The sequence below is a fragment of the Mycobacterium sp. NGS59 genome, from assembly GCF_059812345.1.
This window is the reverse complement of the sequence record NZ_JCALCN010000023.1, coordinates 1-51,746: the sequence shown is the minus strand read 5'-3', so window position 1 is coordinate 51,746 and position 51,746 is coordinate 1. Positions and strand designations below refer to the sequence as shown.

General features: G+C 66.6%; 71 protein-coding genes, 4 tRNA genes and 1 pseudogene (1 of these 76 running past the window's edge). 24 read left to right on the top strand and 52 right to left on the bottom strand.

What is annotated here, in order from left to right:
* Together ruvA and ruvC are read right to left on the bottom strand one after the other, a co-directional pair.
* A protein-coding gene (ruvA, locus tag AC5Y46_RS21125; RefSeq protein WP_499992861.1) for a Holliday junction branch migration protein RuvA crosses the window boundary here: on the bottom strand, positions 1-384 show its 5' portion. The gene continues 210 nt to the left of window position 1, outside the view; the window shows 384 of its 594 coding nt (coding positions 1-384); it begins with the start codon at positions 382-384; its stop codon lies beyond the left edge, outside the window.
* On the bottom strand, positions 381-935 hold the full coding sequence (ruvC, locus tag AC5Y46_RS21120; RefSeq protein WP_499992859.1) for a crossover junction endodeoxyribonuclease RuvC: 555 nt from the start codon (positions 933-935) through the stop codon (positions 381-383). The genes ruvA and ruvC overlap by 4 nt, the downstream gene beginning before the upstream one ends.
* Before the next feature lie 100 nt (positions 936-1,035).
* Between ruvC and AC5Y46_RS21115 the strand changes: the two genes are divergently transcribed.
* The gene (locus AC5Y46_RS21115; RefSeq protein WP_499992857.1) at positions 1,036-1,530 is read left to right on the top strand and encodes a DUF2617 family protein; all 495 of its coding nucleotides are present in this window, start codon (positions 1,036-1,038) and stop codon (positions 1,528-1,530) included.
* 3 nt (positions 1,531-1,533) lie between these two features.
* Here AC5Y46_RS21115 and AC5Y46_RS21110 read toward each other — a convergent pair whose 3' ends face one another.
* The 5 genes from AC5Y46_RS21110 to pdxS are packed head-to-tail and all read right to left on the bottom strand — an operon-like array spanning position 1,534 to position 5,312.
* Positions 1,534-2,289, bottom strand: coding sequence for a YebC/PmpR family DNA-binding transcriptional regulator (locus tag AC5Y46_RS21110; protein WP_499946733.1), 756 nt, complete (start codon positions 2,287-2,289; stop codon positions 1,534-1,536).
* A gap of 45 nt (positions 2,290-2,334) precedes the next feature.
* Positions 2,335-2,961, bottom strand: a complete 627-nt coding sequence (locus AC5Y46_RS21105; protein WP_499992855.1) for a class I SAM-dependent methyltransferase — start codon at positions 2,959-2,961, stop codon at positions 2,335-2,337.
* A 9-nt stretch (positions 2,962-2,970) separates the two neighbouring features.
* On the bottom strand, positions 2,971-3,567 hold the full coding sequence (pdxT, locus tag AC5Y46_RS21100; protein ID WP_499992853.1) for a pyridoxal 5'-phosphate synthase glutaminase subunit PdxT: 597 nt from the start codon (positions 3,565-3,567) through the stop codon (positions 2,971-2,973).
* Positions 3,564-4,400, bottom strand: a complete 837-nt coding sequence (gene tesB, locus AC5Y46_RS21095) for an acyl-CoA thioesterase II (RefSeq protein WP_499946730.1) — start codon at positions 4,398-4,400, stop codon at positions 3,564-3,566. The genes pdxT and tesB overlap by 4 nt, the downstream gene beginning before the upstream one ends.
* Before the next feature lie 9 nt (positions 4,401-4,409).
* Complete coding sequence (gene pdxS / locus AC5Y46_RS21090) at positions 4,410-5,312, bottom strand: pyridoxal 5'-phosphate synthase lyase subunit PdxS (RefSeq protein WP_499992851.1); 903 nt, start codon at positions 5,310-5,312, stop codon at positions 4,410-4,412.
* 193 nt (positions 5,313-5,505) lie between these two features.
* Between pdxS and AC5Y46_RS21085 the strand changes: the two genes are divergently transcribed.
* Complete coding sequence (locus AC5Y46_RS21085; RefSeq protein WP_499992893.1) at positions 5,506-6,990, top strand: HNH endonuclease signature motif containing protein; 1,485 nt, start codon at positions 5,506-5,508, stop codon at positions 6,988-6,990.
* Between the two features lie 8 nt (positions 6,991-6,998).
* Here the strand turns inward: AC5Y46_RS21085 and AC5Y46_RS21080 are convergent, their stop codons facing one another.
* From AC5Y46_RS21080 to AC5Y46_RS21045, 8 genes are all read right to left on the bottom strand, one after another.
* Positions 6,999-7,463 (bottom strand): DUF1942 domain-containing protein, encoded by a 465-nt coding sequence (locus AC5Y46_RS21080; RefSeq protein ID WP_499946723.1) that lies wholly within the window; start codon positions 7,461-7,463, stop codon positions 6,999-7,001.
* A 124-nt stretch (positions 7,464-7,587) separates the two neighbouring features.
* Positions 7,588-8,598 (bottom strand): NUDIX hydrolase, encoded by a 1,011-nt coding sequence (locus tag AC5Y46_RS21075; RefSeq protein ID WP_499992849.1) that lies wholly within the window; start codon positions 8,596-8,598, stop codon positions 7,588-7,590.
* Positions 8,598-9,722 (bottom strand): glycosyltransferase family 4 protein, encoded by a 1,125-nt coding sequence (locus tag AC5Y46_RS21070; RefSeq protein ID WP_499992845.1) that lies wholly within the window; start codon positions 9,720-9,722, stop codon positions 8,598-8,600. The genes AC5Y46_RS21075 and AC5Y46_RS21070 overlap by 1 nt, the downstream gene beginning before the upstream one ends.
* Positions 9,722-10,672, bottom strand: coding sequence for a phosphatidylinositol mannoside acyltransferase (locus AC5Y46_RS21065; protein ID WP_499992891.1), 951 nt, complete (start codon positions 10,670-10,672; stop codon positions 9,722-9,724). Before AC5Y46_RS21065 ends, AC5Y46_RS21070 begins: the two co-directional genes overlap by 1 nt.
* Positions 10,672-11,325, bottom strand: coding sequence for a phosphatidylinositol phosphate synthase (gene pgsA, locus AC5Y46_RS21060; protein ID WP_499992843.1), 654 nt, complete (start codon positions 11,323-11,325; stop codon positions 10,672-10,674). The genes AC5Y46_RS21065 and pgsA overlap by 1 nt, the downstream gene beginning before the upstream one ends.
* Positions 11,322-11,885 (bottom strand): ATP adenylyltransferase, encoded by a 564-nt coding sequence (locus AC5Y46_RS21055; RefSeq protein ID WP_499946691.1) that lies wholly within the window; start codon positions 11,883-11,885, stop codon positions 11,322-11,324. The genes pgsA and AC5Y46_RS21055 overlap by 4 nt, the downstream gene beginning before the upstream one ends.
* Positions 11,869-13,899, bottom strand: a complete 2,031-nt coding sequence (thrS, locus tag AC5Y46_RS21050; RefSeq protein ID WP_499992840.1) for a threonine--tRNA ligase — start codon at positions 13,897-13,899, stop codon at positions 11,869-11,871. Before thrS ends, AC5Y46_RS21055 begins: the two co-directional genes overlap by 17 nt.
* Positions 13,900-13,960: 61 nt before the next feature.
* Complete coding sequence (locus tag AC5Y46_RS21045; protein ID WP_499946693.1) at positions 13,961-14,575, bottom strand: PaaI family thioesterase; 615 nt, start codon at positions 14,573-14,575, stop codon at positions 13,961-13,963.
* A gap of 93 nt (positions 14,576-14,668) precedes the next feature.
* Here AC5Y46_RS21045 and AC5Y46_RS21040 point away from each other — a divergent pair, with 93 nt between their 5' ends.
* The gene (locus AC5Y46_RS21040; RefSeq protein WP_499946694.1) at positions 14,669-15,172 is read left to right on the top strand and encodes a DUF1990 domain-containing protein; all 504 of its coding nucleotides are present in this window, start codon (positions 14,669-14,671) and stop codon (positions 15,170-15,172) included.
* Positions 15,173-15,175: 3 nt separating this feature from the next.
* On the opposite strand, the gene AC5Y46_RS21035 is transcribed toward AC5Y46_RS21040, so the two are convergent.
* From AC5Y46_RS21035 to fdxA, 6 genes are all read right to left on the bottom strand, one after another.
* Positions 15,176-16,372 (bottom strand): alpha/beta hydrolase family protein, encoded by a 1,197-nt coding sequence (locus AC5Y46_RS21035; RefSeq protein ID WP_499946725.1) that lies wholly within the window; start codon positions 16,370-16,372, stop codon positions 15,176-15,178.
* Between the two features lie 110 nt (positions 16,373-16,482).
* Positions 16,483-17,403, bottom strand: coding sequence for an NAD(P)H-dependent flavin oxidoreductase (locus AC5Y46_RS21030; protein ID WP_499946695.1), 921 nt, complete (start codon positions 17,401-17,403; stop codon positions 16,483-16,485).
* Positions 17,404-17,405: 2 nt separating this feature from the next.
* Complete coding sequence (locus tag AC5Y46_RS21025) at positions 17,406-17,753, bottom strand: cupin domain-containing protein (RefSeq protein ID WP_499946696.1); 348 nt, start codon at positions 17,751-17,753, stop codon at positions 17,406-17,408.
* An 11-nt stretch (positions 17,754-17,764) separates the two neighbouring features.
* On the bottom strand, positions 17,765-18,190 hold the full coding sequence (locus AC5Y46_RS21020) for a hypothetical protein (protein ID WP_499992836.1): 426 nt from the start codon (positions 18,188-18,190) through the stop codon (positions 17,765-17,767).
* Positions 18,187-18,843, bottom strand: coding sequence for a helix-turn-helix transcriptional regulator (locus AC5Y46_RS21015; RefSeq protein WP_499992834.1), 657 nt, complete (start codon positions 18,841-18,843; stop codon positions 18,187-18,189). Before AC5Y46_RS21015 ends, AC5Y46_RS21020 begins: the two co-directional genes overlap by 4 nt.
* A 12-nt stretch (positions 18,844-18,855) precedes the next feature.
* Positions 18,856-19,197, bottom strand: coding sequence for a ferredoxin (gene fdxA, locus AC5Y46_RS21010; RefSeq protein ID WP_499946699.1), 342 nt, complete (start codon positions 19,195-19,197; stop codon positions 18,856-18,858).
* Positions 19,198-19,249: 52 nt separating this feature from the next.
* Between fdxA and AC5Y46_RS21005 the strand changes: the two genes are divergently transcribed.
* A complete protein-coding gene (locus AC5Y46_RS21005) occupies positions 19,250-19,852 on the top strand; it encodes a DUF2249 domain-containing protein (RefSeq protein WP_499992832.1) in 603 nt (200 codons plus the stop codon).
* Complete coding sequence (locus AC5Y46_RS21000) at positions 19,852-20,658, top strand: class I SAM-dependent methyltransferase (RefSeq protein ID WP_499992830.1); 807 nt, start codon at positions 19,852-19,854, stop codon at positions 20,656-20,658. The genes AC5Y46_RS21005 and AC5Y46_RS21000 overlap by 1 nt, the downstream gene beginning before the upstream one ends.
* Here AC5Y46_RS21000 and AC5Y46_RS20995 read toward each other — a convergent pair.
* From AC5Y46_RS20995 to pcaH, 3 genes are read right to left on the bottom strand one after another with little or no spacing between them, the layout of a single operon-like run.
* On the bottom strand, positions 20,655-21,872 hold the full coding sequence (locus AC5Y46_RS20995) for a lyase family protein (RefSeq protein ID WP_499992828.1): 1,218 nt from the start codon (positions 21,870-21,872) through the stop codon (positions 20,655-20,657). The genes AC5Y46_RS21000 and AC5Y46_RS20995 overlap by 4 nt on opposite strands.
* Positions 21,869-22,438, bottom strand: coding sequence for a protocatechuate 3,4-dioxygenase subunit alpha (gene pcaG / locus AC5Y46_RS20990; RefSeq protein ID WP_499992826.1), 570 nt, complete (start codon positions 22,436-22,438; stop codon positions 21,869-21,871). Before pcaG ends, AC5Y46_RS20995 begins: the two co-directional genes overlap by 4 nt.
* Entirely contained in the window at positions 22,431-23,183 is a 753-nt protein-coding gene (pcaH, locus tag AC5Y46_RS20985) for a protocatechuate 3,4-dioxygenase subunit beta (protein WP_499992824.1), read from the bottom strand. Before pcaH ends, pcaG begins: the two co-directional genes overlap by 8 nt.
* A gap of 210 nt (positions 23,184-23,393) precedes the next feature.
* On the opposite strand from pcaH, the gene AC5Y46_RS20980 reads away from it, so the two are divergent.
* Genes AC5Y46_RS20980 through phtC form a run of 5 tightly spaced genes read left to right on the top strand, consistent with a single transcriptional unit; the run spans position 23,394 to position 26,942 of the window.
* Positions 23,394-24,671, top strand: coding sequence for an aromatic ring-hydroxylating dioxygenase subunit alpha (locus AC5Y46_RS20980; RefSeq protein WP_499992889.1), 1,278 nt, complete (start codon positions 23,394-23,396; stop codon positions 24,669-24,671).
* On the top strand, positions 24,668-25,189 hold the full coding sequence (locus tag AC5Y46_RS20975) for a 3-phenylpropionate/cinnamic acid dioxygenase subunit beta (protein ID WP_499992823.1): 522 nt from the start codon (positions 24,668-24,670) through the stop codon (positions 25,187-25,189). Before AC5Y46_RS20980 ends, AC5Y46_RS20975 begins: the two co-directional genes overlap by 4 nt.
* Positions 25,186-25,437 (top strand): dihydrodiol dehydrogenase, encoded by a 252-nt coding sequence (locus AC5Y46_RS20970; RefSeq protein ID WP_499992822.1) that lies wholly within the window; start codon positions 25,186-25,188, stop codon positions 25,435-25,437. Before AC5Y46_RS20975 ends, AC5Y46_RS20970 begins: the two co-directional genes overlap by 4 nt.
* On the top strand, positions 25,421-26,227 hold the full coding sequence (hcaB, locus tag AC5Y46_RS20965) for a 3-(cis-5,6-dihydroxycyclohexa-1,3-dien-1-yl)propanoate dehydrogenase (protein WP_499992821.1): 807 nt from the start codon (positions 25,421-25,423) through the stop codon (positions 26,225-26,227). Before AC5Y46_RS20970 ends, hcaB begins: the two co-directional genes overlap by 17 nt.
* Positions 26,220-26,942, top strand: coding sequence for a 3,4-dihydroxyphthalate decarboxylase (gene phtC / locus AC5Y46_RS20960; protein ID WP_499992819.1), 723 nt, complete (start codon positions 26,220-26,222; stop codon positions 26,940-26,942). Before hcaB ends, phtC begins: the two co-directional genes overlap by 8 nt.
* Here the strand turns inward: phtC and AC5Y46_RS20955 are convergent.
* Positions 26,930-27,715, bottom strand: a complete 786-nt coding sequence (locus AC5Y46_RS20955; protein ID WP_499992817.1) for an IclR family transcriptional regulator — start codon at positions 27,713-27,715, stop codon at positions 26,930-26,932. The genes phtC and AC5Y46_RS20955 overlap by 13 nt on opposite strands.
* Before the next feature lie 202 nt (positions 27,716-27,917).
* Between AC5Y46_RS20955 and AC5Y46_RS20950 the strand changes: the two are divergent.
* From AC5Y46_RS20950 to AC5Y46_RS20940, 3 genes and pseudogenes are all read left to right on the top strand, one after another.
* Positions 27,918-28,410, top strand: a pseudogene (locus AC5Y46_RS20950) (PPE family protein); the annotation flags it as partial.
* Positions 28,410-29,783, top strand: a complete 1,374-nt coding sequence (locus tag AC5Y46_RS20945; protein ID WP_499992887.1) for a beta strand repeat-containing protein — start codon at positions 28,410-28,412, stop codon at positions 29,781-29,783. The pseudogene AC5Y46_RS20950 and the gene AC5Y46_RS20945, both read left to right, overlap by 1 nt.
* 80 nt (positions 29,784-29,863) lie before the next feature.
* Entirely contained in the window at positions 29,864-30,523 is a 660-nt protein-coding gene (locus AC5Y46_RS20940) for a DedA family protein (protein WP_499946710.1), read from the top strand.
* A 1-nt stretch (position 30,524) separates the two neighbouring features.
* Here AC5Y46_RS20940 and AC5Y46_RS20935 read toward each other — a convergent pair whose 3' ends face one another.
* Entirely contained in the window at positions 30,525-31,142 is a 618-nt protein-coding gene (locus AC5Y46_RS20935) for a TetR/AcrR family transcriptional regulator (RefSeq protein ID WP_499992814.1), read from the bottom strand.
* 158 nt (positions 31,143-31,300) lie between these two features.
* Between AC5Y46_RS20935 and AC5Y46_RS20930 the strand changes: the two genes are divergently transcribed.
* Positions 31,301-31,720 carry an anti-sigma factor antagonist gene (locus AC5Y46_RS20930; RefSeq protein WP_499992812.1) on the top strand — a complete coding sequence of 140 codons (420 nt, stop codon included), beginning with the start codon at positions 31,301-31,303 and terminating at the stop codon, positions 31,718-31,720.
* Between the two features lie 9 nt (positions 31,721-31,729).
* Here the strand turns inward: AC5Y46_RS20930 and AC5Y46_RS20925 are convergent, their stop codons facing one another.
* On the bottom strand, positions 31,730-32,374 hold the full coding sequence (locus AC5Y46_RS20925; RefSeq protein ID WP_499946713.1) for a TetR/AcrR family transcriptional regulator: 645 nt from the start codon (positions 32,372-32,374) through the stop codon (positions 31,730-31,732).
* A 151-nt stretch (positions 32,375-32,525) separates the two neighbouring features.
* Between AC5Y46_RS20925 and AC5Y46_RS20920 the strand changes: the two genes are divergently transcribed.
* Positions 32,526-33,632, top strand: a complete 1,107-nt coding sequence (locus tag AC5Y46_RS20920; protein ID WP_499946714.1) for a glutamate--cysteine ligase 2 — start codon at positions 32,526-32,528, stop codon at positions 33,630-33,632.
* Positions 33,633-33,639: 7 nt separating this feature from the next.
* Here the strand turns inward: AC5Y46_RS20920 and AC5Y46_RS20915 are convergent, their stop codons facing one another.
* The 5 genes from AC5Y46_RS20915 to AC5Y46_RS20895 all read right to left on the bottom strand — a co-directional run bounded on the left by AC5Y46_RS20915 (position 33,640) and on the right by AC5Y46_RS20895 (position 36,505).
* The gene (locus tag AC5Y46_RS20915; protein WP_499992885.1) at positions 33,640-34,407 is read right to left on the bottom strand and encodes a sulfite exporter TauE/SafE family protein; all 768 of its coding nucleotides are present in this window, start codon (positions 34,405-34,407) and stop codon (positions 33,640-33,642) included.
* A 108-nt stretch (positions 34,408-34,515) separates the two neighbouring features.
* Positions 34,516-35,382, bottom strand: coding sequence for a hypothetical protein (locus tag AC5Y46_RS20910; protein ID WP_499946715.1), 867 nt, complete (start codon positions 35,380-35,382; stop codon positions 34,516-34,518).
* A 121-nt stretch (positions 35,383-35,503) separates the two neighbouring features.
* Positions 35,504-35,794 (bottom strand): hypothetical protein, encoded by a 291-nt coding sequence (locus AC5Y46_RS20905; RefSeq protein ID WP_499946716.1) that lies wholly within the window; start codon positions 35,792-35,794, stop codon positions 35,504-35,506.
* Positions 35,795-35,797: 3 nt separating this feature from the next.
* Entirely contained in the window at positions 35,798-36,091 is a 294-nt protein-coding gene (locus AC5Y46_RS20900) for a putative quinol monooxygenase (RefSeq protein WP_499946717.1), read from the bottom strand.
* A 339-nt stretch (positions 36,092-36,430) separates the two neighbouring features.
* Positions 36,431-36,505: transfer RNA gene (locus tag AC5Y46_RS20895), tRNA-Val, on the bottom strand.
* A gap of 179 nt (positions 36,506-36,684) precedes the next feature.
* Here AC5Y46_RS20895 and AC5Y46_RS20890 point away from each other — a divergent pair.
* The 7 genes from AC5Y46_RS20890 (at position 36,685) to AC5Y46_RS20860 (ending at position 38,557) form a co-directional block, all read left to right on the top strand.
* Positions 36,685-36,757 (top strand) — tRNA-Gly (locus AC5Y46_RS20890).
* Positions 36,758-36,785: 28 nt separating this feature from the next.
* A tRNA-Cys gene (locus tag AC5Y46_RS20885) sits at positions 36,786-36,859 on the top strand.
* Positions 36,860-36,875: 16 nt separating this feature from the next.
* A tRNA-Val gene (locus tag AC5Y46_RS20880) sits at positions 36,876-36,950 on the top strand.
* 98 nt (positions 36,951-37,048) lie between these two features.
* Positions 37,049-37,318 carry a hypothetical protein gene (locus tag AC5Y46_RS20875; protein ID WP_499992800.1) on the top strand — a complete coding sequence of 90 codons (270 nt, stop codon included), beginning with the start codon at positions 37,049-37,051 and terminating at the stop codon, positions 37,316-37,318.
* 236 nt (positions 37,319-37,554) lie between these two features.
* Entirely contained in the window at positions 37,555-37,854 is a 300-nt protein-coding gene (locus AC5Y46_RS20870; RefSeq protein WP_499992799.1) for a hypothetical protein, read from the top strand.
* The gene (locus AC5Y46_RS20865; RefSeq protein WP_499992797.1) at positions 37,851-38,177 is read left to right on the top strand and encodes a hypothetical protein; all 327 of its coding nucleotides are present in this window, start codon (positions 37,851-37,853) and stop codon (positions 38,175-38,177) included. Before AC5Y46_RS20870 ends, AC5Y46_RS20865 begins: the two co-directional genes overlap by 4 nt.
* A 62-nt stretch (positions 38,178-38,239) precedes the next feature.
* Positions 38,240-38,557 (top strand): hypothetical protein, encoded by a 318-nt coding sequence (locus tag AC5Y46_RS20860; RefSeq protein ID WP_499992795.1) that lies wholly within the window; start codon positions 38,240-38,242, stop codon positions 38,555-38,557.
* 40 nt (positions 38,558-38,597) lie between these two features.
* On the opposite strand, the gene AC5Y46_RS20855 is transcribed toward AC5Y46_RS20860, so the two are convergent.
* The 6 genes from AC5Y46_RS20855 to AC5Y46_RS20830 all read right to left on the bottom strand — a co-directional run bounded on the left by AC5Y46_RS20855 (position 38,598) and on the right by AC5Y46_RS20830 (position 42,535).
* Positions 38,598-38,786 carry a hypothetical protein gene (locus AC5Y46_RS20855; RefSeq protein WP_499992794.1) on the bottom strand — a complete coding sequence of 63 codons (189 nt, stop codon included), beginning with the start codon at positions 38,784-38,786 and terminating at the stop codon, positions 38,598-38,600.
* Between the two features lie 38 nt (positions 38,787-38,824).
* Positions 38,825-39,088, bottom strand: coding sequence for a hypothetical protein (locus AC5Y46_RS20850; RefSeq protein WP_499992792.1), 264 nt, complete (start codon positions 39,086-39,088; stop codon positions 38,825-38,827).
* 207 nt (positions 39,089-39,295) lie between these two features.
* Positions 39,296-39,484 (bottom strand): hypothetical protein, encoded by a 189-nt coding sequence (locus tag AC5Y46_RS20845; RefSeq protein WP_499992790.1) that lies wholly within the window; start codon positions 39,482-39,484, stop codon positions 39,296-39,298.
* 23 nt (positions 39,485-39,507) lie between these two features.
* Positions 39,508-39,657: a hypothetical protein gene (locus AC5Y46_RS20840; RefSeq protein ID WP_499992788.1), complete on the bottom strand. Its 150-nt coding sequence runs from the start codon at positions 39,655-39,657 to the stop codon at positions 39,508-39,510.
* Between the two features lie 229 nt (positions 39,658-39,886).
* Positions 39,887-40,204, bottom strand: a complete 318-nt coding sequence (locus AC5Y46_RS20835; protein WP_499992786.1) for a hypothetical protein — start codon at positions 40,202-40,204, stop codon at positions 39,887-39,889.
* A gap of 720 nt (positions 40,205-40,924) precedes the next feature.
* Positions 40,925-42,535, bottom strand: coding sequence for a hypothetical protein (locus AC5Y46_RS20830; RefSeq protein WP_499992784.1), 1,611 nt, complete (start codon positions 42,533-42,535; stop codon positions 40,925-40,927).
* Between AC5Y46_RS20830 and AC5Y46_RS20825 the strand changes: the two genes are divergently transcribed.
* The gene (locus tag AC5Y46_RS20825; protein ID WP_499992782.1) at positions 42,509-42,793 is read left to right on the top strand and encodes a hypothetical protein; all 285 of its coding nucleotides are present in this window, start codon (positions 42,509-42,511) and stop codon (positions 42,791-42,793) included. The genes AC5Y46_RS20830 and AC5Y46_RS20825 overlap by 27 nt on opposite strands.
* 111 nt (positions 42,794-42,904) lie before the next feature.
* On the opposite strand, the gene AC5Y46_RS20820 is transcribed toward AC5Y46_RS20825, so the two are convergent.
* The 14 genes from AC5Y46_RS20820 to AC5Y46_RS20755 all read right to left on the bottom strand — a co-directional run bounded on the left by AC5Y46_RS20820 (position 42,905) and on the right by AC5Y46_RS20755 (position 51,487).
* Positions 42,905-43,120 carry a hypothetical protein gene (locus tag AC5Y46_RS20820; RefSeq protein ID WP_499992780.1) on the bottom strand — a complete coding sequence of 72 codons (216 nt, stop codon included), beginning with the start codon at positions 43,118-43,120 and terminating at the stop codon, positions 42,905-42,907.
* 11 nt (positions 43,121-43,131) lie between these two features.
* The gene (locus AC5Y46_RS20815) at positions 43,132-43,998 is read right to left on the bottom strand and encodes a hypothetical protein (RefSeq protein WP_499992778.1); all 867 of its coding nucleotides are present in this window, start codon (positions 43,996-43,998) and stop codon (positions 43,132-43,134) included.
* Positions 43,999-44,006: 8 nt separating this feature from the next.
* Positions 44,007-44,162 carry a hypothetical protein gene (locus AC5Y46_RS20810; RefSeq protein WP_499992774.1) on the bottom strand — a complete coding sequence of 52 codons (156 nt, stop codon included), beginning with the start codon at positions 44,160-44,162 and terminating at the stop codon, positions 44,007-44,009.
* Positions 44,163-44,510: 348 nt separating this feature from the next.
* Positions 44,511-44,825 (bottom strand): hypothetical protein, encoded by a 315-nt coding sequence (locus tag AC5Y46_RS20805; protein ID WP_499992770.1) that lies wholly within the window; start codon positions 44,823-44,825, stop codon positions 44,511-44,513.
* A 2-nt stretch (positions 44,826-44,827) separates the two neighbouring features.
* Positions 44,828-45,136: a hypothetical protein gene (locus tag AC5Y46_RS20800; RefSeq protein WP_499992769.1), complete on the bottom strand. Its 309-nt coding sequence runs from the start codon at positions 45,134-45,136 to the stop codon at positions 44,828-44,830.
* Entirely contained in the window at positions 45,133-46,974 is a 1,842-nt protein-coding gene (locus AC5Y46_RS20795; RefSeq protein WP_499992766.1) for an AAA family ATPase, read from the bottom strand. The genes AC5Y46_RS20800 and AC5Y46_RS20795 overlap by 4 nt, the downstream gene beginning before the upstream one ends.
* A 149-nt stretch (positions 46,975-47,123) precedes the next feature.
* Positions 47,124-47,360, bottom strand: a complete 237-nt coding sequence (locus AC5Y46_RS20790) for a zinc finger domain-containing protein (protein ID WP_499992765.1) — start codon at positions 47,358-47,360, stop codon at positions 47,124-47,126.
* Positions 47,361-47,544: 184 nt separating this feature from the next.
* Positions 47,545-47,793, bottom strand: a complete 249-nt coding sequence (locus AC5Y46_RS20785; RefSeq protein ID WP_499992764.1) for a helix-turn-helix domain-containing protein — start codon at positions 47,791-47,793, stop codon at positions 47,545-47,547.
* A gap of 217 nt (positions 47,794-48,010) precedes the next feature.
* A complete protein-coding gene (locus tag AC5Y46_RS20780) occupies positions 48,011-49,171 on the bottom strand; it encodes a tyrosine-type recombinase/integrase (protein ID WP_499992761.1) in 1,161 nt (386 codons plus the stop codon).
* Between the two features lie 232 nt (positions 49,172-49,403).
* Positions 49,404-49,619 carry a ribosome modulation factor gene (locus tag AC5Y46_RS20775; protein ID WP_499946718.1) on the bottom strand — a complete coding sequence of 72 codons (216 nt, stop codon included), beginning with the start codon at positions 49,617-49,619 and terminating at the stop codon, positions 49,404-49,406.
* Positions 49,620-49,713: 94 nt separating this feature from the next.
* Entirely contained in the window at positions 49,714-50,022 is a 309-nt protein-coding gene (locus AC5Y46_RS20770; protein ID WP_499946719.1) for a DUF732 domain-containing protein, read from the bottom strand.
* Positions 50,023-50,313: 291 nt separating this feature from the next.
* Entirely contained in the window at positions 50,314-50,592 is a 279-nt protein-coding gene (locus AC5Y46_RS20765; protein ID WP_499946727.1) for an alpha/beta fold hydrolase, read from the bottom strand.
* Positions 50,484-51,269: an alpha/beta fold hydrolase gene (locus AC5Y46_RS20760; RefSeq protein WP_499946720.1), complete on the bottom strand. Its 786-nt coding sequence runs from the start codon at positions 51,267-51,269 to the stop codon at positions 50,484-50,486. Before AC5Y46_RS20760 ends, AC5Y46_RS20765 begins: the two co-directional genes overlap by 109 nt.
* A gap of 83 nt (positions 51,270-51,352) precedes the next feature.
* Positions 51,353-51,487 carry a hypothetical protein gene (locus AC5Y46_RS20755; RefSeq protein ID WP_499946721.1) on the bottom strand — a complete coding sequence of 45 codons (135 nt, stop codon included), beginning with the start codon at positions 51,485-51,487 and terminating at the stop codon, positions 51,353-51,355.
* Positions 51,488-51,547: 60 nt separating this feature from the next.
* Between AC5Y46_RS20755 and AC5Y46_RS20750 the strand changes: the two genes are divergently transcribed.
* The coding region (locus tag AC5Y46_RS20750) for a hypothetical protein (RefSeq protein WP_499946722.1) at positions 51,548-51,746 on the top strand (199 nt) is incomplete at its 3' end.

The following is a 51,746-nucleotide window of genomic DNA, read 5'->3' as shown; positions in this document are numbered from 1 at the left end:
GCGCAGTTCGAGCACCATCCGTTCGGCGCCGCGCTTGCCGATGCCGGGCACCCGGGTCAGCGCGGCGACGTCGCCGTCGGCCAGCGCCTGCCGCAGCGCCGCCGCGTCGTGCACGGCCAGCGTCGCCATCGCCAGCCTCGGACCCACCCCGGACACCGACAGCAGCGTCTGGAACAGGTCCCGGGTCTCGACGTCGCAGAAGCCGTAGAGCGTCATCGAATCTTCGCGGACGATCATCGCGGTGATCAGCCGCGCTTCGGTGCCTGCGCGCAGCGTGGCCAGCGTCGAGGGGGTCGCGTTCACCCGATACCCGACGCCGGCCGCCTCTATCACCGCGTGATCGAGCGCCACCTCGAGCACGTCGCCGCGGACCGAGGCGATCATCGTGCCGCCTTCAGCTTGGCCAGGTATTTGTTGCGGTGCTGCGCCGCCTGCGCCTGCGCGGCGGCCAGCCGTTCCAGCGTCGGCGCACGCCAACAGTGGCAGATGGCCAACGCCAGTGCGTCGGCGGCGTCGGCCGGGGTCGGTTTGGCTTGCAGCGCAAGGATTCTGGTGACCATGGCGGTCACCTGCGCCTTGTCGGCGGCACCGTTGCCGGTGACCGCGGCTTTGACCTCACTGGGCGTGTGGAAGTGCACGTCGATGTCGCGCTTGGCCGCTGCCAGGGCGATCACGCCGCCGGCCTGCGCGGTGCCCATCACCGTCGACACGTTGTGCTGGGAGAACACCCGCTCGATGGCCAACACGTCCGGTCGGTGGGTGTCCAGCCAGTGATCGACTGCGTCGCTGATGGCCAGCAGCCTGCGGTGCAGTGGCTCGCCCGACGGCGTCCGCACCACGTCGACGTCCAAAGCGGTGATCTGGCGGCCGCGACCGCTTTCCACCAACGACAATCCGCACCGCGTCAAGCCGGGATCCACACCCATCACCCGCACCGCAGCTCCCTACTTCCTACCGAACAGCTGTTCGATAGCCTAGCCCGGCGGTCCGACATCGCCCGGTAGGGACACGCGCCGATGAACTAGGTTGAGCCCGGTGCCGCTTCATCAGCTCGCTGTTGCGCCGGCCGACGTGTCCGGGACCCGACTGGCGTTGGCGCTGAACGCGGCCGCGCCACGCCCGCTGGCCAGCTGTCGACTGGAACACCCTCACGGCGGCACGCTGTCGCTCGGAGTGCTGGGTGCTTCGCATGTCGTCGTCGTCGAGCACGGCGCGGGACGATTCTCCGAACAGGTTTCCTGCCTCACGAGCGGCGAGCTGCCCGAACGTTCCGATGCGCCCGGCTACCGGCTGCAAGCACGCACCGACGAGTACGACGAGTCCGCTTTCCGCACGCTGGCAACTCACTTGCGCGAACGGTGCGAGATTGACGACGGCTGGCTGGGTGGGGTGTTTCCCGGCGACGACGCCGCGCTGACCGCATTGGCCGCCGAGCCCGACGGCACCGGCTGGCGCTGGCAGACCTGGCATCTCTACCCGACGGAGTCCGGCGGTGTCGTGGTACGGACCGCCAGCCGCTGGCATCCGTGAGGGTTACTCCGCGTCGAGCGCGGCCAGCACCTCGTCGGACAGGTCGACGTTGGTCCAGACGTTCTGCACGTCGTCGCTGTCTTCCAGCGCGTCGACCAGCTTGAACACCTTGCGGGCGCCGTCGGCGTCGACGGGCACGCTGACCGACGGCTGGAAGCTGGCCTCGGCGGATTCGTAGTCGATGCCGGCCTCTTGCAGCGCGGAGCGCACCGCGACCAGGTCGGTCGGCTCGGAGATCACCTCGAAGCTCTCGCCCAGGTCGTTGACGTCCTCGGCGCCCGCGTCGAGCACCGCGGTCAGCACGTCGTCCTCGGTCAGACCGTTCTTCTCCAGCGTCACAACGCCCTTGCGGGAGAACAGATAAGACACCGAGCCGGGGTCGGCCATGGTGCCGCCGTTGCGGGTCACCGCCACCCGGACCTCGCCGGCCGCGCGGTTGCGGTTGTCGGTCAGGCACTCGATCAGCACAGCGACGCCGTTGGGTCCGTACCCCTCGTACATGATCGTCTGGTAGTCGGCGCCGCCGGCTTCCTCACCGGCACCGCGCTTGCGGGCGCGTTCGATGTTGTCGTTGGGCACCGAGGTTTTCTTCGCCTTCTGGATGGCGTCGTACAACGTCGGGTTACCGGCCGGGTCGCCGCCGCCGGTACGGGCCGCGACCTCGATGTTCTTGATCAGCCGGGCAAACTCTTTGCCGCGGCGGGCGTCTTTGACGGCCTTTTGGTGCTTGGTGGTGGCCCACTTGGAATGGCCGCTCATCGGTGTGACTTACCTCTTTCGCTTCGAAAAGTTCGCCTGACGAGTCTACGTGCCGCCCAATTCACCGGGCTTGATCCACCTCCATTGGGTCGACCACCACGAAACCGCGTCGGGCAGTCTGTCGCTGACGGCGCGCACCACACCCGGCCACCACTCACGGTGATAGTCGTCACCAGACAGCCAACCACCCGGCGCGATTTTGGGCTGCCACGCATCGATGTCGGCGACGACGCTGTCATAGTCGTGTCGGGCATCGAGATGGGCCCAGGCCACCGAACCGTCTGCGAAGAATTCGGCGGCTGCCACGGAATCGCTGATGATCAGCTGGATTGTCTCGGCAAGCCCGCAGTCGATGATGTTGCGGTGTAGTAGCCCCGCGAAGGTCCCGCCGCCGTGCCGGACCGCGGGTCCATGCGCATCGGTGTTGTCGCGTCCTTCCGGACCGCTGCCGCGTGCGGTGTCCACTCCGACGATGGCGATGTCGCGACCCGCCTCGCGCACCACCTCGCCCAGCGAGCAGATGCTCTGCCCCAGATAGCACCCCACCTCGACAAACCGGCTCCCATCGGGAAAATGCGCAACGGCTTCCTCCTGGTGACGACGCCACTGGAACCAGCCGGGAATATCCCGCCAGGAGTGGACGGGCCGATCGAACGCATTTGCCGACGCCATGATCCGAACTTAGCCGCGGCCCTGGACCATCTCGACGAACATCTGGTGCACGCGGCGGTCCCCCGTCACCTCCGGGTGAAACGCCGTCGCCAGCACCGCGCCCTGGCGCACCGCGACAATGTGTCCGGCCGCGCGGGCGAGCACCTGCACGTCGTCCCCGACCCGCTCCACCCACGGCGCCCGGATGAACACCGCGCGCACCGGGCCGTCCAGCCCGTCGAACGGAATGTCGCCCTCGAACGAGTCGACCTGACGTCCAAAAGCGTTGCGCCGCACCGTCATATCGATACCACGCAACGGCAGCGCCGCGCGTCCGTCGGCGCCCGCGTCCAGGATCTCGCTGGCCAGCAGGATCATCCCGGCACAAGCGCCGTAGGCGGGCAACCCGTCGGCTAGCCGGGCGCGCAGCGGCTCCAGCAGGTCGAAATCGCGCAGCAGATGGCTCATCGCGGTGGACTCCCCGCCGGGGATCACCAATCCGTCCACGGCCTCGAGTTCGGCGCGCCGCCGTACCGTGCTGGCCTCGGCGCCGGCTTCCCGCAGCGCCGCGAGATGCTCGCGGGTGTCGCCCTGCAAGGCCAGCACGCCGACTCTGGGCGCGCTCACGGCTGATAACCGCGCTTGAAGCGGGTCAGCCCCTCCTGCATCACCGCGGCTACCATCTCGCCGCTCTGATTGAAGATCTTGCCCTGGCACAGCGATCGGCCGCCGCCGGCCGACGGTGAGGACTGGTCGTACAGCAACCATTCGTCGGCACGGAACGCGCGCATGAACCACATGGCGTGGTCCAACGACGAGACCTGCAGGTGCTCGCGTTCTTGCATGTGCGTGACCTGCGCCGAGCCCAGCAGCGTCAGGTCGCTCATATAGGCCAGCGCGCAGATGTGCAGCACCGGATCGTCCGGCAGCGGGTCCCGGTGCCGAAACCACACCTGCTGCTGAGATGCCTTGCCCGGCAACAGCTTCAACAGGTCACGGGGGACGATGCAGACGTCCCATTCTTCGAACTGCTTGAATCCGGCGTCGTCGAACACCTTGACCGAATCCAGGCCCGGCAGTCCGTCCGGGGGCGGTGCCGCGGGCATCGCGTCCTGGTGGTTGATGCCTTCCTGGTCGGTCTGGAAGGAGGCGCCCATGCTGAAGATGATCTCGCCGTGCTGGATGGCGTTGACCCGCCTCGTAGCAAAGGATCCACCGTCGCGGGTGCGCTCGACGATGAACACCGTGCGCTCCTTGGCGTCCCCGGGCCGCAGGAAATATCCGTGCAGCGAGTGGACCTGGTAGCGCGGGTCGACCGTGCGCACCGCCGACACCAGCGATTGGCCGGCCACATGCCCGCCGAAAGTGCGCTGCAGGAAACCGGATTCAGGACTGAACACGCTGCCGCGATAGATGTTGACCTCGAGTTGCTCGAGATCGAGGATCTCTTCGATGGCCACGGGATGTTTTTACCAGCCGCGTTGAGCCAGCCGGTGCGGCTCCGCGATCTCCTCGACGTTGATGCCGACCATCGCCTCACCCAGGCCACGCGACACCTTGGCCAGCACGTCGGGGTCGTCGTAGAAGGTGGTGGCCTTGACAATCGCCGCCGCCCGCTGCGCGGGGTCGCCGGACTTGAAGATCCCGGAGCCGACGAACACGCCCTCGGCGCCGAGTTGCATCATCATCGCGGCGTCGGCCGGCGTGGCGATGCCACCGGCGGTGAACAGGGTCACCGGCAGCTTGCCCGCCCGGGCCACCTCGACGACGAGCTCATACGGGGCCTGCAATTCCTTTGCGGCAACGAACAATTCGTCTTCGGACAACGACGTGAGCCGACGGATCTCGCCGCCGATGGCGCGCATGTGCGTGGTGGCATTGGAGACGTCGCCGGTGCCCGCCTCACCCTTGGACCGGATCATGGCCGCACCCTCGGTGATACGCCGTAGCGCCTCACCGAGATTGGTGGCACCGCACACGAACGGCACGGTGAACTGCCACTTGTCGATGTGGTGGGTGTAGTCGGCCGGCGTGAGCACCTCGGACTCGTCGACGTAGTCCACGCCGAGGCTCTGCAGGATCTGCGCCTCGACGAAGTGCCCGATGCGGGCCTTGGCCATCACCGGGATGGTGACCGCGTCGATGATGCCCTCGATCATGTCGGGGTCGCTCATCCGCGAGACCCCGCCCTGGGCGCGGATGTCGGCGGGCACCCGTTCCAGTGCCATCACCGCGACGGCGCCGGCGCCTTCGGCGATGCGGGCCTGCTCGGGGGTGACGACGTCCATGATGACGCCGCCCTTGAGCATTTCGGCCATGCCTCGTTTGACGCGGGCGGTACCGGTTTGGGCCCCGTTCTGCTGGGTGTTCACTACGCTCCTCGGCTCTCGACTCGGTGCACCAGTCTAGTGGCCCAGGGCAAATCGGATTTTCCGACGCGTTGACGGAACTGGCGGAGAAGCCACCTGACCCAGCACGCGTGATTGTGGTAGTATCGAACGTATGTTCGAACAATCGGATCCGGAGGCTGTCGCCGCGGCGAAGGTGGCGCAGTTCGAGGAGTCGATGGGGGCGGTGTTCGCCCACCGGGAGGCGTTGAGCGAGACCACCGCGGCGTCCACGGCGTGGATGACCCATATTCAAGCCTGCGATCGGCTGATCAACCAGGCCGAGGCCACCCAGTTGGCCGCGATCTGGCAGCTGTTTAGCTATCGGCTCTCCCGTAGCGCCGAAACCCAGGCGTGGGCGATCGACACCACGGCCGCGGTGGCCGCCGAAGTGGCCGCGGGCCTGAAGATCAGTCAGTCCTGGGCCTCGGGCAAAGTCCACTATGCCCGCGCCATGGGGGAACGTTTGCCCCAGACCGCGGCGGTGTTCGAACGCGGGGACATCGGTTTTTCGGCGTTCGCCACGGTGGTCTCGCGCACCGATCTGATCGAGGACCCCCAGGTGCTGGCCCGGGTGGATGCGTTGGTGGCCACCAACATCACCCGCTGGCCCGCCCTGAGCGGCTGGCGGCTCTCGGCGCAGGTCGACAAGATCGTGGCCCGCCTCGACCTCGATGCGGTGCGCCGGCGCAAAAAACGCCAGCGCGACCGCGAGATCTACATCGGAGAAGACTTCGAAGGCCTCAGCGACATCCAAGGCCACCTGGCCAGCCCCGATGCCCGCGCCCTGGACGACAAACTGTCCGCGCTGGCGGCCACCGTGTGCTGCCATGACCCGCGCACCCGCACCCAACGCCGCGCCGATGCCATCGGGGCCCTGGCCGCCGGCAACGAGCGCCTGGCCTGCCGCTGCGACCGCCCGGACTGCACCGCGGCCACCCGCCCACCGGCCGGCCCGGTCGTCATCCATGTCATCGCCACCCACGACAGCCTCAACGGCACCGCCGACAACCCGGCGGCGATGATCGGCGCCGAAGGGCTCATCACCCCCGAACTGCTGGCCGAGTTGGCCCAGACCGCCACACAGGTGCCGCTCGTGCACCCCGGCTACTGCGCCCCCGAACCGCAGTACCGCCCGTCGAAAGCGTTGGCCGATTTCGTGCGCTGTCGCGACCTGACGTGCCGCTGGCCGGGTTGCGACGTACCCGCCACCCAGTGTGACCTGGATCACACGATCCCGTGGTCGCAAGGCGGGCCCACCCACGCGGCCAACACCAAGTGCTACTGCCGTACCCACCATTTGGTCAAAACCTTCTGGGGCTGGACCGAACAGCAACTGGCCGACGGCACCCTGATCCTGACCTCCCCGGCCGGAGACACCCACGTCACCACCCCCGGCAGCGCCCTGCTGTTCCCCAGCCTGTGCACCGCCGTCGGCGGCATGCCCACCCCCGAAACCATTGCGCCCCAAGACCACTGCGCCCAACGCGGCGCGATGATGCCCAAACGCCGCCGCACCCGCGCCCAAAACCGCGCTCAGCGCGTCACCGCCGAACGCCGACACAACCACCAAGCCCGCATGGCCAACCGCCACGCCAGCGTCACCGGCTGGACCGACACCAGCCCACCACCAGGCCCCGACGACGAACCCCCACCCTTCTAGGTGGGCGGTCAGCCCTTCCAGACGACCTTGTCAGTGCCGCCGGCGTCCCGGTACACGACGCTGTCGGGCGCTGGGCCGTTCTTGACGTCGAAGTACAGCTTCCCGGTCACTTCGGTGCCCGCCATGAGTGGTTGGTTCGGCAGGCCGTCCGGCTGGTTGCCCTTCATGACCGCATAGGTGGAGCTGTTCGCGGCGCGGGCGTTGAAGTTGGCGATGTTCGGAGTCGGCGAGCCGCTGACGCCCCGGGCCGTTACCTCGGAATACCATGCGCCGTCATTGTTTCCGCTGGGCTGCAGGTTACCCACTGTGTAGCTGATGGATCCAACGCCGGCTGCCCCGGCGATCTCTGCCGCTTGGCCGAATGCGACGGCCTGCGGGTCCGCCATTGCGGGTGCCGCCGTCAGAATCGCTGCCGCCGCGATACTGGCAGCCGCCATCGTTTTCGTCTTCACTGCGATCCTCGGGAACATCATTGAAGACTCCTTCCCCTGTGTTCGTGCGCTGAAAGTGGGAGCCGCATACTTCGGACCACAAAGTGAGTTCTAGCCAACACACAGGACTTCAAACCTGCTCGGCACCTGACAACAGATGCTTCAGTCAGCGGATCGACTGCGGAACCACCGCGTCGCGGTTGTCAGCGAGCTCGCCAGCCACCACCAGTAACTCGCCGAGCTGGCGCGGATACACCAACTCACCGGCACCCTCCAGGGCCGCGATATCCGCGGCGTCACACCAGCGGGCGCCGTGGATGTAGCTACGCTCCAGCTCGGTGCGTCCGTCCAGCGTCGGCTCGAACCGACGGGTGCGGTGCACCAGGTAGAACTCCTCGCTGTCGATCATGGTCCCGTTGAACTCGAACACCTCGTCGCGCCGCCAGATCGGGCCGACCATCTCCGTCGGCGCCACCGAGAGCCCGGTTTCCTCGGCCAGCTCGCGGGCCGCGGCTTCGGCCAGCCGCTCGCCGTCGAGCACTTCCCCGCCGACGGTGAACCACCACCGCGGGGCATCAGCCAACGCGGGATCCGACCCGCACAACAGCAGCACGGCCCCGGCTTCGTCGAGCAGCACCACCCGCGCCGAGGTGCGGTGGTTGAGTTCGTGGTCGGTGTGCGCCTGGGCGTGCGGGCGTTCGACGATCTCGAAGTACGTTGGCAGCGGTGCTCTTCCGCCGAGCCGGAAGAGCCGCACCATGCGCCGCTCGGCGAGCACCAGGGTGTCGCGCACCGCGTCGTTGTGGAACCTGCGGGCCAGCAGTACCCGCGCTTCGGCGTCGGCGAGCTCAGCCAGTAAAGCGGCCGGCACCGACGCCGGATCCACCATCGCCAGCGCGGCCGACAGCTCGTTCTCCGCGGTCTCGCGCCCGGTGCGGGGCGCGCGTTCGGCGGCGTCGGCCAACTCAACCAGCCGCCTACCTTCGGGCGCGTTGCCGTAGGCATCGATCGCTACCGCGCGCGCCACCACCGCGCGCCGCGCCAGGGCCCCGTCCAGCGCCTGCCAGGACAGGTCGTAGCGCACGTGCAACCGGTCCAGCCGGTTCGCGCGCTGATACCCCCAGGCAGCGAACGCCAGCAGGACCACAACGACGAGCGCGGCGATCAGCCACGCCATCAGCTGGCCACCTGCACCTTGACGCCCGACCCGGCGACCGTCTCGTAGACGCGCATGATCTGGCTGGCCACCACCGACCAGTCGTAGCGGCGGACCGCCTCGGCGCCGGCCGTCACGTATCGGCCGCGCAACTCGTCGTCTCCCAGCACGGCGACCAGCGCCTCGGCCAGCGCGCCGCTGTCGTCCACCGGGACCAACCGCCCTACCGCACCGTCCTGCAGCACCCGCCGGAACGCGTCGAGGTCGCTGGCCACCACCGCGGTGCCGGCGGCCATCGCCTCCACCAAGACGATGCCGAAGCTCTCACCGCCGGTGTTGGGCGCGCAGTAGACGTCGGCGCTGCACATTGCGGCGGCTTTACCGTCCTCGTCCACCTGACCCAGGAACCGGATATTGTCGACGAATCCGCTTGCCTGAGAACGCAATTCGTCTTCGTCTCCGCGACCGACGATCAGCAGTTGCAGGTCGGGAAAGCGCTCCAGCACCGCGGGCATGGCGGCCAGCAACGTCGCCATACCCTTGCGGGGCTCGTCGTAGCGCCCCAGGAACAGCACGGTCTTGCCGGGTCGCGGGTAGCCGTCCAGCGCAGACGCGGACGCGAAGAAGTCGACGTCGACGCCGTTGGGGATCTCCACCGCGTCAGAGCCGACCGATTCCATCTGCCAGCGCCGGGCCAGGTCGGACACCGCGATCCGGCCGATGATCTTCTCGAACCGGGGACGCAACATGCCGCCCAACACCGACATGGCCACCGACTTGGTGGTCGAGGTGTGAAACGTCGCCACGATCGGCCCCTCGGCGATGTTGAGGGCCAGCAACGACAGGCTCGGAGCGCTGGGCTCGTGTAGATGCAGCACGTCGAAATCGCCTTCGGCGAGCCATTTCTTGACCTTGCGGTGGGTGGCCGGCCCGAACCGCAACCGGGCCACTGACCCGTTGTAGGGGATGGGAACCGCCCTGCCGGCGGAGACGACGTAGTCGGGTAGCGACGTCTCCGACGAGACCGGCGCGAGCACGCTGACGTGGTGCCCGCGGGCGGTCATCACGTCGGCCAGTTGCAGTACGTGCGACTGCACCCCGCCCGGCACATCGAACGAGTAGGGGCAGACCATCCCGATCCGCATCAGCCGCCCTTCAACCACGCCCGACGGTCGTCCGACAGATCGGCCAACCACTGCGGTTGCAGCATGTGCCAGTCTGCGGGATGGGCGGCGATATTGCGCGCGAACTCGTCGGCCAGCGCCTGGGTGATGGCGCGGACATCGCCGCTGCTGGTGTCCAGCGGCGTCTGCATGTTGCAGGCCCAGTCGTTGCCTTCGAACCAGCAGTGCGACGGCAGCAGGGCGGCCCCGGTGGCGATCGCGAGCTTGGCCGGACCGGCAGGCAGCCGGGTGGGTTCGCCGAAGAAGTTGACCTCGACCCCGGTGCGGGTGAGGTCGCGGTCGGACATCAATGCCACGATCTTGTTGTCGCGCAAGCGATCACACAACGTCTCGAAGGGCGGCCGCTCCCCGCCGGAGTGTGGGATCACCTCGAAGCCGAGGCCTTCGCGGTAGTCGATGAAACGGCGATACAGCGACTCCGGTTTGAGCCGCTCGGCGACGGTGCTGAAGGTGCCGTGCGTCTGCGCCAGCCACAGCCCGTTCATGTCCCAGTTGCCGCTGTGCGGCAGGGCGAGCACGACGCCACGTCCCGCGGCCAGCGCCGCATTCAGGTTGTCCTGGCCGTGCGTCCCGACGTCGAGTTGCCGCGTCAGCTCGCGGTGGTCCATGGTGGGCAGCCGGAACGCCTCCCGCCAGTACCGGGCGTAGGACTGCAGCGAGGCGCGCATCAACGACTTCGGCACCCGGTCGGGCGGCACCCCGATCACCCGGGCCAGGTTCTTGCGCAGCTGCTGCGGCCCGCCGCGGCGGGCGGCGTAACGCGCACCGGCGTCGAATGCGTTGCGGGCGGCGAACTCCGGCAACGCCCGAACCGCCATCCAGCCGGTGGCGTACGCCCAGTCGGAGGCGGCACCGGTGACCAGTTCACGGGGCCGGCGACCGGGCAGACTCACACTTCCCGACGGCGGTATCACGGCTCACTCTTTCCCGGTAGCGCCAGGTGGTCGACGGCACCCGGCGAGGTTCGCACCGCGTACAACCGCTGCCCGCAGGTGATCACACTCAACACCGCCAGCACCCACATCGCGATCGGCAGGGCCGGCGGCCAGGCCACGAACGGGAAGTCCGATACTCCCGCACCGACCAGCACGATGATCAGCCGTTCGGGCCGTTCGATGAAACCGCCGTCGCCGCGCAACCCACTGGCCTCGGCGCGGGCCTTGATGTAGGAGATCACCTGCGAGGTCACCAGGCAGATCAGCGTCGCCACGGTGAGCCACTTGTCGTGCTGGTGGAACGCGATCCACCACAGCAACCCGCAGAACACCGCGCCGTCGCCGAGACGGTCGCAGGTGGCGTCCAGGACGGCACCGAATCGGGTGCCGAACCCGCGTTCCCGGGCCATCGCCCCGTCCGCCATGTCGAACAGCGTGAAGAACCAGACCACACATCCGCCGTAGAACAACTGACCCATCGGAAACAACACCAACGCGCCCGCCATCGAACCGACGGTGCCGACGACGGTGACGATGTCCGGCGTCAGACCGACCTTCAGCGCTGTCCGGGCCACCGGGTCGGTGGCGCGAGCGAAGAACGCCCGGGACAGAAACGGGAGTTTGCTCATGGCTGCCGTGCCCACTCCTCGGCCAGCAGCCGACGGGTTTCGCGCAACAACTGCGGTATCACCTTGGAGCCGCCCACGATGGTGATGAAGTTCGCGTCGCCGCCCCAGCGGGGCACCACGTGGATGTGCAGGTGCTCGGCCAGCGAGCCGCCCGCCGACGTGCCGAGATTGATGCCGACGTTGAAGCCGTGCGGACGCGACACGTTCTTGATGACGCGAATCGCCTTCTGGGTGAACGCCATCACCTCGGCGCTCTCCGGCTCCGTCAGGTCTTCCAGCTCCGACACCCTCCGGTAGGGCACCACCATCAGATGGCCGGGGTTGTACGGATACAGGTTGAGCACGGCGTAGACGAGTTCGCCGCGCGCCACCACCAGGCCGTCTTCGTCGGACATGGTCGGGATGTCGGTGAACGGCTGGGAGGGGTTGTCCTCGTCGCGCTTGAGCGGCCCTTCGGCCAGGTAGTTCATCCGATACGGGGTCCACAACCGCTGCAGGTGGTCGCGGCGTCCCACGCCGCGGTCGTGGATCGTGTCATCCTGCTCAGCCACCGTCGGCAACCTTCACCAGTTCCGCTGTCGGAGTGGCGTTTTGACGACTTGCGATCCAGTCCGCGATGGCCGCGACGGCCGTCTCCCGCGGCACCCCGTTGATCTGGGTGCGGTCGCCGAACCGGAAGCTGACCGCGCCGGCCTGCACGTCCCGGTCGCCGGCCAGCAGCATGAACGGCACCTTCTGGTTGGTGTGGTGCACGATCTTCTTGGCCATCCGGTCGTCGCTGAGGTCCACGTGCGCCCGCACCGCGTGCGACTTGAGTTGAGCGACAACGTCTTCCAGATAGTCGATGTGCTCGTCGGCCACCGGGATACCGACCACCTGGACCGGTGCCAGCCACGCCGGGAACGCACCGGCGTAGTGTTCGGTGAGGATGCCGAAGAACCGTTCAATCGACCCGAACAGCGCGCGGTGGATCAGCACCGGGCGCTGCCGGGTCCCATCGGAGGCGGTGTATTCCAGCTCGAAGCGGTCCGGCATGTTGAAGTCGACCTGCAGCGTCGACATCTGCCAGCTGCGGCCCAGCGCATCCTTGACCTGCACCGAGATCTTAGGACCGTAGAAAGCCGCGCCACCCGGGTCGGGCACCAGTTCCAGCCCGGAGGCCTCCCCCACCTCCCGCAGGACCTGGGTGGCTTCCTCCCACACCTCGTCGGAGCCGACGTACTTGTCCGGGTCCTTGGTGGACAGCTCCAGGTAGTAGTCGTCGAGGCCGTAGTCGGCCAGCAGGTCGAGCACGAAACGCAAGACCGACGTCAGCTCGTCGCGCATCTGATCGCGGGTGCAGTAGATGTGCGCGTCGTCCTGGGTCATGCCGCGCACCCGGGTCAGGCCGTGGATCACACCGGACTTCTCGTAGCGGTAAACGCTGCCGAACTCGAAGAGCCGCAACGGAAGTTCGCGATACGACCGTCCGCGGGCCCGATAGATCAGGTGGTGCATCGGGCAGTTCATCGGCTTGAGGTAATAGTCCTGGCCGGGTTTGCGCACCGAGCCGTCCGCGTTGAATTCGGCGTCGAGGTGCATCGGCGGGTACATGCCGTCGGCGTACCACTCCAGGTGGCCCGAGGTGAGGTAGAGCTGTTCCTTGGTGATGTGCGGGGTGTTGACGAATTCATATCCCGCCGCGGCGTGCTTCTGACGCGAATACTCCTCCAGCTCGCGACGCACGATCCCGCCGTTGGGGTGGAAAACGGCCAGCCCCGAACCGATTTCGTCGGGGAAGCTGAACAGGTCGAGCTCCACCCCGAGCTTGCGGTGGTCGCGGCGCTGCGCCTCGGCGATCAGTTCGAGGTGGTGGTCCAGCGCTTCCTGCGACTCCCACGCGGTGCCGTAGATGCGCTGCAGGCTGGCGTTCTGCTGGTCGCCGCGCCAGTACGCCGCCGAGCTGCGGGTGAGCTTGAACGCCGGGATGTGCTTGGTGGTGGGGATGTGCGGCCCGCGGCACAGGTCACCCCAAACCCGTTCGCGGGTACGGGGATTGAGGTTGTCGTAGGCGGTGAGCTCGTCGCCGCCGACTTCCATGACGTCGGGGTCGCCGGACTTGTCGTCGACGAGTTCGAGCTTGAACGGTTCGTCGGCGAGTTCTTCGCGGGCAGCGTCCTTGGAGGCATAGACCCGCCGGTCGAACAGCTGACCTTCCTTGACGATCTGGCGCATCCGTTTCTCCAGCGCCTGGAGATTTTCGGGTGTGAACGGCTCGGGGACGTCGAAGTCGTAGTAGAAGCCATCGACGATGGGCGGACCGATACCCAGCTTGGCTTCCGGGAACATGTCCTGCACGGCCTGGGCGAGCACGTGGGCGGCGGAGTGCCGGATCACGCTGCGCCCGTCTTCGGTGTTGGCGGCGACCGGGGTCACCTCCGTGTCGGCCTCGGGCACCCAGCTCAGGTCGCGCAGCTTGCCCTCGGCATCACGCACCACCACGACCGCGTCCGGTGTCCCGCGGCGCGGCAAACCCGCCTCGCCGACGGCGGCAGCCGCGGTGGTCCCGGCGGGGATCCGGATGGGGGCGCTCATGGGGTTTGGTCTCCAATACTGAATGCGAGGCGATCGCGGACAATGCTATCGGGGCGTCGCGTCAAGGCTGCCCCGGCTTGAGCCGCACGAACAGGGCGTCGGCTTCGGTGAGCAGGGTGTCGCCGTCGCGCAACCGGCCCGATACGAATATCTTGCGGCCATCCACGCTGTCGATTCCGGAGTCGAACTGCAACTCCTTTTCGATCGGCACGATGTTGCGGTAGTTGATCTTCAGGTATGCGGTGCGCTGGCGCTTGCTGCCGGTGAGCACCGATGCCGTCAGGCCCAGCACGGTGTCGAACAGCATGCCCAGCGAGCCGCCGTGCACGGCGCCGTTGCGTCCCAGGTGAAACCGGGCGAACCGGGCCCACCCCTCGATGCGGTCGTCCTCGGTCTTGCGAGCGTCCATCGGCACCGTCAGGACGTTCCCCCGCACCGGCAGGTCCATCCGGCGGCCCGACGGCGACTGCCATTCGTCGGCGTCGTAGGGGGCCAGCAACGCCGACAGCTCTTCCAGCCGGTCGGCGGCCTGGCTGATGACGTCGTCGGGCGCATCGACGGCGCGGGCGTGGTCCTGCAATTTGCGCACCGCATCGACGAACCTGCCGTAGTCCGGTCCGCCCTTGGTGGTGGGCTCGGGCGGGTTGAATCCGCCGCCGGGATGAGCGTGTGTCACCAGGACACCGTATTGGGCGAGTCATCGTCCCATCGCGGTGCAGGGTGCAGCGGCTCGCGGATGATATCCCCGGACACGTGGCAAGCTGGCCGGGTGGACCTGGATGCGTATACCGACCAGCAGCTCACCTATCCGGAGGTCGGCGCGACGGCCGCCGCCCAACTGCCTCCCGGGTACACCCACCTCGCCGCGTCCGCCCCGATCGGGACGGGCCGGGAACGCTTCGAACAGGCCGCCGACGCCGTCATGCACTGGGGCATGCAGCACGGGGCCGGACTGAAGGTGCAGGCGAGTTCCGACACCGCCACGGTGTCGTCGATCGTGGTGGTCAAGATGATGGGTGTGCTGCGCGCGCCGTGCCGCGTGGTGTATGTGGTCGACGAGCCCGACGTGCGCGGATTCGCCTACGGCACGCTGCCGGGCCACCCGGCCTCCGGCGAGGAACGCTTCGCGGTCCGTTACGACCCGGGCAGCGGGGCCGTCTATGCGGAGGTGTCGTCGTTCTCCCGGCCCGCGACCTGGTGGAGCAAACTGGGCGGACCGTTTGTCGTGGTGGCGCAGCGACTCATCGCGAAGCGCTATCTGCGCGGGGTGTGACGGCTAGCCGTCCAGCAGGCCCGACTGCTGCAGTGCGTCCCGGATGAACGCCTGCACCGGTCGGGAGCGGATGAAGCCGGCATGGCCCCCGCGGTACCAGACGATCTTGGGCTTGCCCCAGTGCTCCCACAGCCGCACCACCTGCTCACGGGGATGCACGACCTGGTCGGCGACACCGGCGTAGACGAAGCGGCCCCGCATCGGCACCAACGGGGTGAACGACAGCGGCGAGGTCATGGCGCCGATCGGCTCGGCCAGCTGCATCGTGTCGCGGCGCGGATCACCCCTGCGCAACCCGGCGTGCCGGCTCAGCAACTCGACCAGGTTGGCCGGCGGCACGCCCAGGATGGCGCAGGTCAGATCGCTTTCCAGGCTGGACACCAACGCCGCGACGTAACCGCCCAGCGAGATGCCGTTCAGTCCGATCGGCGAGTCGGGCTCTTGGGCGCGCACCCAGGACAACAACCGCCGGATGTCCCACACTGCCTGCGCGGTGGCGTGCACGTCGTCCATGACGTCTTCACCCGGGAACACCACACCCTTGGGCAGCCCGCGCGCCCGCCGGCCGTGCATGGGAAGGACGGGCAGCACCACGTTCAGGCCCAGTTCCTCGTGCAACTTCCAGGCCCGGAAGATCCTGAGATCTATTGCCGATCGGCCCATTTCGGTGCCGTGCACGCAGATCAGCCAGGGCCGCGGCTCCGGATGGCGTAGCAGCACTGCGTGTTCGCGCTGCAGCGCGGTGTATCCCAGCCACCGGTCCCGACCAGGTTCGCCGGGGTGCGGGGTGTATCCGCTGTCGAAGGACAGGAACTGATGAGAACGCCCGCGTCCCTTGACGTCCCGGATCTTGACGTCCGAAAGCGGCGGCGGCGCAGTGAAAAAGCCCTCGGGCTTCTCGAGCCAGCCACGGTTGTCGTAAAAGTCCAGCGCGGCAACCACTTCGTCGTTGATCCGCGCGAACGCAGCGGGTTGGCTGACCGGGCGGCGCACTTTCAGCCCTGCCAGCACCACCTCGTCGCGGAAGGCCTGTGCCGCCAGGGCGACTGTCGGACGGGCGATCGGAAGGTCTGCGACGTCGCTGCTGTCGGATTTGCGGTAGTCGCGCCACGAGCGCGCAAAGTACCGGCCGGTGCGCGTGAACGGCCGGACCGTCTGCCCGACGGCGCCGGGCAGGTTCAGTCCGCGCGGTCCTGACATGCCCTCTTTGGCAGGTACTGACATGTCTCAAACGCTAACACCGGGTAACGACCCCACCGGGCTACCCGCACCTCGATATCGGTCACTTCGGGCCGCGAATGCGGCGTCGGTCACGTCGCGGGATCCGACCAGGCCGCAAGCAGCCGCTGCGCACCCGCGCACATCGCCTCGATGACCTGCGCGACCGAGGCGTCGTCGCCGATCATCCCGACGCCCTGACCGGCGTCGACCGCGGTGGTCTGCGCGACGTCGGACCGCGCGGCCAGTTCCTGTTCGTGACCCGTCCAGCGCGCGACGAACTCGTCGTCCAGCACCCGCGACGGGAACCGTTCCGGCCAGGGCAGTCCCGCCGCGACGTCGAAGACCCGGGTGATCCGGGTGTCGGTCGCTGCGGCATCGATCAGCGCCCGGCGGCTCGCGTCGCCGGTCAACGCCTCCGGGCAGGCCGCCAGCCGGGTGCCCACCCACGCGCCGCTCGCACCGGCGGCCAGCACCGCGGCCAGGCTGCGGGGTGACGCGACGCCACCGCCGGCCAGCACCGGTACGCACACCGCGTCCAGGACGGCGTCCAGCAGCGGCAGCGTCCCGAGTCGCACCTCGCCGTGCCCGCCGCCTTCGGCACCGCGCGCCACCAGGATGTCGACGCCGGCGTCGGCCGCCCGACACGCCCCTGACGCGTCGTAAACCTGTGTGACCGTTGCGATTCCGGCATCGTGTGCCTGCTCGACCCAGGACCAGTCGGTACCGAAGCTGACCGACAGCAGCGCCGGGCCCGCGGCCAGGGCATCGTCCAGCAGCCCGGGCCGGCTACGCATCACCCAGTCCACCAGACCGATCCCGAACCGCCCGCGGACGTGTTGGAGTTCGGTGGCCAGCGACGCCCTGGTCGCCGTGCTGCCCATCCCGACCATGCCCAGACCGCCGGCCGCGGTGACCGCCGCCGCCAGTCGTCCGCCGGCCACGCCGCCCATCGGCGCGTTGACGATCGGCACCCGCAGGCCGAAGTCCCGCGACCAGGGCGTGGCCAGCACGTTCAGTGGGCGGCGCCGGGCTGGGACTTCAGCACGGTCAGCATCACCACCGAATCCTCGACGGCGTACAGCGCGTGACGCACCGGCGGGATGGCGAGGTGATCGCCGGTCTTGCCGTCCCAGGCGTCCTCACCGGCGGTGAGGCGGACATGGCCCTGCAATACCTGCAGCGTGGCCTCCCCCGGGCTGTCGTGTTCGGACAGGTCGTGGTCGGCGAGCAGGGCCAGCACCGTCTGGCGCAGCTCGTGGTTGTGTCCGCCGTGGATGGTGTGGGCGGCGCGGCCGCTGTGCGACTTGCGCGCCTCGGCCAACTTCTCGGAGGCCAGGTCGGTCAGCGAGATCGATTCCATGATGAGTCCTTTCAGACGCTTAAGAGGAGTATGCCCGCCACGATCAGCGCGATGACCTTGACCGCCTCCAGACCGACATAGACGTAGTGGGCATGGGAGCGCGGACCATCCGAGCCGGCCAGCACCCGATCGGAGCGGCGGGTCAACCGGGGCCGAACCGTGACCAGCTGGATGGCCAGCACGACGGCGACGACCGAGTATGCCGCGATGATCCGCGTCGGCGTCGGCCCGGCGACCAGGAGCGCGAGCAGCACGAGCGCGAACCCGACCTCGACCGTGTTCAGCGCGCGGAAGACCAGCCGCCCGATGCCCAGGCCGATCTGCAGTGTCACGTTGGGCGCCCGGAATTTCAGCGGAGCTTCCAGGAACGAGATGGCCAACACCATGCCCAGCCACACGAATGTGATCGCGATCTCCACTGCGCGTGCGGTACTCACCGCTGCACTCCTTCCACCAGATGGGTCAGGCACAGATCCGGTTCCACGAACGCCTCGAGCCGATCGACGGTGATCGGTGCCGCCCAGCTCTCCAGCGCGCCCTGCATCAAGCCCAGATGGATCGGACACACGACGCTGGATTGGGCCTCGGCCAGCTCCAGGAACGGGCAGTGCCGCAACCCGACCTGTTGCCTGCCGTCGGATTCCCGGCGTTCCGGGGCGAAGCCGAGCTCGTCGAGCAACCCGATCAGGTGGTCGATCGAGCTGTCGACACTCGGAGTGTCCGGCGCCGGCAGGCGTTCGCCCCACGCCCGCCCCGCGGCCATCGCCCGAACACTCGAATCCGGTTCTGCGGCAAGGCCGTTGGCGAGTATTTCGGCGAGCAACCGGTAGTGCCGGGCACCGCCGCGGTCCATCTGCCGGACGGCCTGGAACATCAGCGGCGGACGGCCCGGACCGCGGCGCGCGGACTCGACCCGTTCCACTTGGCCGTCCGCAACCAGGCTGTCGAGGTGGAAGCGAACCGTGTTGGGATGTACACCCAGCTCCTCGGCGATCGCGGCGATGCTCAACGAATCCCGGGACGCCCGCAACACTCGTAGTACCGCGCGGCGGCGGCCGGCGTCCTCGAGTGGCGCGGTCTGGTCACTCACTGGCATATCCCCTTAGGCAGTCTTGGGCTGGCTGGCCACCAGCGGCGCGTCGGCAGCGATCGGGCCCACCTTGGCGGCACCACCCGGTGAACCCAGCGGCGCGTCGCGCCCAGGCAGAGTTTGACTGAAGAACGCATCATTGTCGGCCAGATACGGCTGCAGATCCTCGGGCAGGTCGTCTTCGTAGTAGATCGCCTCGACCGGGCACACCGGCTCGCACGCGCCACAGTCCACGCACTCGTCGGGATGGATGTAGAGCGCCCGGCCTCCCTCGTAGATGCAATCGACCGGACACTCTTCCACACAGGCCCGGTCCATCACGTCGATGCATGGCTTTCCGATCACGTATGTCATGCGCTAGATTTTACACAAGACGACTTGTATAAACTAGAGGTTGGGAATAACTATGGCCGACAACGAACTTGACGTCCGAGCGCTACGCAAGCCGGACAAGCATCCCACCATTTTCGCCACCTACAACGCGCTTTCGCCCGGTCAGTCGTTCGTGTTGGTCAACAACCACGATCCCAAACACCTACGATCCGAGTTCGACGCCGAATACCCCGGCAGTTACGGCTGGGAGTACCTGGACAAAGGGCCGCAGGTCTGGCGCATCAGGATCAGCAAGCGCACCACCACTCCCCTGCCCCGGGTGCTGGCCGACACGTCCGACCTGGCCGCGCAGACAACACCCGACGTGACCGGGGCGGTGTGGAAACTCGAGATGCGCGAGCGTGATCTGGACGCCAACATCATCGCGCTCGGACCGGAAGGCAGAATCGACGCACATACTGGACCCGATCTGGACGTCCTGATCCATGTGCTGTCCGGCGAAGGCCGGTTGACCACCGAGGAGGGCATCATCGACCTCTACCCGGGCGCCATACTCTGGCTGCCACGACGCTCCCGGCGGCAGTTCGCCGCCGGCCCGGCCGGGCTGCGCTATCTCACCGTGCACAAGCGGCGCCCGGCGCTGGTTCTGGAGCCGCCAGCGCGGCAGGCAATCTGATGGCGGACAAGAAGGAGCCGCTGCCGTCGTCGAAGCGCGACGACGAACACGTGCAGGGACACTGGCTGCTGGCGCGGCTCGGCAAGCGGGTGTTGCGGCCCGGGGGCGTCGAACTCACCCGCACGTTGCTGGCCCGCGCCGATGTCACCGACGCCGACGTCGTCGAGCTGGCACCGGGGCTGGGCCGCACCGCTGCGGAGATCATCGCCCGCAACCCGCGGTCCTATGTCGGCGCGGAAGGTGACGCCGACGCGGCCAACCACGTGCGCACCGTGCTGGGCGGCAGAGGCGAGGTCCGCGTCACCGACGCCGCCGAAACCGGCCTGCCCGACGCCAGCGCCGACGTCGTCATCGGCGAGGCGATGCTGACCATGCAGGGCGATTCGGCCAAGCACGCCATCGTGGCCGAGGCGGCGCGGGTGCTGCGACCGGGCGGCCGCTACGCGATCCACGAACTGGCACTGACTCCCGACGACGTCCCCGCCGAGATCAGCACCGAGGTCCGCCAGTCGCTGGCGCGCGCGATCAAGGTCAACGCGCGCCCGCTGACCATTGCCGAGTGGACTGAGCTGCTCGCCGGGCACGGGCTGGTGGTCGAAAACGTCGCCACCGCACCGATGGCACTGCTGCAGCCCCGCCGGATAATTTCCGACGAAGGGCCGTTGGGCGCCTTGCGGTTCGCCAAGAACGTGCTGACCCAACCCGACGCGCGCAAGCGAGTCCTGATGATGCGCAGCACTTTTCGCCGGCACCGCGAGCGCCTGGCCGCGGTCGCGATCGTCGCGTGCAAGCCCGGCCGGGCTTAACCGGTCAGCGTCCGCCGGGCGCGCTCGACGCTCTGCTCGATCAGCCGGTCGACGGCACCCAGGTAGCTCGCCGACGGCGCGTTCCCGGTGAGTTCGGCGATGGTCCGTTGTTCGCCGAGAACGTCTGCGCCGCCGAGGTTTTCGGCCATGGCAGCAGTGTGCACCCGCAGACCGTCCAGCAACTCCGCACACTGGGATCCGGCGACGACGGTCCGGCGCGCCAGGGTCCGCAGGGTGTCCCATTCGGCATGCCACGAGCCGTCCGGGCGTTCGTCGTTGGCCAGAGCCGCGGCGGTGTGCAGGGTGGCGGCCAACGGGGGCGCGGTGAGCGCGGCACGCCGAATCAGGATGGACAGCACGGGATTGCGTTTGTGCGGCATCGACGACGAGCCGCCCCGCCGGTCACCGGCCGGTTCGCTGAGTTCGGCGATCTCGGGACGCGCGAGGGTGAGGACGTCGGCGGCGATGCGGCCCCAGCAGTCGGTGCACGCGACCAGTGCGTCGCCGACGGCGGCGACCGGCGTCCGGGTGGTGTGCCAGGGCGGGCGGTAGGTCAGTCCCAAAGTAGCGGCGGCACTGCGGGCTACCTGTTCGGCCAGCTGCGCAGGATCGGTTGTGGCGGTGCGCAGCGTGGCCAGTTCGACCGTGGCCGACCATGTCCCGACGGCCCCGCCGAACTGGGCCGGGATGGCCAGCGTGCCGAATCGGGCATAGGCGTCGACGACGCCGTCCAGCCAGCCCGCGACCTTGGCGCCGAACGTGGTCGGCGCGGCGTGCTGGGTCAGGGTGCGCGCGAGCATCGGGGTGGCGCGATGGCTTTCAGCCAGCGCCGACAGTGCCCAGATCTGTTGGGCCAGTAGCTCGGTCACTTTGCCGATGACGTCGCGGGTGGCCAGCATCAGCGCGGTGTCGACGACGTCCTGGCTGGTGAGGCCGCGGTGGATCCACGGAGCCACCACCGGGACCGCCCGCTGGCGCAACAGCGCCACCAGCCCGATCACCGGGTTGCCGCCGTCCTCGGCCGTCACCGCAAGTTGTTCGCAGTCGTGCTCGAGGACCAGATGCGCAAGGTCGGCACCCGCGACCGGAGCCAGACCGGCAGCGGCCAGCGCGTTCAGCCATGCCGATTCGACCGCGACCATCGACCGCAGCAAGGTGTGGTCGGTCATGTACATCCCGGCCCGCTCGTCGCCGGGCCACAACAGGTTGGTCATCGCCGGCCTTCCTCGTACGCCAGGAACACCGTCTCGCCAGGACCTTGGAGACGGATGTCGAAGCGGAATCGTCTTCCCGCGCCGTCGGTTTCGTCGATGCACAACAGGGTGGTCCGGCGAACCGCGGCCACGGCGGACAGTGCCGGCTCGCTGCCCAGATCGGTGCCGGGCAGGTAGGCGCGAGTGAACAACCGGTGCAACAGCCCCCGCGCGAACACGGCGACCGTGAAGAACGCCGGTCGCTGCGGATCCGTCGAACCCGGAGCGACCGTGGTGAAGGAGTAATGCCCGTCGGCGTCGGTCGCTGCCCTGCCCCACCCGGTGAACGTCCAACCGTCGCGCCGCAACGAACCGGAAGCCCGCGGAATCCGGCCGGCGCTGTCGGGCTGCCAGATCTCGACCAAGGCATCGGGCACCACCACGCCCGCCCCGTCGTAGACGGTGCCGTGCAACTCGAGCGCGCCGGGAAACTCCGCGCCCACCAACTGGCTGTCCCGCGAGAACGACGTCCCGATGCTGAAGAACGGACCGACGGTCTGCCCTGGAGTGCAAGCCATTTCACTCATCGTGGGCACCGTCGCTCAGCACGATGTCCCAGCGGTAGCCGGTGGCGTATTCGGGTTCGGTGACGTCGTGGTCGTAGTGCGCGACGAGCCGTTGTCGCGCAATAGGATCGACGATCGACTGGTAGATGGGGTCCAGCGCGAACAGCGGGTCACCGGGAAAGTACATCTGGGTGACCAAGCGTTGCGTGAATGCGGTGCCGAAGACCGAGAAATGGATGTGTGCGGGCCGCCACGCATTGAGGTGGTTGCGCCACGGGTAGGGGCCGGGCTTGACGGTCTTGAACCGGTACGAGCCGTCGGGTCCGGTGAGGCAGCGTCCGGCGCCGGTGAAGTTGGGGTCGAGCGGCGCGGGGTGCAGGTCGCGCTGATGGCGGTAGCGGCCGGCAGCGTTGGCTTGCCAGATCTCCACCAGCTGACCGGCCACCGGGCGGCCCTGTCGGTCCAGCACCCGTCCGGTCACGATGACCCGTTCCCCGATCGGCTCACCGGGGTGACCGGCCGTCAGATCGGCGTCGAGCGGGTGGACATCCTGATGGCCGAAGCACGGTGCCCAGCGTTCGATCTCCTCGGGGTCGACCGTCAGCACCGGATTCTTCGGATGCCGCAGGATGCTGCTGCGGTACGGCGGGTAGTCCAGGCGCGGCTGTGTTTCCGGACCACCCACGCGCGCGTAACCGGTCGCGATCGCGGCGATCTCCGCCGAGACGTCGCGCTGCGACGAGACGCGCTCCGGTGCGGCGTTCACCAGCGTGAGGCTACGCCGCCCCTTCTCGTTGACTCTGCGCACAGGGCGACAAAGTGCGAGTAGACACCGCCTTCAGCGCAGAGTCAACGAGCCGGGTGCGGGTTTCTCTCTTTCTAGCGGAGTTATTCTCTGTAGAGCAGACGCCAGTACTGGGAGATTCCGGTGACCACTCTTGTAGACGACAGCCTCTTCGAGGATGTGCGCCGCGGCATGATCCCCGCCCACATCTACAACGACAAAGACCTGTTCATGCTGGAGAAGCAGCGGTTGTTCAGTCGGGCGTGGATGTTCGTGGCCCACGAGTCGGAGATACCGCAGGACGGCGACTACGTGGTACGCCGGGTACTCGACGATTCGTTCATCATCACCCGCGACTCCGACGGGCGGGTACGCGCTCTGTTCAATATGTGTCTGCACCGCGGCATGCAGGTGTGCCGCGCGGAGATGGGCAACGCATCCAATTTCCGTTGCCCCTACCACGGCTGGACCTACCGCAACGACGGACGGCTCACCGGTTTACCGTTCCACCGGGAGGCCTACGGCGGTGACGACGGGTTTCCGAAGAACCAAACGCTGCTGCCCGCACCGAATTTGGCGATCTACAACGGGTTGATCTTCGTCAGCCTGGACCCGCACGCGCAGCCCCTGACCGACTTCCTCGGCGATTTCGCTTTCTATCTGGATTTCTACACCCGGCAAAGCGCGCACGGGCTGGAGGTTCGGGGTCCGCAACGGTGGCGGATCAAAGCGAACTGGAAGATCGGCGCGGAGAATTTCTCCGGCGACATGTACCACACCCCGCATACGCACGCGTCGATCGTCGACATCGGACTATTCCGCGAACCGAAGGCGCAGAAACGCAAGGACGGCGCCACGTACTGGGCGCACCGGGGCGGCGGCACCACCTACAAACTGCCACCCGGTGACTTCGGCGAACGCATGCGCTACGTGGGCTATCCCGACGAGATGATCGGCCGCATCAAACAGGTCTGGTCGCCCCGGCAGCAGCAGGTGATCGCCGAGGACGGCTTCATGTTCTCGGCGGCGACCTGCTTTCCCAACCTGAGCTTCGTGCACAACTGGCCGAAACTTCCCGGCAGCGAACAGGTGCTGCCGTTCATCTCGATCCGGCAGTGGCAGCCGATCAGCGAGAACGAAACCGAGGTCTGCTCGTGGTTCGCGGTGGACGCGGCGGCACCGGAGCAGTTCAAGAAGGATTCCTACAAGGCCTACCTGATGTGCTTCGGGTCCACCGGCATGTTCGAGCAGGACGACGTGGAGAACTGGGTGTCGCTGACCACCACCGCGGGCGGTTCGATGGCACGGCGGCTGCTGCTGAACAGCCGGATGGGACTGCTCGCCGACGACCGTCCGGTGATCGACGCGCTGCCGTCGGACTCGTTCCACGGCCCCGGCCGCGCCCAGGTCGGTTACAACGAATACAACCAGCGCGAGTTGCTCAAACTCTGGGCGGAGCACCTGCGATGAGAAAACCTCTGCCATTCAACGATATTCGCCATCTACAGGCTCATCAGTTCCTGGTGGACGAGGCCTACCTGCTGGACGCGCAGCACTACGAGGCGTGGCTGGACACCATGACCGACGACATCCGGTACGTGATGCCGGTGCGCGTGACGACCGCCCGCGGCGCGGGGTTCGACACCTCCCCCGGCATGGATCACTTCGACGAGGACATGTACTCGTTGCGCCAGCGCGTCGCGCGGATGGGCACCGAACACGTCTGGGCCGAGGACCCGCCGTCACGGCTGCGGCACTTCATCACCAACGTGCGCACATTCGATGACGATGCAGGCCAGCTACTTGTGGAGTCCGCGGAACTGCTGTTCCGCAGCCGCGGCGACGTCAACGAGAGCGCACTGCTGTCCTGCAGCCGGGAGGACCTGCTGCGTTGGGACGACGACATCGAGGCCTGGAAGTTGGCCCGCCGCACGATCATTGCCGACGAGTCGGTGCTGCGCATGCAGAATCTGGCGGTGTTCCTGTGAAGCCCGTCGGCGAGCCAATCAGCGTGGCAAACGAATTCACCGAAGTCGTGGTCCAGCGCGTGGAAACCCGCAACGGATCACGACTGCTGATCACCGCGCCCCGAACCGGCCAGTGGATCACCCTGGACGCACTCGAAGTCGAGGCGCTGACCTGGCAGAACCCCCGTACGCTGGCGGCCATGGTCGGCAACTCGAACGCGCCACTGCTGCCCGAGGAGCCGGAGAGCGACGATGACCGGTTGGCTTGACGGCAAGCGCGCGCTGGTGGTGGGCGCCGGGTCCGGGATCGGCCGGGCGGTAGTCGACGCTTTTCTCGCCGAGGGCGCACAAGTGGCTGTGCTGGAACGGGATCCGGACAAGTGCGGGCGGCTGCGCGACGAGCTTCCCGGAACCGAGGTGATCCACGGCGACGCCACCGTTCGCGAAGCCAACGACCGCGCGGTGGCCGCCGCGGTGCACCGCTACGGTGGGCTCGACACCCTGGTCAACTGTGTCGGGGTATTCGACTTCTACCAAGGAATCGACGACATCGGCGCCGACGAGTTGTCCGCCGCGTTCGACGAGATGTTCCGCACCAACGTGCTCAGTCACCTGCAATCGGTCAAAGCCGCACTTCCGTGCCTGCGGGCGCAGCACGGCGCGTCGATCGTCCTGACCGAGTCCACCTCGGCCTACTATGCCGGCCGCGGCGGTGTGCTCTATGTCCCTTCGAAATTCGCGGTGCGCGGGTTGGTGACGGCACTGGCTCACGAGTTGGCCCCGCAGATCCGGGTCAACGGGGTCGCGCCGGGCGGGACGCTGAACACCGACCTGCGCGGGCTGGCCAGTCTCGGTCTCGCCGATGTCCGCCTCGACGACTCCCCCGGCCGGGCAACCGATCTGGCCGCGCGCACGCCGTTGCGGGTCGCCCTGTCCGGAGCAGACCATGCCTGGAGCTATGTGTTCCTGGCCTCCGACCGGTCCCGCGGGATCAGCGGCCAGACCATCCACCCCGACGGCGGGTTCGGGATCGGAGACCGTCGGGGCCGAGATGCTTGACCAGCAGCGCGCCCTGGTGGCCCAGGCCTGCCGGGTGGCCGCGGCCCGCGGATTGGTCGACGGCATCCTCGGCCACCTGAGCCTGCGGATCGACGACGACCACCTGCTCGTCCGCTGCCGCAGCGACGACGACGCCGGGGTGGCGTTCACCCGCCCCGACGACGTCCGGCTCGTCACCTTCGACGGAAACGAGGGCGCCCCAGGCGAACTCGACGGCTATCGGGTGCCCAACGAGTTGCCCATCCACCTCGAAACCCTGCTCGCCGACACACGGTACCGGGCCGTCGCGCACCTGCACCCTCCCGCCGTCGTCGCCGCGGATCTCGCCGGCATCGAACTGCGACCCATCTACGGCGCCTACGACATTGCCGGCGCCTGGCTGGCCCGCGGCGGCGTGCCGGTCTACGAACGGGCCGTGCTGATCCGAAACTCGTTGCTGGGCAAGGAAATGGTGGCCGCGATGGGCAACGCGCCGGTGGTCGTTTGCCGCGGCCACGGCATCACCAGCGCCGCGGACAGTGTGCAACGGGCGGTTTTGCAGGCGATCAGTCTCGACGAGCTGGCACGCATGTCCCTGCGGATCCGCTCGGCCGGCGGCACGTTGCGCGACATCCAGGACGCCGACTGGGCCGACCTACCGGACCTCGGGTCCGGCTTTCAGGTGGAGGCCGCCTGGCGGCACGAGGTGGCCCGGCTCACCGGTCAACCCTGCTGATCGCCGATTTCCTTGCCCGCGTTGACAAGTGCGGCGGCCACGGTCGAGTACCTCGACGTCGGCAGGCGGTTCAGCGGCGCCGCGGCGTTCAACGCAAGCAACAGGCCGGGCACGCGGGTGTGGATCGACACCGCGACCGACGCGACGCCCTCCTCGCTCTCTTCGCGGTTGGTTGCGTAGCCGCGCTCCCGGATACGGGACAACTCGGACTCCAGCTTGGCGCGGCTGACGATCGAGCGCGCCGTGACAGCATCCAGTTCTTCTCTCGGAATCAATTGTCGCAGTTCGCTTTCCGGAAGTTGCGCCAGCAACGCCTTGCCCGTCGACGTGCAGTGCGCGGGCATGGAGCGCCCCAATCGCGATGCCACCCGGACCGCTTTCGGACCTTCGACCGCGGCGACGAAACGGACATCGGCACCGTCCAGCGTCCCGATGTGGATGGTCTCGCCCAACTGCTCGCTGAGCACACGCATGACGGGCACGGCGGTGCGCTGAATGTCGATGCGCCCGAAGATGGCGAAGGCCACACTCGTCAAGGCCGCTCCGGGCAGATATGCCTTGGACTCTGGATCCTGTCGGACGAAGCCGCGGTAGGTCAGCATCGCCAACAGCCGGTGCGCGGTGGACGAGGCGACGCCGAGGTAGCGGGTCGCCTCGCTCAATCGGATCTGTGGTCGTTCACCGAAGAGCAACAGCAGCCGCAGGGCGTTGTCGACTGACTCGATCGGATATTGCGGCGCAAGCGAATCGGAGGCCGGCCCCTGCCGTTTCATGACAGTGACGCTACTCGGCGTGCCCCCGGGAACACCCGGAACGAAGCTTCTAGCCGAAAACCGCATATGGCGCGCAAATGACAGCTACGGTTTCCGCAGCGTCGCGTTGCCCGGTGGTCGGGGAAATCATGGCTGGTAGGCAACGCGGCGCGCTCTTGTGCTGGTCCTCTGGCCTTGACCAGCCAGCTGAAAGGACCAACTCGTGAGCTATTTCGTCTTGCCTCCGGAAATCAATTCGCTGCGGATGTTCGTCGGGGCCGGTTCGGCGCCGATGCTGGAGGCCGCCGCAGCGTGGTCCGGCCTGGCCGACGAGCTGGGCACGGCCGCGGAGTCGTTCGCCTCGGTGACCTCGGGGCTGGTAGAGCAGGCATGGCAGGGACCGGCGGCGCGCGCAATGGGGGCCGCGGCGGCACCGTATACGGGGTGGCTGAGCGCGGCAGCGGCCCGCGCGGCCGGGGCGGCCAGCCAGGCTGGGGCAGTGGCGAGCGCATTCGAGGCGGCTCGAGCAGCGACCGTGCTTCCCGAGGTCGTAGCCGCCAACCGCAACGCGTTCGTGCAGCTGGTGCTCTCGAACCTGTTCGGGCAGAACGCGCCGGCCATCGCGGCCGCCGAGAGCATCTACGAAGAATTCTGGGCCGCCGACGTGGCCGCGCTGGTCGGCTACCACGGCGGCGCGCAAGCCGCGGCGTCGCAACTGGCGTCCTGGCAGGACGCACTCAACGGTCTCACGACGCTGAACACCAGCATCGGCAATACGGGCGTGTGGAATCTGGGCATCGGCAACCTGGGCGACCGCAACCTGGGCAGCGGCAACTGGGGCAGCGCCAACTTCGGCAGCGGAAACGACGGCAACGCGAACTTCGGCAGCGGCAACCTGGGCAGCGCCAATCTGGGCAGCGGGAACTGGGGTAACGCGAACTTCGGCAGCGGCAACGCCGGCTACACCAACTTCGGCAGTGGCAACGTCGGCAATCTCAACTTCGGCAGCGGCAACGGGCACTGGGACCAGTATTCGGGTTTCTCCCACAACGGAAATATCGGTAGCGGAAACTGGGGCGACAACAACCGCGGCTTCGGAAACTTCGGGAACACCAACTTCGGCAGCGGCAACCGGGGCTCTTTCAATCTGGGCAGCGGCAATATAGGCGACAACAACGTCGGCTTCGGCAATATCGGCACGGCCAATTTCGGCTTCGGCAATCACGGCACCAACAACGTCGGCTTCGGCCTCAGCGGCGACAACCAGGTCGGAATTGGCGCACTGAACACCGGATTGGGCAATCTCGGATTCGGCAACACCGGCAACAACAACATCGGCTTGTTCAATTCGGGCGACAACAACGTCGGCTTCTTCAATTCAGGCAACGGCAACTTCGGCTTCGGCAACGCGGGTAGCACCAACACCGGCTTCTGGAACGCCGGGTCGGTCAACACCGGTTTTGCGAACGGCGGTGACTACAACTTCGGAAGCGGCAACGCCGGCAGCCAGAATGTGGGGTTCGGTAACGCTCTCTTCGGCAACGTGGGCTTCGGAAATTCGACGTCGGGCAGCACCGGGGCCTTCAACAGCGGTTATTTCGGCGAGTACGACCCCGGGAACCACTTCGACACCGGACTCGGAAACAACACGGGTTTCTTCAACTCGGGTTACTTCAACACAGGCATGTTCAACTCGGGCAGCGTCAATACCGGTCTTTTCAACTCAGGCAACTTCATCACCGGTTCCGGGCACTCGGACACTCCGGTCGGAGTAGTCAATTCGGGATTCGGCACATCGGGAACGTACGTTTCCGGCTTCTTCAATTCCGGCAGCGCCACCTCCGGCTTCTACAACGCCTCCCAGCAGCCGTTCTACGGTTTGACGTCGGGCTTCTTCAATAACGCGACGGACCGGGGCCTCGCCGGTTTCAACAACACCGGCGTGGGTTCTGCCGGGTTCTTCAACTCCGGTGATCACGTCGCAGGGTTCTTCAACCCGGGCATTTACAGCTCGGGTGTGAACGTTTCCGGAGTCGGCAGCTCCGGCGGCTGGAACCAGGGCGACAACCAATCGGGCTTCTTCCACTGACCCCCCGCCAAGGTGCGGGTGGCCGCACACTCGGCGACGTTCCCGCGTGCAAACCCCGTCCGTCAGGCATCCTTTAACCCATGGATGTGGGTGCCCTGCTGCAGACAATCCCGCCGCTCGCGGTGTATCTGGTGGTCGGCGGTGTGGTCGGGCTGGAAAGTCTGGGCATTCCGCTGCCCGGGGAGATCGTGTTGGTCAGCGCCGCGTTGATGTCGTCGCATCACGAGCTGGCGGTCAACCCGGTCGGTGTCGGGGCGGCCGCGGTCATCGGCGCGGTCGTCGGCGACTCGATCGGCTATTCGATCGGTCGCCGGTTCGGAATGCCGTTGTTCGACCGCCTCGGCCGCCGCTTCCCGAAGCACTTCGGCCCCGGTCACGTGGCCCTGGCCGAGCGAACGTTCAACCGGTGGGGTGTGCGTGCGGTCTTCTTCGGCCGGTTCATCGCGCTGTTGCGGATCTTCGCCGGGCCGTTGGCGGGCGCGTTGAAAATGCCGTACCGGCGCTTTCTGGCGGCCAACGTCGCCGGCGGCATCTGCTGGGCCGGTGGCACCACCGCGCTGGTCTACAAGGCAGGCGAAGCCGCCGAGAAATACATGTCCCGGTTCTCCTGGATAGCGCTGGTCGTTGCCGTCATCTGCGGTGTCACCGCCTCGATCCTGCTGCGCCAACGCACCGCGAAGGCGATCGCCGAACTCGAGGCAGAGCACTACCGCAAGACCGACACGGCCGCCGCGTCCTGAGTCAGCCGACCGCCTCATCCGCCGCTGGACGGTGCTGCTCGATCAGAACGCGGGCCATCGCCTTGGCGCGGTGAGCGGCATCGGGGTCGCCGACCGCGGCGAGGATGATGGCGCCCTTCATCAGGATGTGCCACGACCAGGCGAAGTCCTCGACGTCGAGTAACCCCGCCGCCACGGCGCGTTCCCGCACGATCTGGCGGACGTTGTCGATGTGGGAGATGCTGGCCTGCCCGGCGGGATGCTCGGGACCCAGCTCGAGCAGCACGTTGATGAACGAGCAGCCCTCGTAACCGTCGCGGTTCTGGAACCACTCGTGCAGCACCTCGAAGATGGCCAGCAACTGTTCCTCGGGCGTGCTGCCCAGCTGCGCGGATTTCTGCTCGATCAAACCGTGGGTCCAGACCTCTTCGCGACGCGCCAATACCGCCAGAACCAGGTCGTTCTTGGTGGCGAAGTGACGGTAGAGGGTGGCTTTGGCAACCCCGGCCCGCTCGATGACCTCGTCGGTTCCGACGGCACGTATCCCGCGTCGGCTGAACAGTTGGTAGGCGGCGCCCAAGATTCGCTCGCGGGCGGGCACGGTCGGCGCGGCAGGCCCCGTGACGTCGGGCGTTGTCATGGCCCGCCTTACCATACTCTTAGCCTGCGCCATGTAGACAGACCGCCCTGTCTCGTTATAGAAATGAGACTCACACAAGGCAATAATCTGTCTGTCTTCAGACCGCAGGACGGGCATCCATTCGCGGCGTTCCGACGCCAGTCGATTAGGAGTGCACGATGAGCCTGGTCATTTCAGAGGCGTTTTCCACCCACCTGACGCTCAGTACTCGGCTGGTCTACGAACTCGGCGAACCGCGCAGCACGCTACGCGCGATGACCGACCGCAGCGGCGATGCGGTGATCATCCACGCCGGCGGCGAAATCGACGCGTGCAATGAGCACACGTGGCGTCAGCTGGTGGCCGAGGCGGCCGCCACCGCTACGCCGCCGGGACCTTTCGTTGTCGACGTCGCCGAGGTCGACTTCATGGGGTGCTGCGCGTATGCAGTGCTGGCCGAGGCCGCCGAGCAGTGCCGCGAACGCGGGGTCGAGCTGCGCCTGGTCAGTCCCGCCCCGGTCGTCGCGCGCCTGGTGCGCGCGTGCGGGTTCGATGCCCTGTTACCGATTTACCCGACGGTGGATGACGCGCTGATCTGAGCGACGGTGTTATGCCGCGCCGTTGGCGGCCAACTCCCGACCGGCACTCGTCGGCGGCGGCCCCACTTCCAGCACCGACCGCACCGCAGCGCGCAGATAGTCACGCAAGGTGGGCATGCTGTAGTGCCGCCCGCGCAAGCCGATCCACTTCGGCAGATCGATGATGCAGGTCGCGATCAACTCGACCGCGCCGGAATCGCTGCGCTGCCAAAGACTTTCGGCCAACTGCGACATGACCGCATCGAGTTCGGCCTGCAGGAGTTGCAACTGCTGGGCGATGTCGCCCGGCATGGGCTGGCTCACCACCTCTTCGCGACGCACCGTCATCAGGCAGGCTGACGATCCCGGGAACATCTCGGGGTACAACAACGACGTCTCGGCCGCCGCGTACACCGCGTCCAACGGCTCGCCGTCAAATTCGGCTCGGGCCTCGTCGACCAGACTGGTCAGCAGGTCGAGAAAGCGGCGCTCAGCGCGAGCCCACACCCGGCCGAGCACACCCCCGCGAGATTCGAACGTCCGGTAGATGGCGCCGTTGGAAACACCGGTGGCCTTGGTGAGGGCGCGGATCGTCACCGCTTCGATGCCATCCTGGGCGACCAGGTCCTCCGTCGCATCGAGGACGTCGTCGTGGCCGCGCAACCGGGGACTCACCACTGCTCAATCACTCCTTCGTGGGACTGCATTGCGGCCATTGTCCACAACGGGCCCGATTCCTACAGCGAAATCGCCGACACTCATAAAGTCTTCGGCACGTCGAAGCCCCGAGACTTGCCGCGCCGCGGCGCGGGGGTAGCTTGCGGGAATGAGCCCACAGCGCTCGAACGGCGACCTGCCCACCGTGGGTGTCGAGGAGGAGTTTCTCCTCCTGGACCCGGAGACCGGCGAACCCGCGCCGCGCAACAACGAAGTAGCCATCGAGGCGGGACGCCGGGGCGTCAAGCTGGACCGGGAGCTGAGCAGTTGCCAGGTCGAAGCCACCTCCAGCGTGGCCAGAAACAGCCAGGAGCTGCGCGAAGAACTTGCGGCGCTGCGGCGCACTGCGGTGGAGGCTGCCGACGCCGTCGGGGTCCGGCTGCTGGCGCTGGGCCTGCCCCCGGTGACGCCGCACGAGTTCCCCGTCACCGACTCCGCGCGGTACAAGCAGATCGGTGAGCAGTTCGGGATGGTCGCGCATGAGCAAGGCATCTGCGGGTGCCATGTGCACGTGCAGGTTCCCGATCGGGCGGCCGCGATCCACGCGAGCAACTGGCTGCGGCCGTGGCTGCCGACACTGCTTGCGCTGTCGGCGAATTCGGCGATCTACCGTAATTCCGACACCGGCTACGCGAGCTGGCGCAGCGTGCTGTGGCGGCGTTGGCCGGTTGCGGGTGCACCGCCGTTCTTCGCCTCCCCCGACGAGTACGACCGCACGGTGCGGATGCTGCTCGACACCGGGGTGCTGCTGGATCAGGGCATGGTCTATTGGGATGTGCGGCCGTCGGCGAATTTCCCGACGGTCGAGGTCCGTGTCGCCGACGTGCCGGCGACGGTCGCCGAGACGGTGTTGCAGGCCACGCTGGTGCGGGCGGCGGTGATGACCGCGGTCGACGAACAACCCGACGGTGCCGACCGGCTGCCGCCGGCCGCGTTGCGCGCGGCGTACTGGAAGGCCGCCCACGACGGATTGTCCGGGAACACACTGGATTTGGTGAACGGCCGGGGAGCGGTGCCCGCTCGCGAACAATTGTCCGCACTGGTGGAGCGGGTGCGTCCGGCGTTGGATGCGCTCGGTGAGTACCAGACCGTCGTCGACGAGATCGACCGGGTGACCACGCTGGGCAATGGGGCGATGCGGCAACTGCAGGCGTGGCGGCAGCGCGGTGAGGCGATGGACGTCATCGAGGCGGCGGCCGAGGCCACGCTGGAATGAGCCAGGTTTACAGGGCGAGTAGACGGCACAACCCGATCGAACCGACCACGACGATGGTGGCGCGCAACGCATTCGGCGACAGCCGACGTCCGTAGCGGGCCCCGATCAGACCCCCGACCAGCGATCCCGCAGCGATCAACCCGGCGACCGGCCAGCTGATCCGGTCCCAGGCCACCAGCGTATACCCAACGGCGGCAACGATATTCACCACCGAGGTGAGCAGGTTCTTGGCGGCGTTCATGCGCTGGACGGATTCCGGCAGTAACGCACCCATCACCCCGACCAACAGGATCCCCTGCGCGGCAGTGAAATAGCCGCCGTAGGCGCCGACGGCAAAGGTGCCGAACAGCAGCGTCGCCGTCTTGGCCCTGGAGAGATGTTCGGCTGACTGGCCCGCGTCCTCGGCCCGTCGCCGCGCCCACGATTGAATCCACGGACCCGTCACGACCAGGATCAAGGCCAGCACCAGCAGCACCGGCACGACCCGGGTGAACTCCTTTTCGGGCAGATGCAGCAGCAGGTAGGCGCCCAGTACCCCCCCGGCCAGCGATGCCGGGATCTGCCAACGCAACCGATCCCATTGCCCGCGCAGTTCGGCGCGGTAGCCCCAGGTGCCCGACACTCCGCCGGCCACCAGCCCGACGGCATTGGACATGGTGGCCGTGACCGGCGGATAGCCGAGCGTCACCAGCATCGGGAACGTGATCAGCGTGCCGGATCCGACGAGGGCGTTGATTGCTCCGGCACCGAGTCCCGCCAGCGCGATGAAGACCATGTGGGACACCGCCACCCTGAGAACCCCACTGGCGTAGTAGCGACACCGGAAAACAGCGGGTGCCCGGGATTCACCCGAGCACCCGCTGCTTCGGTCTGACGGTCGGCGTTACGAACCCAGGTACGGAACGCCCGGCAGGTTGGGGATGTTGTGCCAGTTCGGCAACGGGCCGCCCTGCTGGAACAGCTGGACCGCCGCGTTCTGGCCGTTGGCGTTGGCAACCCATTCGCGGATCGTGAAGTACAGATCCGTACTGGCCCGAGTGGCCAGCTGGGCCGCGACGTCGTACTCGTTCATGTTGGTTCCCGGAACGGGTGTGCCGCCGCGCGGCGTGTGCGGGCCGTCCTTGTTCAGCAGCGTGTGGCACTCCTGGAAGCCGGGCGGCGGACCACCGGCGGGGCAGCCCTCGAGGGGGAACTGCTGCGCGAAATCGATGCTGTAGTAACCGGTGTGCAGGTCGGCGGGGAAGTCGGCCGGGTTGCAGACCGGGAAGATCGGCGGGGCGATCCGGTCCAGTTGGCCGATGGCGATGTTGTCGTCAACCCAGTTGGAATGGGCGTAGAAGTCCTGGAGGGTGTGCAGCAGGGCTCCGAACGCGGCCCGGGCGCCGGGTCCGTCGGCCTCCACGTCGCCGTTGACCACCGACCCGCTCAGGATGATCGGCGAGAAGGTGTCCCAAGCCACCCGGGCCCGGTTGCAGATGTCGACGGGATTGATCGAGTTGTCCAGATGGCGGAACTCGTCGGTGGCGAAGGCGTCACTGCCCAGCGCCCCACCGCCCGGCGGGGGGCCCACCAGGATCTGGTTGACAGCCAGCTGACTGACCTGGTCAGCGGGTAGAGCGTTGCGGGTGATCGTCTCGTGGTACTTGACGTAGAACGCGTGAGCCGTCGGCGTACCGAAGGATACGACGGCAGCGACTGCCGCCAGTATCGCGACGAGGACGCCCAGCGGGTGCCTGCGGGTTAGCGTCATGACAACTCCGTGCTAGTAGGGACTCGGTTTCGTGCGCATTCGTAGACGTTTCCTCATGAACCTTACGAAATCAATAAAGACTCGGCGATATCAGCATCAACGCATCTATTTAGCAAACGCTCTATAGATACGGCAGCGTCGCTGTTCCGTAGGTCTCGGAGGTGTGGGCCAACAGCTCGGCGAACTTGGCTCTCAAGGTCGCCGTGTCGTCGCCGACCGGCTTGTCGCAGAACCTGCACCGCGCAGCGAAGCGGGTCTGCTCGTCCTCGTCCGGCCAGAACCGGCGGGGGCCCACCGCGGCGCCGGGGTCGTACTGGACGGCCTGATGGGCGCTTTCGCGCAGGATCCTGCCGACCGGATGTGCCTGCGGGCATTCGAGTTTCAGCGTTCCGATACCCTCAGAAAAGCTCATCGCCTAGACGTCGCTGGTGAGATAGCGGGTCTTGACCGGCGGCGCGGCAAGCAGCGGCGGCAGCTGCGTGAGCTTGCCCTCCCCCGCCCGGAAGCTGCGGTAAGCCTCGTCGTGATCCACGGACTCCCAGACCTCGTAGATCAGCCAATGCGCTTCGTCTTCTTCGTCCACCCACACGTCGGTCTGCAAATTGCCCTCGAATGCGCGGGTGTCCTGCAGAGCCCGGCCCATCAGCTCTCGGCCCGCTGACACTTCATCGGGCTTGAAGCGCAGTTCGAGAATCACCGTGATCGGCATCGTCGCCTCCCCTGCTGCCGCGTGGCGCGGTCACCAGCGGCATCGTACTTCGCCGGGTGTGGCGCTGGCCCGGGTGCTTGATTCGGCCTACGTCGCAGAGCGGTTACTACCGCCAGCGCGCAAATAACCGATCGGGTTTCGGCCCAGGCGGCCCAGCTCGGCGCAGCATGCTCGGTAGACATTCCCGTGCCTGGTCAGTCCGGGAGTGTTCCAGCGGGACGTTTTCTCTCGCAGAAGAAGCAGGTGACGGTCCGGACGCACCAACCCTGCACAGCCATCGCCGTAACTTGCGCGGGTGACACCCCGACGGCGTGAACAATCGATACAGGCGTGTATCTGTGGTGGTCCCGGCTGGGATCGAACCAGCGACCTTCCGCGTGTGAAGCGGACGCTCTTCCACTGAGCCACGGGACCGGCGCCGAGAGGCGAACGACGTCGAAGATTAGCACGATCCCAACGCGACAGTGCGGGCCGCATACGCCGCGGGGCCGTCCGCGGTGGCCTGGACACGCTCCGTACCAAGGAATTTGTGTGCGCCCGCTCACTGGACTATCGTCGTGCTTCGCACCGGGCGACGATCTCGCTCGTTGCGCGCGGATGTAGCGCAGTTGGTAGCGCATCACCTTGCCAAGGTGAGGGTCGCGGGTTCGAATCCCGTCATCCGCTCGAAGGTGCAAATGGCATCAATCCCAGCGGTGGAGTGGCCGAGTGGTGAGGCAACGGCCTGCAAAGCCGTGCACACGGGTTCGATTCCCGTCTCCACCTCCAAGTTTTGATCCCCCCAGCGCGATTAGCTCAGCGGGAGAGCGCTTCCCTGACACGGAAGAGGTCACTGGTTCAATCCCAGTATCGCGCACCACAATTCAACTGCGGATTCGCCAAGAATCCCAGCCCGCGTGAACTACATGTGAACTGGTGACAGCAAGGCGCTAGCAACCCGATCAAGGAGCTAGCAACATGCCAATCACACTGCCGCACACCTGCGACGCCAGCTGCCGCCCCGAGCCTTGGCAAAACCAAGGACCACGCGTCTACGAGTTCGCCGAATTCCTACGCCGCGTCGACAACGCGCTCAGCCATTACGCCGGCCTCACCCACACCCAATTCCCGGCGTTCGACTTCCACGCCTGCTACTGCGCCAACTTCACACCCGACAACGCGGCACAGGCCGCGCTCAGGATGAACAAAATTCCGTTCAACGACGGGTGGGGAATGATCTCCTACTAGACCCTTTACGCAGTCGCATGTCTCACCCACCAGCAGACCTTCACGTTGAAGGCCGCCCCCGCGCACCACCACGAAGGCAACCGTGTTGCTTAATGCCACGGTTGCCTTCTTTCACTTGGCGGCGTTCGAAACGCGACCAAATGACTGAAGGCGGCTCCCCTGCCAGGGAACCGCCTTCTGACTTCCAAGCCCTCTGCAAAGGGCGAAAGCACCAAACTCACAAGGAGCGTACCTCCATGCGCGAAAACAGCGCAAGCACTCTGTCCACCGTCCCTCTACCGCCCGGTGCGCACACCCTCAGCACGTGGGAGGACTGGGACAACAAGTTCCGCGTCGTCTGGACCCCTGACATCCAGGTCGCGGACATCAGGGTCACCGGGTCGGCGATTCAGCTCCGGGACGGAACGATCGATCCCGGTGGCCAGGAAGCGCCTACGGTCACGGTCGGCGACTCTCAGCTCAATCTCACCCAGGCGCGCCTGTTGGCTGCGGCAATCCTGGGCACCGCCGACCTGATCGAGGGGTGGACGCGATGACCGCCACCCGCACACCGATCGAGCTCGCCGAGCACCGCTGCGCGTTCCCGTGGTGTGCAGGGTCGATCTGGCCGGACTACCACGGTCGCGACGTCACGACGCCCACGACGGGCAGGGACGTCGACGTCGAGGACGGGCTGGCCGTCACGATTATGACCACCTACATCGAGGGTGAAGATCCGCGGCCGCGAATCCTGCTCGGCCTCTACGCACCGGCGGGCGCCGTCGATGTCGACGCTAGTCCGTCGGCCCGCGAGGCCCGGCGGATCGCGATCAGTCTGCTTGAGGCGGCCGACGCGCTGGACGGGTGGGTCGGCCGATGACGAATCATGGGTGCGGGATCTCGTGGTGTGTCAACGATCGCGACGGGTCGAAGGCACAGCGTATGGAGCACATGAGTGAGGGCTGGTACGGCTCAGCCAGCGTCGACAGCTACAGCGCCCGCCGGGGTAGCGCGCACAGCGAGACAGTCATGTCGGTCGGCGTCGGGCTTCGCTACAACGCCGACTGTGACACCAGCCCGCACTTCTACCTGCTGCTGAATGGCGGCGCCAACAACATCAACGACGTCGTTGCGGAGCTGTCAATACCGGAGACGATTCTGTTGCACCGGGCGATCGGAGACCACCTGAGCGCGGCCCTGGCCGGGTCCGACATCGACCCAGACATGGTTCTGGAGTACTACCACTCGGCGCTGGCCTAACAGCGGGGTTCCAGGGGGTCGCGTTTAAAACGCGACCCCCTCACGCTGTCACTTGCCATATGGTGGCGGCGAGCGCGCAGATCGCGAGGATCTGGCAAATTCCGGATGCGAGCAGGAGCCAGGTCTTGAAATTTGTTCCCGACCGCAGTGTCACCAGCGCCACTGTGTTGCAGTAGGTCACCGTATAGCGGGCAACCTCTTCGGAATCGCCGCGGTGCCCGTTGAGCATCGCTTCGAGGGTTTCCGCTTTGAACGAACTTGTGCCGCCTACGGAAAGCCCGCGGCGACGGCCAGGCTGCCGGCGCCCAACAGGAACACCAGAGCGGCGATCAGAAACGGTTGGGCGCACTTCGGGAACGGATGATCCTTGCCGATCAGGACGCCGAACACTGCGAGCGCCAGAGTGACTAATGCGGTTGCGCTTGTGACGGCCGACGCGGCGCGCGTGTTGACCGTGTCTCGCCGGTCGCTCTCTGCTTTCAGTTCCGCCGCGATGAAGGCCGCGTAAACCTCGCTACCGGAGCCTGCCATTGCAGGAACGAGACCTCAGTCCCGCCGGTCGATGCGGCGCTCGACGATGCCGGGGTCTTCGCTTCTGATCCCCACCTCGAACTCGACCCATGAGACGTCGGGAGGCGGGGACTGCGGCTGCGGCGGAGGCTCTGGAGGCGGACCGCCTGGATTTGGTTGGCCGTCAGGGTTCTCAGGAGGATTGGTCACGGTCTCGAACCTCCGAAGTCAGAACGATGCGGCGGAGCGTGGGGCCGCTGACGGCGGCCTGGGCGCGGCGCCGAGCACGGTCGCGTAGGCGTTGGCGAGCTGTTCAAGCGCCTGAGGCCCGTACCCGGACTCGGCGTCCTTCTTTATCGCGTTGAGCAGAGTCACCGCGGTCTCGCTTGCCAGGTCTTTGATGTTCTCACCAGCCATGGCTACGCACGATAGCCGTCAGTTCACCGGTTGTGAACGGTTATCGAGTCGTCGGGCCCGACGCGGTAGGCGTCGCCGCGATCGCCAGGCGGCACCATCCCGGCCGGCATGGCAGCGGCGGGCACCAGCACCGGTCGGCCATCCTCGAAGGCGTCGAGCCACCCGCGCAACATCGGGTCAGCGTAGCGGTGCTCAGGCGGACACGCCTCGTGCTCACACACCACACCAGGGGAGCTGCAATACCCGCCCTCCGGATGCTGCCGCTTCATCCACCGCGGATCCCAACACTCCGGGCTGTCCCACAACGCGCGGGCCTGCTCGCGCAGCGCAGCATAGACACCGGGAACGACAACACCTGGACCTCCGACACCCGCTGGGTGTCGGAGCTCGCGCTGCACGACTCTAGGCACCGTCGCGGTCCCATCTCGCGTTCGCGGCCCGCTGCGCCTTCCGGCTCCGCGACGCCGCTGGCTCGGGCAGCTTGGTCTTGACCTGCTTGAGCAGCCGCGCTGTCGACGACTCCAAGAGCCGCAGCTCCGCGCTCAGCTTGACCCGCACCTTGGCATCCTCGGATTCCCGGTACATCTGCTCGAGGTCGGTCTTGCGGTCGATCTCGCACGCGATCAACTCCCGCACCGCGACCTCCGCGGCCGTCCACCCCAACGCCTGCCCGCACTGCGCGCCGGCGTCAGCCAGCTCAGCGTCCAGGGCGGCCAGCACGTCCAGCGCCGCCCGGCAGTGGACACCGGAGGTGGGTGACGTTTTGTCCCTTACCTCCCGGGAGGCACGCTTCGCGGCCGCGCGAACCGTAACGCTTTTCGCGCCTGAAGCGTTACGGTTCGTACCCTTCCGATTGCGGTGCGCGCGCTGCTTGCACGCCGGCGAACAGTACCGGGCGCGGCCCGACCCGATCATCGGGTTATTGCAGCTGGGGCAGGTTTTCGTAGCCATCGGTCAATCCCCTTCCGTAGCGGGTTGCAGAGTGCCCTGAAGTGGCCCGAATCGGGGGCCCAAACGTAACGCCGAAACCCTGCGTTTATGCGTGCAGCCAGCGGATGTAGCAGTACCGTAGCGGCGTCCTGGTGGGGGCGGGAGGGGGCTCCCTGGCCCCCTTTCTGGGTCGGTCGCGTCATCGTGGTCTGGTCCTGTCTTGGGTGCGCGCTTTGTGCTGGTTGCATGGGGCGCACGCGGCTCTCAGGTTGTGCGTCGAGTCCATGGCGAGGTCTGGCCGGCGGGCTGCTGCGGTGATCTTGTCTACCTGTGTGGCGTGGCCTATGCAGATGCCTTCTGTCTTGATCTGGCATTGGTAGTTGTCGCGTCGAAGGACGTTGAGCCGCAGTTGTTTCCATGCTCGTGTGCTGGTCACTGTCGATGATGCTGTGCGTGGCCCTGACCATGCTGGTGGTTGGTGGTCTGGGCAGTGGCGTTGGTTGCTGCTGATCAGATTGGTGCAGGTGCCATGAGCTCCGGGGCAGTGGCGTCGAGCTCGTGGCATGTCAGGTCCCGATCCCTCCGCCTGCTCCTCCGCGGCCCATTATCCCGTGGGCGCACATGGGTGAGCCTTGGGTGCCGAGTGGCATGGTGCCGTCGGCGGAGAGTCCGTGCGGTGACGCCAGTGTGGGCTGCTGCAGTGACGGGTAGTAGCCCGGGCGGGATAGGTTCCCGCCGCTGCCGGTCATCGCCGCGATCAGGGCTTGCCCCATCTGGTCGGTGACCGCCAGGTGGATGTGGTCGCCGTGGTATCCGGCCTGGCCGGTGTTGTACACGGAGCCGGGCATGTCGATCGCCGGGCCGAGCTTGCCGGACTTGACGTTCTGCGTGATTCCCGGTGATCTTCAGGAACGCTTCGCTGAACGGGACCAGCGAGTGCGACCACGCCTCGAATGAGGTTCCGATGTTGGAGACGATCGTCTGGATCGAAGCCATGGTTTCCGGCTGGGACAACCAGGCGCCGATGTCTTTGAACGCGGTGTTCATGGTGCCGGCCAGGCCGGTCATCGCGGACTGCAGGACCGGCATGTATTGCGTTGCCAGACTTTGTAATTCGGGGCCGATCCCGGCGAACAGTGCGTCCTGGACGGAGAACTTCAGCTCTTCCCACGCGGGTTTGAGCCCTTGCAGCGTGGTAATGAACTGTTGGGCGTTCGGCGAGAGTTTGCCCATCGCCTGCGTGAAGGCGTCGACGTTCGACGACGACTTCGATTGCGCGTCCGCGAGATTCTGCATCGCTGTCGCGACCTGCTCCTGGGCGGAGACCAGGCGTTGATTGGCGGCCACGACTTGGTCGGACTGTTCGACGCCTTTGGCGTTGGCGGCGATCGCTTTGTCCTGCAACTGGACGTTGCGTTCGTGGGCTTCCAGGACGCGCTGGTCGGCCTGGTCGACGCGCAGCGCGGCCTGCTCGTAGTCCAGGGCGTCTTTGTAGCGGCCGGTCGCCAAATCCCGGCGCGCCTCTTGCGCACTCAGGATCGCTTGGCGTTCGTCGATCACCCCGCCCCGCAGCTGAATATTCAGATCCTCCAATTGCTGGCGGGCGTCGCGGCGAGCGTTCGCAACGTCCTTCTGCGCGTCGGCTTCATCAACGACGGCGTCGCGCAGCGTCTTCTGCGCGGAGGCAACAGCTTTCGCCTTCGATTCCTGGTCTTTGGTGGCCGACTCGGCTGCCTTCCCGGCCGCGGTCCACGCGTCACCGACACCGTCCAAGCCGGTGACCAATGTGCCGACGACGGACACCGCACCGGCCAGACCGGCCGGCACCAACCCGACCAAACCGGACAGCGACGCCGCCACACCGCCGATCGCGCTCACCATCCCCGCCATGAGGATCGGCTGCAAAGCACTCGCCATCGACGTGCCCATGCTCGAGCCCATCTTCGAGCCCTGCGACGACGCTATGGACCCCATCTGGTTGAAGGTTTGGCTGAAGTTGTTCACGATCTGCGTCTGCATCACGTTCGAGAACGACTGCGAAAACAGCTGCCCGATGTGGGCGAAGTTGTTCATCCCCATCCCGAGCAGCCGGTTGTGATCGATGTTGACGTGGACCGTCATGTGCCGGTCCCGGGTCAGTGCATCGAGCTCGGCGCGGGCTTTCGCGGTGTCCGCTTCGACCTCGACCTTGACCTTGCCGATCCCGCGCTCAATCTCCTGCCCCCACCGGCGGCCAGCCTCAGCAACTTTCGGGTCAACCTCACGGAACGCCCGGACAATGCCGTCGGCTATCTTCGAGGTGCTCGGCAGAATTTCGACGTAGAGGTCTGCAATGCTAGGGATTCAGATCACCTCCGGCAGTTGAGGTTTCGGGTTTGATCGCGGCGGCGGAGGCGCAGCAACGACTCGGGTTCTCCTGAGACCGTCCAGATCGCGCTTGCCAGTTCCATGTCGGGTTTGACGCCGCACGCCGCCGCAAGTCTGAATTGCTCAGCCCTCCAAAGCGATTACACGCTGTTCGAGGGCATGGACGGCGACCAAGATCGCGGCCATCGCCTCACTCGACGCCACCGGATAGGCAGTGTGCGGCCCCCACGCCGCCCGGACCGCCGCCGTCACTGGCGGCAAGTCCTCAGCATCGAACACCGCCTTGCCGACACTGGGCAGATAAGCGGCGTCCTGCCCGAAGGCATTCTTGGGTCTCATCGTCGCGGCTCCTATCGAATGGTTGTGACGGTGGGCGACTTACTTTCGATCTGAGGCACGGTCCGGTACGTCTGGACAGGTTCGCTGATCGGCTTGTCCTGCCTTGGCACGGGATTCGTGCGGTCCCGGCGCTGCTGCCAAAGCTGGTGCAACTGGCGCTCGGTGGGCACCCATGGCTGCGCGCGGCTCGTCGCCAGCCACAGCAGCAGCTGCGGCTGCTCAGCCGGCCACGGCTCATAGCGCGGCTTACTGCCGTCGGCGCGGGTCACCTGAATCTCACTGCCACCGGTGCGCCAGTGCGGCCAAATGTCGTCCAGGTTCTTGATGTACAGGTCCGACGCGTGTTCCTCGCCGCCCAACGCGGGCCGGGAGCGCGTGACCAGCTCCTGAGTCATGCGAGACAGCTGAAACCCGCGAAGCGTCTCGTAATCGTTGACCAACGCGGTCAGGCGTTTCCATGCCGGTCCGAGGTCCGCGGCGATCGCCTTCTCCGCGCTGCGGATGCCGCCCAACTCTTCGGCCACCCCCGTGACGTCGTCGAGGAGCGCCTCGAGCTCGGGCTGAAGCGCCGCCAACACCTGCGAACTGACGGAAGCCGCCGCCACCCGGGCTTGACTCTGCGCGGAAGCGATGAACTCCGTCAGGACCGCCCGACGCCGCTTGTGCCGTTCCTCAGCATCTTTCCGGTCGATCAACGCGTCGATCCAGTCTTCGCGGATCTCACCGCTGGCGAACGGGTCCAGCTGCTCGGCCTTGACAGCGGCGGCGCTCGTCGGCGGAGACACGATCAACTGCTGCGCCTGAGCGACCAGCTTCCCCGCGGTGAAGTACTCGGCCGGGAGAAGATCCTGCTCAATCTTGCTGAGGCGTTCACTCATGCTGGCCATCAGTGGCCCCGCTTCCCGAATCGCTTCTCGGCGGCAGCACGCCCGCCATCGCCGGGCTGTTCGGCCGGCGGCCGCACACGAGCGGTCAAGGCGTAGAAGTCCTCTTCGGACATGTCGGCGAGCTGTTGCTCAATCGCCGGATCAAGATCGGCCATCTGCGGCGTTCCTTTCTGCGTAGTCCCTCACATCGGATTCGCGAAATAGGTAGCGGCCGGAGACGATTCGGCCGCCCATCTCGGGGGCGTGACGCTGTACCTGCCGCTTCGACATGTTCACAATCTGCGCCGCCTCCGGTGCTCCGATCCACTTCTCCTGCCCTGAGAGTGACTTGTCGGCAGCAGCACAACAAGTTTCGTGTCGCGAGCGCGACAAACGGATCTGAGCGTCGAGTCGCTGATGAAGCTGCTCAACCTCCGGGTGCAGGGCACGGCCGCCCAGTCTGCTCTGCCGAACAAGCTGCGCGGTCGCGTGGTAGGCGGCCCGAACCTCGCTGTCGTTGAGCCTCACCCGCCGCCCCCGTCGTCGTCGAGCACCGCCCACATCTGACCGGCCTTCTTGTCGAAGTCGATGCGGGCCTGCATATCTCGGGCAGCTAGGTAGGCCAGGATTTCCGTTGCTGTGTTGCAGCCGACCGCGCTACGCGCGTGCCGTGACCGTTTCGCGCCGCGGCGCCGCCACGCGGCGGGCATCCGTGCGGCACTGCGCGGATCCCAACCCGCGAGCAGCTCGTCGACGGTGATGCCGATCAACAAGGCCGCGCCGTCGACGGTAGGCCGCGTCGCGCCGTTGATCTGTTCGCACAACAGGATTCGCTTCATCATCAGGCGGGATATCCGCCCTCGCAAACGATCACCAGCTCCGCGCCGCGGTCCTTGCGCGCCCAGTAAGTCAGCGACGCCACCATGTCGCTGCTGCCGGTGCGACTGGCCGCTTCTCTCGCGCGCCGGCGGCCGTTGCGCATCCATTCGGCCGGAAAGGTGGAGTACCCGCCGATGCTGTCTCTGCGCTGCTGCGCCTCGATGAGTTGTTCGTCGACGCCCAGCAGCAATGACAACGCGGTCACATCGAGCATCGGTTCGCCCTCGATGACTTTCACCGTCAGGGTGAGCAGGTTGGCGTCGGCAGTCATGCTGGTGTTCCTTTCGTGTTTGCTGAGCAGGTGTCCCGGTGGCCTTGGGTGGCGACGTGGAAGCTGCATTCGGTGCAGCGTCCTTCGCTACGGACGAGTGGGTTTCGCGGTTTGAATTCGGGCTTTCCCGAAGGTGGCAAATTTCCCGAAGGTGGCGAAGGTGGCACGTTTTGGGACATGCCACCTTGGTTGCCACCTTCGTTCACGTCGTGAAGGTGGCGGTTCGGAGGCGTGTTGCCATCTTCGCCACCTTCGCCACCTTCGGTGCCACCTTCGAAGGGGTTGCCACCTTCGTAGGCGATCGCCCATACCCAGCCTTCAGAGAGCCCGCTGGCTTTCCTGGACTCGATGCGCGGGGACCGGTGGCGCCGTCTGGCGTCTTTGAGTTCTTGTTCGCTGAAGCCCGCCGCGCGACCCGCTTTGAGAAGCTCGGAGGCCCGGGCTTCACCACCCTCGCGCAGCAGGTGTTCGTAGACAAATCGCTTCGCCGGGTTGCCGCCCGGCTCGTCGTCGCCGAGGACATTGGCGGCCAGGTGCTCGCGCACGGTCCGCTCGGAGTCGCCCACATATGTCAGCCGCGGGACGGTGCCGTCGCTGTCCACCGAAGGGGTGAAGTGCTGTACCGCGGTGATGGTGAATCGTGACGCCGGAATCTGGCCGGCGATGTTGGTTTTCTCCGGGCCGACCAAGAGCGCACCGTCGTCATCCACGGAGGCGTACAGCGTCATGCGCGCCTTCTTGCGAAGCTCCCCCGTGGCGCCGTAACGGTCGCGAGGGTTGGAGGACGCGGTGCGGTTGGTGTGGGTGAGCAGCAGCACGGACGCGTCGGTGACGGTAGCGATTTCTTTCCACGGGTGCAGGGCTTGGCGCGCCTGCTGCGGGTCGCGGACTGACATCATCACCGGCACCGTGTCTAGCCAGGCATCGACAACGATGAGCGCGGGTTTGGTCGCGGCCGAGCGAATGAGATCGAGGTCGCGGGGAAATACGGGTGCGCCACTGCCGTCGCGCTCCGTGCAGATCACGTCGATCAGTTCCAGGTCCGCGCCGGCAACCTCGAGCCTGGGACGCACGGTGGTCGACCAGTCATCTTCGGTAAGCACCAGCGTGACCCGTGCCGGGTCGCGGGCGGGAATGCCGAACGCTGCCAGTTCGTGGCCGGTGGTTATCGCCGCTGCGATCCATACCCAGTGCAGGCTCTTGCCGATACCTTCGTCGCCGACTAACAACGTGATGGCTGACCGCGGAATACGGCCGCGCGCCAACCACCTTGGCTGTTCTGCCGGGCGCAATTCGGTGGCCTTCCACAGCCGCGGCCGAGGATCGCCGCGCTCGACGACGACGAGGTCGTCGAGGCCGTGCCCGGCGGCGTAGTGGTCGGCGAAGTCCTTGCCCACCGCCGCCTCAGCGACCGTGACGCTGCGAGCGATATCGCCGAGCAGCTTGGTGATGTCTGCGGCATGCCGGACCCCGGGCTTGTCGGTGTCGCGGACGATGACCACGTCTCTACCGGCCAGCGGTGACCAGTCGAACCTGCCGGCCTTGCCCGCCCCCATCGCTGAGCACACCGCGACCCCGCCAGCGGCTTCCACGGCGTGAACGTCTTTCTCACCCTCCACGACGTACACCGTGTGCGCGCCGTTGAGCCTGTCCTGGTGGAACAGCGCGCTGCCCCCGGTGTTGCCTGATTGCTTGAATTGCTTTGTGGGGCTGCGGTGTACACGCCGCCCATCGGGATATTGGTAGACGTTGCCTTTTGGGTCGTCGAACAGATCCGCCATCGTCAGCCCGAGGGAATGCATCACCTGTTCGGTGTGACAGCCGGCGAAGCAGTGCATGAGGGTTTGACCGTCGATGGCAGTTACGCTGAGCGATGGGTGGCCGTCGTCGTGGGCTGGGCATTGTGCGAGTGCTCGGGATCCGCGATCGTTGACCTGCTTACCAGCGTCGCGCAAGGCATCGATGAGGCGTCCATAGGCAGTCTGGGTCATTCGGCCACCGCCGCTTCACTGGCCTTGATCCGCGCCAGGCAGGGCATCCGACGTTTCCGCCGCCCTATGATGCCCGGCCGCAGAGCTGTTGGCGGCGCTGTGCAGCGGATTCCGACGTCGGCGCCACAGTCGGGGCATTCGACCATCAACGCGCCAGTCGCGGTGTAGGGGGTTATTTCGGTGGAGCCGGTGGTTTCCTCGTATCTCTCTGATTCGCGGGGTTCAGCGTCCACGGCGGCCTCCGCGGCGGAGGTGTTGTGCGCAGCGCCAGCCAAAGCCGCGGCGCACCGCCGCCGGCGTCTTCAGGGCGCGTTGGCAGCGTCGGCAACGCGGCAGCTCGCACGGGTTAGACTGTGGATGGTGTCGTTTGGTGAGGGCCGGTCCGTTGGCAGCGGACCGGTTTTCTATTGAAGTCATTCAGTCCGCCCACCCCACAAAGGGTTCGAAAGCCGCGTCCACTTCGTTCAAGTCGACGCGAATGACACGGGCGTTGATTCGGTAGCCCCGAATTTTGCCTTTCGCGATCCATTCGCGGAAGGTACGCAGGCAAACCCCGGCATACTCCGCGCCTTCATTCATTGACGCCCAACGGCGTTGCGCTGCCTGCTGTTCAACGACTTTGGGGTGGCGCCGGGCGGTGCGATTAAGAGTTGGCGTGTCAGCCATAGATACCACTCCGAAAGATGTGAGTGGCTTGCTACGAAGACGTTTCGAGTTGTCCAGGTAGCAAGCCGCTGTGGGCTTCTGGGTACTCGGTACGCCTTGGCAGGACTGACAACCGTGAAACTGACGGAAGTGCGTCGAACTGCCTTGACAGGCTCAGGAAGCAGTTTCCGAAAGCTGCTCTAGTTGTACCACAAGAATCCGAAAGGGTGTTCGATCGTCATTTGTCGGCGAGTCGCGACAGCAGTTTGGCAATCTGCCTGTCGCGCCCTTGGGCGGCGTGCTGGTAACGCATCGCCGCGGCCGGGGTCGAATGGCCAAGGCGGGCCATCAATTCCGCGAGTGTTGCGCCGGTCGCTGCGGCCAGCACCGCACCGGAGTGTCGCAAGTCGTGCCAGCGCAGGTCGTCTCGCTTGGCTTCCGAGCGAGCTTTGTAGAAGTGTCGGTAGAGGCTGGCCGGCGCGAGGTGGCCGCCGTGGGCGGCCGGGAAGAGCAGGGAGTCGCGTCCGTCTTGAACGTGAGTTGCCAGGTGCGCGTTGATGGCCGGGAGTAGGTGCGGCGGAATTTCGACGTCGCGGCGGCCGGCGTCACTTTTCGGCGTTGTCACGGAAAAGCCGGTTTCTGTGCGGACGACTGCGCGCTCTACGCGCACGACGCCATAGGGGTCAGATTCGGAATCCGACCCTTCCTTGGGTTCGACGATGATGATGTCTCGGCGGCGCAGCTCGGTCAGCTCACCGAACCGCAGCGCACACCAGGCGGCGAGCAGCACCATCGCCTGATACTGCGCAGGCATCTCTGCCGTGATCGTTGCGATTTCGTCAAGTGACGCCGGTCGGATCTTGTGGACGCGGCGCGCGCTGCCGGCGCCGCGGATGACGCACGGATTGGTCTTGATCTTGCCGTCGCTGAGAGCGGTCCCCATGATCGTTCGCAGTAATCCGTAGGCGTGGGCTCGTAGGGTTGGCGTGCCCCTGGTGCTCATTTCGGCGTGCCAGGCTCGGACGTCGTCGACCGTGATGGCGCCGATCGGCCGGCCGCCGAGGTCGGGCAGCACATGCTCGTCGAGCAGCTTGCGGTAGTGCTCGCGCGTCCGCGATTTCAGATCACGATGGGTGAGCCAGGTGTCGGCGTAGCTCGTGAGGGTGAGGTGTGTCTGCGCGGCGTGCGCTTCCGGCGGCTGCCACGACTTGGCAATGATCTCGGCCTGCCGCAGCGACAGCCAGCCGCGGGCATCCTTCTCCGTCAGGAACGTCTTGTCCGCTTTGTAGCGGCGTCCGTCCGGTCCGAAGTACATCGCGCGATACCGGCCGCTGGGCAGCTTGTGGGCGGTACCGAACGCGCCGCGCTTCTGTGGTTTGCGGCCTTCGCCTCGAACCAACGTGAACTCCCTGCGGGTCCGTGAACTCTTTGTGAGCTAACGAAACTGTATCAAGTGCGCTACAACTTTCCGGAAGTATCCGTTACACTGAGCAGTGTCTGAGCAGGTGACACGCTTGTTCTGGCTGGTCAAATGCCCACGCTAGCAAACTACTTGAACTGGTTCAATCCCAGTATCGCGCACCAGGTTTGACCTGCGGTTTATCCCCAAAGCGCGGCCGACACAGCGTTGATCACCTGAAGGACGCCCGTAAGCATCTGCTGCGGTAGAGCTGCATCGCCGGCCCCGTTTCGACCCTCACCCGCAGCATCCGCATGTACCCGCGCATCCACAGCTGCGCGAGCAACTGAGATTGGCCGGCATACGGGTTGCGGTCGCCGGGCTCAGCGAGTGAACCCTGATACAGGGCGAATATGTACTCCGCGCGCTTCGACACCCTGCCAAGCATGCAGGCGTGGGCACCTAGAACGTCGGACCCACGCCGTCGGGGTGGACCAGGACGGAATCACCCGGCGGCGGCCACGCGGCACACGCCGAACGCGTCAGTTCCCATTCCGCTCATCCGGGCACAGTTCCGACACCGCCGCAGAGAACAGCTCCACGTTCTGCGCGTCCGTCAGCACCACTCCCCCGATATGAGGATTGTTCGCTTCCAGAATCGCCGACTTGGGGACGCCGTTGCCGAGGTCCACACAGGTCGCCCGGCCCAGTTGGAGTGCTTTTTCGTCGGTCAGCGGCATCTCCGCGGCGTGCACCCGGTCCAGAAAGCTCACGTCGTCGGCGTGCGCTGTGGCCTGCGCGGGCAAACAGCACAGTGCCGCGACGATCATGGCAACCCTGAACACGGTCATGGCTTGATTGTGTGACGACCGGGTCACCGGTTCAAGCCATCCCGCATCTGTGATTCGCCGGAGCAACCGATCGCAGCAGCCCGGTCGCCGTACACATTCTCGACGGCGACCCGGCACCCGCCGAGACGTGCGGTGTATCCCCAATCTGCCTGCAGGGCCTATGATTTCGCGTCGATGCGCCTAGAGTGCGGCGCGGACCCGAGGTCTCAGGCCGGCACCCCGGCCTTGATCTTCGCGTCCTGCTTGCGCGCGAGTTCGAGGAGGAAGTCCTGTACGTCGCCGATCGTGAATTCAAATTTCGCTGCTGCCAAAGGATTCGATGACCTTCACAAGTTCGCCGGGGGCCTCCCAGTTCAGCGCGTGCCCGGCACCTGGCACGGTAACCAGCCGCGCTTGCGGAATGCCGTCAGCCAGTCGGCGTGAGTGATTCGGCGGCGTGGTGCGGTCGGCCGAGCCGACCATCACGACGGTGGGCACCGTAATCTCCCCCAGCCGCGGGTAGCGGTCCTCGCGGGAGAATCCTTCACGATCGCTACGTGCGGCCCGTGCTGGTCGACGTGCTCCTGGAATCCCTCGACGAACACCTTGGCCATCGCCGGCGAGGGACGGGTGCCGCACTGCGCGGCCCCGAACAGCACCCCGACCGTCTTGATTCTGATCAACCGCTGCATGACACCCCACTCCAGCAGCGGGATCTGCAGCTTGTTCTGCGGCGCCCCGTCCAGCACACGGCCCGCCCAGGTGGCGAACAACACCAGCCCGCGCAACCGCGGAGCCAGGCCGGCGTGCTCCAGTAAGGCGCGGATCGCAACGAACCCGCCCATCGAATGCCCGACGAGGACAGCGCTGCGAACGTCGAAATGCTCCAGCACCGCGGCAATGTCGGCCGCCATCACTTCCGATCCGATGCCGTCTGCACCCAGCGTGGACCATCCATGACCGCGCTGATCGAAGCCAATGACACGAAATCCCTTGGCCAGCAGTTCATCCCAGACGACGTTCCATTCGGACAGGTTGACGCTGTAACCGTGTACGAGGACCACGGTGGGCCCCTGTCCGGCGGACAAGGCGCGCAGCAGTGTCCCGTCCGGGCGCGATATCAGCACCTCTTCGCCCTGCGGTTCGGCCAGAAGTTGTTCGCGCGTAAGCGGATCCGGGTTTTGTCTGATCCATGCAACCAGCGCTTGTAAACCACCCCAACCGGCCAGGCCGGCCAGCGCCGTACCCGCAGCCCACCTTTTACTCACGCCACCTCCGAATCCGACCACCGCCTACGGTATCGACTTCGGAGTGCAGGTCCCGATCGGCACACCGGGCAGCGCGTAACGCCTTACTCCTCGGCGGAGGTCTGATCGCCTTTCGGCTTCGGGTCACCCGTGCCGGAACCACTTTCGGGTTCGTCGACCGATGCGGCCTGCGGCGGTTGCTTGTCGCCTTCCGGCGGCGGCTGTTCAGCAGTAGTCACAATTGTCAGCTACCCCGCCCCACGATGCGCGAAACGCCGTCGCCGTGCAGGATGGCGTCCGTGGTTACCCTGCTGATCGTGGTCGTGGCGGGGCTCGTCGGGCTCTGCTTCATCGCCGCCGTGCTCGTGCTGCTGGTCCGGCTGACGGACTCGTCGAAGTCGCAGTCCTACGTCCCGCAGGGGTGGCAACCGATGACGACGGCTGCCCCTGGCTGGTATCCCGACACCACGGACCCGAATGTGCTGCGCTACTTCGACG

What these genes read in the sequence shown, in the direction of transcription:
- AC5Y46_RS21110 (WP_499946733.1), bottom strand. Translation starts at nt 2,289, where the DNA reads ATGAGCGGCCATTCCAAGTGGGCCACCACCAAGCACCAAAAGGCCGTC.
- AC5Y46_RS21105 (WP_499992855.1), bottom strand. Translation starts at nt 2,961, where the DNA reads ATGGCGTCGGCAAATGCGTTCGATCGGCCCGTCCACTCCTGGCGGGAT.
- AC5Y46_RS21085 (WP_499992893.1), top strand. Translation starts at nt 5,506, where the DNA reads ATGGGGGCGGTGTTCGCCCACCGGGAGGCGTTGAGCGAGACCACCGCG.
- AC5Y46_RS21080 (WP_499946723.1), bottom strand. Translation starts at nt 7,463, where the DNA reads ATGATGTTCCCGAGGATCGCAGTGAAGACGAAAACGATGGCGGCTGCC.
- AC5Y46_RS21075 (WP_499992849.1), bottom strand. Translation starts at nt 8,598, where the DNA reads ATGGCGTGGCTGATCGCCGCGCTCGTCGTTGTGGTCCTGCTGGCGTTC.
- AC5Y46_RS21070 (WP_499992845.1), bottom strand. Translation starts at nt 9,722, where the DNA reads ATGCGGATCGGGATGGTCTGCCCCTACTCGTTCGATGTGCCGGGCGGG.
- pgsA (WP_499992843.1), bottom strand. Translation starts at nt 11,325, where the DNA reads ATGAGCAAACTCCCGTTTCTGTCCCGGGCGTTCTTCGCTCGCGCCACC.
- thrS (WP_499992840.1), bottom strand. Translation starts at nt 13,899, where the DNA reads ATGAGCGCCCCCATCCGGATCCCCGCCGGGACCACCGCGGCTGCCGCC.
- AC5Y46_RS21035 (WP_499946725.1), bottom strand. Translation starts at nt 16,372, where the DNA reads ATGTCAGGACCGCGCGGACTGAACCTGCCCGGCGCCGTCGGGCAGACG.
- AC5Y46_RS21025 (WP_499946696.1), bottom strand. Translation starts at nt 17,753, where the DNA reads ATGGAATCGATCTCGCTGACCGACCTGGCCTCCGAGAAGTTGGCCGAG.
- fdxA (WP_499946699.1), bottom strand. Translation starts at nt 19,197, where the DNA reads ATGACATACGTGATCGGAAAGCCATGCATCGACGTGATGGACCGGGCC.
- AC5Y46_RS21005 (WP_499992832.1), top strand. Translation starts at nt 19,250, where the DNA reads ATGGCCGACAACGAACTTGACGTCCGAGCGCTACGCAAGCCGGACAAG.
- AC5Y46_RS21000 (WP_499992830.1), top strand. Translation starts at nt 19,852, where the DNA reads ATGGCGGACAAGAAGGAGCCGCTGCCGTCGTCGAAGCGCGACGACGAA.
- AC5Y46_RS20995 (WP_499992828.1), bottom strand. Translation starts at nt 21,872, where the DNA reads ATGACCAACCTGTTGTGGCCCGGCGACGAGCGGGCCGGGATGTACATG.
- pcaG (WP_499992826.1), bottom strand. Translation starts at nt 22,438, where the DNA reads ATGAGTGAAATGGCTTGCACTCCAGGGCAGACCGTCGGTCCGTTCTTC.
- AC5Y46_RS20980 (WP_499992889.1), top strand. Translation starts at nt 23,394, where the DNA reads ATGATCCCCGCCCACATCTACAACGACAAAGACCTGTTCATGCTGGAG.
- AC5Y46_RS20975 (WP_499992823.1), top strand. Translation starts at nt 24,668, where the DNA reads ATGAGAAAACCTCTGCCATTCAACGATATTCGCCATCTACAGGCTCAT.
- hcaB (WP_499992821.1), top strand. Translation starts at nt 25,421, where the DNA reads ATGACCGGTTGGCTTGACGGCAAGCGCGCGCTGGTGGTGGGCGCCGGG.
- phtC (WP_499992819.1), top strand. Translation starts at nt 26,220, where the DNA reads ATGCTTGACCAGCAGCGCGCCCTGGTGGCCCAGGCCTGCCGGGTGGCC.
- AC5Y46_RS20955 (WP_499992817.1), bottom strand. Translation starts at nt 27,715, where the DNA reads ATGAAACGGCAGGGGCCGGCCTCCGATTCGCTTGCGCCGCAATATCCG.
- AC5Y46_RS20940 (WP_499946710.1), top strand. Translation starts at nt 29,864, where the DNA reads ATGGATGTGGGTGCCCTGCTGCAGACAATCCCGCCGCTCGCGGTGTAT.
- AC5Y46_RS20935 (WP_499992814.1), bottom strand. Translation starts at nt 31,142, where the DNA reads ATGACAACGCCCGACGTCACGGGGCCTGCCGCGCCGACCGTGCCCGCC.
- AC5Y46_RS20930 (WP_499992812.1), top strand. Translation starts at nt 31,301, where the DNA reads ATGAGCCTGGTCATTTCAGAGGCGTTTTCCACCCACCTGACGCTCAGT.
- AC5Y46_RS20920 (WP_499946714.1), top strand. Translation starts at nt 32,526, where the DNA reads ATGAGCCCACAGCGCTCGAACGGCGACCTGCCCACCGTGGGTGTCGAG.
- AC5Y46_RS20915 (WP_499992885.1), bottom strand. Translation starts at nt 34,407, where the DNA reads ATGGTCTTCATCGCGCTGGCGGGACTCGGTGCCGGAGCAATCAACGCC.
- AC5Y46_RS20910 (WP_499946715.1), bottom strand. Translation starts at nt 35,382, where the DNA reads ATGACGCTAACCCGCAGGCACCCGCTGGGCGTCCTCGTCGCGATACTG.
- AC5Y46_RS20905 (WP_499946716.1), bottom strand. Translation starts at nt 35,794, where the DNA reads ATGAGCTTTTCTGAGGGTATCGGAACGCTGAAACTCGAATGCCCGCAG.
- AC5Y46_RS20900 (WP_499946717.1), bottom strand. Translation starts at nt 36,091, where the DNA reads ATGCCGATCACGGTGATTCTCGAACTGCGCTTCAAGCCCGATGAAGTG.
- AC5Y46_RS20875 (WP_499992800.1), top strand. Translation starts at nt 37,049, where the DNA reads ATGCCAATCACACTGCCGCACACCTGCGACGCCAGCTGCCGCCCCGAG.
- AC5Y46_RS20870 (WP_499992799.1), top strand. Translation starts at nt 37,555, where the DNA reads ATGCGCGAAAACAGCGCAAGCACTCTGTCCACCGTCCCTCTACCGCCC.
- AC5Y46_RS20865 (WP_499992797.1), top strand. Translation starts at nt 37,851, where the DNA reads ATGACCGCCACCCGCACACCGATCGAGCTCGCCGAGCACCGCTGCGCG.
- AC5Y46_RS20860 (WP_499992795.1), top strand. Translation starts at nt 38,240, where the DNA reads ATGGAGCACATGAGTGAGGGCTGGTACGGCTCAGCCAGCGTCGACAGC.
- AC5Y46_RS20855 (WP_499992794.1), bottom strand. Translation starts at nt 38,786, where the DNA reads ATGCTCAACGGGCACCGCGGCGATTCCGAAGAGGTTGCCCGCTATACG.
- AC5Y46_RS20850 (WP_499992792.1), bottom strand. Translation starts at nt 39,088, where the DNA reads ATGGCAGGCTCCGGTAGCGAGGTTTACGCGGCCTTCATCGCGGCGGAA.
- AC5Y46_RS20845 (WP_499992790.1), bottom strand. Translation starts at nt 39,484, where the DNA reads ATGGCTGGTGAGAACATCAAAGACCTGGCAAGCGAGACCGCGGTGACT.
- AC5Y46_RS20840 (WP_499992788.1), bottom strand. Translation starts at nt 39,657, where the DNA reads ATGTTGCGCGGGTGGCTCGACGCCTTCGAGGATGGCCGACCGGTGCTG.
- AC5Y46_RS20830 (WP_499992784.1), bottom strand. Translation starts at nt 42,535, where the DNA reads ATGACGGTCCACGTCAACATCGATCACAACCGGCTGCTCGGGATGGGG.
- AC5Y46_RS20820 (WP_499992780.1), bottom strand. Translation starts at nt 43,120, where the DNA reads ATGAGACCCAAGAATGCCTTCGGGCAGGACGCCGCTTATCTGCCCAGT.
- AC5Y46_RS20815 (WP_499992778.1), bottom strand. Translation starts at nt 43,998, where the DNA reads ATGAGTGAACGCCTCAGCAAGATTGAGCAGGATCTTCTCCCGGCCGAG.
- AC5Y46_RS20810 (WP_499992774.1), bottom strand. Translation starts at nt 44,162, where the DNA reads ATGGCCGATCTTGATCCGGCGATTGAGCAACAGCTCGCCGACATGTCC.
- AC5Y46_RS20805 (WP_499992770.1), bottom strand. Translation starts at nt 44,825, where the DNA reads ATGAAGCGAATCCTGTTGTGCGAACAGATCAACGGCGCGACGCGGCCT.
- AC5Y46_RS20800 (WP_499992769.1), bottom strand. Translation starts at nt 45,136, where the DNA reads ATGACTGCCGACGCCAACCTGCTCACCCTGACGGTGAAAGTCATCGAG.
- AC5Y46_RS20795 (WP_499992766.1), bottom strand. Translation starts at nt 46,974, where the DNA reads ATGCACTGCTTCGCCGGCTGTCACACCGAACAGGTGATGCATTCCCTC.
- AC5Y46_RS20785 (WP_499992764.1), bottom strand. Translation starts at nt 47,793, where the DNA reads ATGGCTGACACGCCAACTCTTAATCGCACCGCCCGGCGCCACCCCAAA.
- AC5Y46_RS20775 (WP_499946718.1), bottom strand. Translation starts at nt 49,619, where the DNA reads ATGCTTGGCAGGGTGTCGAAGCGCGCGGAGTACATATTCGCCCTGTAT.
- AC5Y46_RS20770 (WP_499946719.1), bottom strand. Translation starts at nt 50,022, where the DNA reads ATGACCGTGTTCAGGGTTGCCATGATCGTCGCGGCACTGTGCTGTTTG.